This is a genomic window from Mycobacterium sp. NGS49 (assembly GCF_059812565.1).
Window position 1 is genome coordinate 227,923 of sequence record NZ_JCALCX010000001.1, and the last position, 57,671, is coordinate 285,593.

The 57,671-nt window shown below is 65.9% G+C and carries 45 protein-coding genes and 4 pseudogenes (2 of these 49 only partly in view); 23 read left to right on the plus strand and 26 right to left on the minus strand.

The window, feature by feature from the left end; all coding sequences use genetic code 11:
- Window positions 1-482: the 3' portion of a glutamate racemase gene (locus tag AC5Y7D_RS01075; RefSeq protein WP_499920946.1), read on the plus strand. The gene continues 316 nt to the left of window position 1, outside the view; the window shows 482 of its 798 coding nt (coding positions 317-798); its start codon lies beyond the left edge, outside the window; it ends in the stop codon at window positions 480-482.
- On the opposite strand, the gene AC5Y7D_RS01080 is transcribed toward AC5Y7D_RS01075, so the two are convergent.
- The 5 genes from AC5Y7D_RS01080 to AC5Y7D_RS01100 form a co-directional block, all read right to left on the minus strand.
- The gene (locus tag AC5Y7D_RS01080) at window positions 479-1,366 is read right to left on the minus strand and encodes a universal stress protein (protein WP_499920684.1); all 888 of its coding nucleotides are present in this window, start codon (window positions 1,364-1,366) and stop codon (window positions 479-481) included. The genes AC5Y7D_RS01075 and AC5Y7D_RS01080 overlap by 4 nt on opposite strands.
- Window positions 1,367-1,483: 117 nt before the next feature.
- On the minus strand, window positions 1,484-2,374 hold the full coding sequence (locus AC5Y7D_RS01085; RefSeq protein WP_499920686.1) for a 3-oxoacyl-ACP synthase: 891 nt from the start codon (window positions 2,372-2,374) through the stop codon (window positions 1,484-1,486).
- Entirely contained in the window at window positions 2,358-3,461 is a 1,104-nt protein-coding gene (locus AC5Y7D_RS01090) for a 3-oxoacyl-ACP synthase III family protein (protein ID WP_499920688.1), read from the minus strand. The genes AC5Y7D_RS01085 and AC5Y7D_RS01090 overlap by 17 nt, the downstream gene beginning before the upstream one ends.
- Window positions 3,462-3,602: 141 nt before the next feature.
- On the minus strand, window positions 3,603-5,105 hold the full coding sequence (locus AC5Y7D_RS01095) for a bifunctional aminoglycoside phosphotransferase/ATP-binding protein (RefSeq protein WP_499920949.1): 1,503 nt from the start codon (window positions 5,103-5,105) through the stop codon (window positions 3,603-3,605).
- A 19-nt stretch (window positions 5,106-5,124) separates the two neighbouring features.
- Entirely contained in the window at window positions 5,125-6,027 is a 903-nt protein-coding gene (locus AC5Y7D_RS01100) for a universal stress protein (protein WP_499920690.1), read from the minus strand.
- Between the two features lie 143 nt (window positions 6,028-6,170).
- Here AC5Y7D_RS01100 and otsB point away from each other — a divergent pair, with 143 nt between their 5' ends.
- Window positions 6,171-9,857 (plus strand): trehalose-phosphatase, encoded by a 3,687-nt coding sequence (gene otsB / locus AC5Y7D_RS01105; RefSeq protein WP_499920692.1) that lies wholly within the window; start codon window positions 6,171-6,173, stop codon window positions 9,855-9,857.
- Window positions 9,858-9,878: 21 nt separating this feature from the next.
- Here the strand turns inward: otsB and AC5Y7D_RS01110 are convergent, their stop codons facing one another.
- From AC5Y7D_RS01110 to AC5Y7D_RS01125, 4 genes are all read right to left on the minus strand, one after another.
- On the minus strand, window positions 9,879-10,661 hold the full coding sequence (locus tag AC5Y7D_RS01110; RefSeq protein ID WP_499920694.1) for a universal stress protein: 783 nt from the start codon (window positions 10,659-10,661) through the stop codon (window positions 9,879-9,881).
- An 80-nt stretch (window positions 10,662-10,741) separates the two neighbouring features.
- The gene (locus tag AC5Y7D_RS01115; protein WP_499920695.1) at window positions 10,742-11,722 is read right to left on the minus strand and encodes a 1-phosphofructokinase family hexose kinase; all 981 of its coding nucleotides are present in this window, start codon (window positions 11,720-11,722) and stop codon (window positions 10,742-10,744) included.
- Window positions 11,723-11,759: 37 nt separating this feature from the next.
- The gene (locus tag AC5Y7D_RS01120) at window positions 11,760-13,790 is read right to left on the minus strand and encodes an erythromycin esterase family protein (protein ID WP_499920696.1); all 2,031 of its coding nucleotides are present in this window, start codon (window positions 13,788-13,790) and stop codon (window positions 11,760-11,762) included.
- 133 nt (window positions 13,791-13,923) lie between these two features.
- A complete protein-coding gene (locus AC5Y7D_RS01125; RefSeq protein ID WP_499920698.1) occupies window positions 13,924-14,901 on the minus strand; it encodes an Acg family FMN-binding oxidoreductase in 978 nt (325 codons plus the stop codon).
- Window positions 14,902-15,092: 191 nt separating this feature from the next.
- On the opposite strand from AC5Y7D_RS01125, the gene acsA reads away from it, so the two are divergent.
- Genes acsA through AC5Y7D_RS01150 form a run of 5 tightly spaced genes read left to right on the plus strand, consistent with a single transcriptional unit; the run spans window position 15,093 to window position 20,324 of the window.
- A complete protein-coding gene (gene acsA / locus AC5Y7D_RS01130; protein WP_499920700.1) occupies window positions 15,093-16,892 on the plus strand; it encodes an acetate--CoA ligase in 1,800 nt (599 codons plus the stop codon).
- Window positions 16,893-16,927: 35 nt separating this feature from the next.
- On the plus strand, window positions 16,928-17,863 hold the full coding sequence (gene pdhA, locus AC5Y7D_RS01135) for a pyruvate dehydrogenase (acetyl-transferring) E1 component subunit alpha (RefSeq protein WP_499920951.1): 936 nt from the start codon (window positions 16,928-16,930) through the stop codon (window positions 17,861-17,863).
- Window positions 17,860-18,834, plus strand: coding sequence for an alpha-ketoacid dehydrogenase subunit beta (locus tag AC5Y7D_RS01140; protein WP_499920702.1), 975 nt, complete (start codon window positions 17,860-17,862; stop codon window positions 18,832-18,834). Before pdhA ends, AC5Y7D_RS01140 begins: the two co-directional genes overlap by 4 nt.
- Window positions 18,834-20,060 (plus strand): dihydrolipoamide acetyltransferase family protein, encoded by a 1,227-nt coding sequence (locus AC5Y7D_RS01145; RefSeq protein ID WP_499920703.1) that lies wholly within the window; start codon window positions 18,834-18,836, stop codon window positions 20,058-20,060. The genes AC5Y7D_RS01140 and AC5Y7D_RS01145 overlap by 1 nt, the downstream gene beginning before the upstream one ends.
- Before the next feature lie 3 nt (window positions 20,061-20,063).
- Window positions 20,064-20,324 carry a phosphopantetheine-binding protein gene (locus AC5Y7D_RS01150; protein ID WP_499920706.1) on the plus strand — a complete coding sequence of 87 codons (261 nt, stop codon included), beginning with the start codon at window positions 20,064-20,066 and terminating at the stop codon, window positions 20,322-20,324.
- On the opposite strand, the gene AC5Y7D_RS01155 is transcribed toward AC5Y7D_RS01150, so the two are convergent.
- Window positions 20,300-21,730, minus strand: a complete 1,431-nt coding sequence (locus AC5Y7D_RS01155) for a bifunctional lysylphosphatidylglycerol flippase/synthetase MprF (protein WP_499920708.1) — start codon at window positions 21,728-21,730, stop codon at window positions 20,300-20,302. The two genes, AC5Y7D_RS01150 and AC5Y7D_RS01155, sit on opposite strands and share 25 nt — an antisense overlap.
- 189 nt (window positions 21,731-21,919) lie before the next feature.
- On the opposite strand from AC5Y7D_RS01155, the gene AC5Y7D_RS01160 reads away from it, so the two are divergent.
- Window positions 21,920-22,384 carry a hypothetical protein gene (locus AC5Y7D_RS01160; protein ID WP_499920709.1) on the plus strand — a complete coding sequence of 155 codons (465 nt, stop codon included), beginning with the start codon at window positions 21,920-21,922 and terminating at the stop codon, window positions 22,382-22,384.
- A gap of 6 nt (window positions 22,385-22,390) precedes the next feature.
- Here AC5Y7D_RS01160 and AC5Y7D_RS01165 read toward each other — a convergent pair whose 3' ends face one another.
- From AC5Y7D_RS01165 to AC5Y7D_RS01175, 3 genes are all read right to left on the minus strand, one after another.
- A complete protein-coding gene (locus tag AC5Y7D_RS01165; protein WP_499920711.1) occupies window positions 22,391-24,730 on the minus strand; it encodes a heavy metal translocating P-type ATPase in 2,340 nt (779 codons plus the stop codon).
- Window positions 24,731-24,841: 111 nt separating this feature from the next.
- Window positions 24,842-25,633 carry an SDR family NAD(P)-dependent oxidoreductase gene (locus AC5Y7D_RS01170; protein ID WP_499920712.1) on the minus strand — a complete coding sequence of 264 codons (792 nt, stop codon included), beginning with the start codon at window positions 25,631-25,633 and terminating at the stop codon, window positions 24,842-24,844.
- Window positions 25,634-25,688: 55 nt separating this feature from the next.
- Window positions 25,689-27,299, minus strand: a complete 1,611-nt coding sequence (locus tag AC5Y7D_RS01175; protein WP_499920714.1) for a flavin-containing monooxygenase — start codon at window positions 27,297-27,299, stop codon at window positions 25,689-25,691.
- Window positions 27,300-27,563: 264 nt separating this feature from the next.
- Here AC5Y7D_RS01175 and AC5Y7D_RS01180 point away from each other — a divergent pair.
- The 4 genes and pseudogenes from AC5Y7D_RS01180 to AC5Y7D_RS01195 all read left to right on the plus strand — a co-directional run.
- Window positions 27,564-28,037 (plus strand): annotated as a pseudogene (locus AC5Y7D_RS01180) (alpha/beta hydrolase fold domain-containing protein); the annotation flags it as partial.
- Between the two features lie 174 nt (window positions 28,038-28,211).
- Entirely contained in the window at window positions 28,212-28,988 is a 777-nt protein-coding gene (locus tag AC5Y7D_RS01185) for a crotonase/enoyl-CoA hydratase family protein (protein ID WP_499920953.1), read from the plus strand.
- Window positions 28,985-30,124: an acyl-CoA dehydrogenase family protein gene (locus tag AC5Y7D_RS01190; protein ID WP_499920955.1), complete on the plus strand. Its 1,140-nt coding sequence runs from the start codon at window positions 28,985-28,987 to the stop codon at window positions 30,122-30,124. Before AC5Y7D_RS01185 ends, AC5Y7D_RS01190 begins: the two co-directional genes overlap by 4 nt.
- A 32-nt stretch (window positions 30,125-30,156) precedes the next feature.
- Complete coding sequence (locus tag AC5Y7D_RS01195; protein ID WP_499920957.1) at window positions 30,157-31,143, plus strand: acyl-CoA dehydrogenase family protein; 987 nt, start codon at window positions 30,157-30,159, stop codon at window positions 31,141-31,143.
- A gap of 26 nt (window positions 31,144-31,169) precedes the next feature.
- On the opposite strand, the gene AC5Y7D_RS01200 is transcribed toward AC5Y7D_RS01195, so the two are convergent.
- Window positions 31,170-31,967 carry an SDR family NAD(P)-dependent oxidoreductase gene (locus AC5Y7D_RS01200; protein WP_499920715.1) on the minus strand — a complete coding sequence of 266 codons (798 nt, stop codon included), beginning with the start codon at window positions 31,965-31,967 and terminating at the stop codon, window positions 31,170-31,172.
- A 4-nt stretch (window positions 31,968-31,971) separates the two neighbouring features.
- Entirely contained in the window at window positions 31,972-32,958 is a 987-nt protein-coding gene (locus tag AC5Y7D_RS01205; RefSeq protein WP_499920717.1) for an NAD-dependent epimerase/dehydratase family protein, read from the minus strand.
- 75 nt (window positions 32,959-33,033) lie between these two features.
- Here AC5Y7D_RS01205 and AC5Y7D_RS01210 point away from each other — a divergent pair, with 75 nt between their 5' ends.
- Window positions 33,034-33,642, plus strand: coding sequence for a PaaI family thioesterase (locus AC5Y7D_RS01210; protein WP_499920719.1), 609 nt, complete (start codon window positions 33,034-33,036; stop codon window positions 33,640-33,642).
- Between the two features lie 108 nt (window positions 33,643-33,750).
- Complete coding sequence (locus AC5Y7D_RS01215; protein WP_499920721.1) at window positions 33,751-34,257, plus strand: hypothetical protein; 507 nt, start codon at window positions 33,751-33,753, stop codon at window positions 34,255-34,257.
- On the opposite strand, the gene AC5Y7D_RS01220 is transcribed toward AC5Y7D_RS01215, so the two are convergent.
- Complete coding sequence (locus AC5Y7D_RS01220) at window positions 34,254-35,036, minus strand: SDR family oxidoreductase (protein ID WP_499920723.1); 783 nt, start codon at window positions 35,034-35,036, stop codon at window positions 34,254-34,256. The two genes, AC5Y7D_RS01215 and AC5Y7D_RS01220, sit on opposite strands and share 4 nt — an antisense overlap.
- Before the next feature lie 324 nt (window positions 35,037-35,360).
- On the opposite strand from AC5Y7D_RS01220, the gene AC5Y7D_RS01225 reads away from it, so the two are divergent.
- Window positions 35,361-35,558, plus strand: coding sequence for a hypothetical protein (locus tag AC5Y7D_RS01225; protein WP_499920724.1), 198 nt, complete (start codon window positions 35,361-35,363; stop codon window positions 35,556-35,558).
- 1 nt (window position 35,559) lies between these two features.
- Here AC5Y7D_RS01225 and AC5Y7D_RS01230 read toward each other — a convergent pair.
- Window positions 35,560-36,172 (minus strand): annotated as a pseudogene (locus AC5Y7D_RS01230) (MBL fold metallo-hydrolase).
- A gap of 191 nt (window positions 36,173-36,363) precedes the next feature.
- Between AC5Y7D_RS01230 and AC5Y7D_RS01235 the strand changes: the two are divergent.
- Complete coding sequence (locus AC5Y7D_RS01235; protein ID WP_499920726.1) at window positions 36,364-37,332, plus strand: aldo/keto reductase; 969 nt, start codon at window positions 36,364-36,366, stop codon at window positions 37,330-37,332.
- Between the two features lies 1 nt (window position 37,333).
- Here AC5Y7D_RS01235 and AC5Y7D_RS01240 read toward each other — a convergent pair whose 3' ends face one another.
- From AC5Y7D_RS01240 to AC5Y7D_RS01255, 4 genes are all read right to left on the minus strand, one after another.
- On the minus strand, window positions 37,334-37,549 hold the full coding sequence (locus AC5Y7D_RS01240; RefSeq protein ID WP_499920727.1) for a hypothetical protein: 216 nt from the start codon (window positions 37,547-37,549) through the stop codon (window positions 37,334-37,336).
- 137 nt (window positions 37,550-37,686) lie between these two features.
- The gene (gene htpG / locus AC5Y7D_RS01245) at window positions 37,687-39,612 is read right to left on the minus strand and encodes a molecular chaperone HtpG (RefSeq protein WP_499920729.1); all 1,926 of its coding nucleotides are present in this window, start codon (window positions 39,610-39,612) and stop codon (window positions 37,687-37,689) included.
- Window positions 39,613-40,320: 708 nt separating this feature from the next.
- Window positions 40,321-40,689: a haloacid dehalogenase-like hydrolase gene (locus AC5Y7D_RS01250; protein WP_499920731.1), complete on the minus strand. Its 369-nt coding sequence runs from the start codon at window positions 40,687-40,689 to the stop codon at window positions 40,321-40,323.
- Window positions 40,690-40,888: 199 nt separating this feature from the next.
- The gene (locus AC5Y7D_RS01255; protein WP_499920733.1) at window positions 40,889-42,382 is read right to left on the minus strand and encodes an arylsulfatase; all 1,494 of its coding nucleotides are present in this window, start codon (window positions 42,380-42,382) and stop codon (window positions 40,889-40,891) included.
- Between the two features lie 111 nt (window positions 42,383-42,493).
- Here AC5Y7D_RS01255 and AC5Y7D_RS01260 point away from each other — a divergent pair, with 111 nt between their 5' ends.
- A complete protein-coding gene (locus tag AC5Y7D_RS01260) occupies window positions 42,494-46,024 on the plus strand; it encodes a type 2 lanthipeptide synthetase LanM family protein (RefSeq protein ID WP_499920735.1) in 3,531 nt (1,176 codons plus the stop codon).
- A 9-nt stretch (window positions 46,025-46,033) separates the two neighbouring features.
- Here AC5Y7D_RS01260 and AC5Y7D_RS01265 read toward each other — a convergent pair whose 3' ends face one another.
- The 4 genes from AC5Y7D_RS01265 to AC5Y7D_RS01280 all read right to left on the minus strand — a co-directional run bounded on the left by AC5Y7D_RS01265 (window position 46,034) and on the right by AC5Y7D_RS01280 (window position 53,413).
- On the minus strand, window positions 46,034-46,177 hold the full coding sequence (locus tag AC5Y7D_RS01265; protein WP_499920737.1) for a hypothetical protein: 144 nt from the start codon (window positions 46,175-46,177) through the stop codon (window positions 46,034-46,036).
- 311 nt (window positions 46,178-46,488) lie between these two features.
- A complete protein-coding gene (locus AC5Y7D_RS01270; protein ID WP_499920739.1) occupies window positions 46,489-48,399 on the minus strand; it encodes an ABC transporter ATP-binding protein in 1,911 nt (636 codons plus the stop codon).
- Complete coding sequence (locus AC5Y7D_RS01275) at window positions 48,396-50,141, minus strand: ABC transporter ATP-binding protein (protein WP_499920741.1); 1,746 nt, start codon at window positions 50,139-50,141, stop codon at window positions 48,396-48,398. Before AC5Y7D_RS01275 ends, AC5Y7D_RS01270 begins: the two co-directional genes overlap by 4 nt.
- 56 nt (window positions 50,142-50,197) lie before the next feature.
- Complete coding sequence (locus AC5Y7D_RS01280) at window positions 50,198-53,413, minus strand: type 2 lanthipeptide synthetase LanM family protein (protein WP_499920743.1); 3,216 nt, start codon at window positions 53,411-53,413, stop codon at window positions 50,198-50,200.
- Between the two features lie 152 nt (window positions 53,414-53,565).
- On the opposite strand from AC5Y7D_RS01280, the gene AC5Y7D_RS01285 reads away from it, so the two are divergent.
- From AC5Y7D_RS01285 to AC5Y7D_RS01305, 5 genes and pseudogenes are all read left to right on the plus strand, one after another.
- Window positions 53,566-53,883 carry a hypothetical protein gene (locus AC5Y7D_RS01285; protein WP_499920745.1) on the plus strand — a complete coding sequence of 106 codons (318 nt, stop codon included), beginning with the start codon at window positions 53,566-53,568 and terminating at the stop codon, window positions 53,881-53,883.
- Window positions 53,884-53,969: 86 nt separating this feature from the next.
- The gene (locus tag AC5Y7D_RS01290; protein WP_499920747.1) at window positions 53,970-54,191 is read left to right on the plus strand and encodes a hypothetical protein; all 222 of its coding nucleotides are present in this window, start codon (window positions 53,970-53,972) and stop codon (window positions 54,189-54,191) included.
- A 141-nt stretch (window positions 54,192-54,332) separates the two neighbouring features.
- Window positions 54,333-55,247: an MvdC/MvdD family ATP grasp protein gene (locus tag AC5Y7D_RS01295; RefSeq protein WP_499920749.1), complete on the plus strand. Its 915-nt coding sequence runs from the start codon at window positions 54,333-54,335 to the stop codon at window positions 55,245-55,247.
- A gap of 323 nt (window positions 55,248-55,570) precedes the next feature.
- Window positions 55,571-55,792, plus strand: a pseudogene (locus AC5Y7D_RS01300) (glyceraldehyde 3-phosphate dehydrogenase NAD-binding domain-containing protein); the annotation flags it as partial.
- Window positions 55,793-55,794: 2 nt separating this feature from the next.
- Window positions 55,795-56,595: pseudogene (locus tag AC5Y7D_RS01305) on the plus strand (HAD-IIA family hydrolase); the annotation flags it as partial.
- Here AC5Y7D_RS01305 and AC5Y7D_RS01310 read toward each other — a convergent pair.
- Window positions 56,564-56,950, minus strand: coding sequence for a hypothetical protein (locus tag AC5Y7D_RS01310; protein ID WP_499920751.1), 387 nt, complete (start codon window positions 56,948-56,950; stop codon window positions 56,564-56,566). The pseudogene AC5Y7D_RS01305 and the gene AC5Y7D_RS01310 overlap by 32 nt on opposite strands.
- A 147-nt stretch (window positions 56,951-57,097) precedes the next feature.
- On the opposite strand from AC5Y7D_RS01310, the gene AC5Y7D_RS01315 reads away from it, so the two are divergent.
- Window positions 57,098-57,671 carry the 5' portion of a class 1 fructose-bisphosphatase gene (locus AC5Y7D_RS01315; protein ID WP_499920753.1) on the plus strand. It continues 500 nt past the right edge of the window, so only the first 574 of its 1,074 coding nucleotides appear in the window; it begins with the start codon at window positions 57,098-57,100; the stop codon falls past the right edge of the window.

Here is a 57,671-nt window from a genome sequence, read left to right on the forward strand (position 1 = left end):
TCGCCTCGATCGGCGTGCTGGGCGGGCGGCGCACCATCGACGCCGGCCACTATCGGCGCGGGCTGGCCAGACCGGGGCGGGAGGTGTTGTCGCGAGTCGCGCAACCGTTGTCCGCACACATCGAAGCGGGCCGTACCGGGTCCCCACAGTTCCGGGCGGACCTGGCCGCCATTGTGGCGCCGCTGCGACGGGTGGATGCCTTGGTGCTGGCCTGTACGCACTACCCGGCGGCGAGTCGCTGGTTCGCGGCCGCCCTGCCCGGCGCGCTGCTCATCGACCCGGCCGAACACCTGGCCGCGGCGATCGCCTACCGCTATCCCGAGGCGGCCTCACCAACCCGCCCGGCCCGCCGGACGTTCCTGACCACCGGCGACCCGAATGCGATGCGCCGCAGCGCCGCCCGCGCCTGGGGAACGATGCTGAGCGCCCAGGCGGTCCGCCGCCGCGACCGCATCGCCGCGCCGTCGTGGCAGGCGTCCTAGCCGGATGCGTGCGCCACGATGATCGGGGTGTGCACCGAGTGCACCACGGCGTTGCTCACAGAACCCAGCAGCATCTTTGCGATGCCGCCCCGTCCGCGGCTGCCGAGCACCACCAGTTGCGCCGATCGCGACTGGTTGATCAGCTCTCGGGCCGGCCGGTCGCGGACCACGAGTCGCTGCACGGTCACGTCGGGATAGCGCTCCTGCCATCCGGCCAGGCGTTCGGCCAAGACCTGCTCCGACTGGACCTCCAGCGTGGGCCAGTCCAGGCCGCCGAGATCGAGCACCTCCACATCGCTCCACGCGTGCAGTGCTGTGAGAGCGACGCCCCGGCGGGAGGCCTCGTCGAATGCGATCGCCGTGGCAACTTCCGAAGCCGAAGAACCGTCGATGCCCACCAGCACCGGAGCGTTCTCGTCGATGTCGGCGGCCGGATCGCCGCCGGGGACGATGGCGACGGGGCACGCAGCGCCGCGCAGCACCCCCGAGCTCACCGAACCCAGCAGCACCCGCCCGACCGCGCCACGCCCGTGGCTACCCACCACCACCAGCTCGGCATCCTTGGACATTTCCACCAGCGTCGGGATCGGAGGCGAACCCTTCAGTTCGCTTGCGATCTCGAGGGCCCGGCCGACCGAGTCCCGGGCAAGCTTGACAGCCTGTTCGAGAACCTGCCGGCCGTCGTCTTCCTGCCACACCGCCACGCCGCCCGCCAGCGGGATCTGCGGAAAAGTGGGCACGTAGGTGCTCAGCATATGGACCAGAGTCAGCGGGACATTACGCAGGCCCGCGTCTTTGGCCGCCCATGCCACCGCGGCATTGGAGGCCGTCGAGCCGTCGACTCCGACGACGATGCCCCGTGCGCCCGATTTCCAGTTCGTCATTTAGTATCTCCTAGCGTTCGACACACCAAAACGCTATTGCGCGAACACCGCTCGGTCGCGTGCCTTAAGTCCTCAACTAGATGAACATCGGGTCTTCGTCTGATGAACGCTTGGTGGTCAGGCCGGCGGGGGCCGGCGATAGAGCGCCGCACCCGCTACAACCCCCGCTCCGGCCGCGACGAACAGCACCTGACCGCCCGGCCGCAAGGCTGCGTTGTGTTGCTCGTACGCGGCCGCGAGCGCCGCGGTGTGCATGCGGTGATCGTCTGCCACGCAGATCTTTTCGATCTGCACCTCCAGCATCGTGCTCAGCGCCTCCCGGAACGGCCGCCGGGCCGGTGCGGCCAGGATCAGGTCGACATCGGTCAGCGAGACGTCATTGCGTTCCAGGCACTTGCCGACCGCGTCGGCGGCCACCGCCGCGAATCTGTGATCCGCCTCGGCAGACTGGCTGAACCGCAGCACATTTCGGCCATCGGCAAATCCGACTGTTGCAGCTGATGTCTCGAGGTCATCGAGCGCATCGGCGGCGTTCGCCCACGACACGTCGCTGAGACCGTAGTCGTCATCGGTCCAGCCGCACAGCAGCGCCGCCCCGCTGGCGGAGAACGGGAAATGCTCGCTCATGCCGTGGCCGGGGTCGGCATCACTGCTCACCACCAGGGCGCGCCGCACGCAGCGTGTCCGCAGGAACCCGTCCACGATCTGCAACGCGGTCAAGACACCGCAGGCGCCGTTGGCGACGTCGAAGGAGAAGGTGCCATGCGCGTCGGAGTGCGGATCCTCCGGGTTCGCGCCGATGTCGTCCTGAATCAGCGCGGCCAGTGCCGGCTCACCCAGATTCCGGTCGCGGTAGATGCCGGCGTTGACTACCAGATCCAATTCGTGGGGTTCACACCCGGCCTGCCGCAGACACCCTTTCGCCGCAGTGACGGCCAGGTGCAGGGCGCTGTGACGGCCACGCAACCGCGGGTGCGAAATGTCGACTTCGTCAATCACCATGCCCATAGCGGCTCACCAAATCCTCATCCAGGGTCAACAAGACCACACCGATCTCCAGGCCCGAGGCCAACGACAGCAACGCCACCCGCTCGCCGGCCGCTATCCGTCCGGCTTCCAGTTCCTCCACCAGCGCCACCGTGTGCGTGGTCGACGCGGTGTTGCCGTACCGGTCGACGGTGATCACGGCATCGTGTTGAGGGCTGTCCCCGAACGACTCCGTCATGCGCGTCATGCCTTTGCGGATGGCGCGCGCTGACGTCTGATGGGTGATGACGTGGTCGATGTCGTGAATCGAAATACCCACCGCGTCAAGCACTTCGTGCAGCAGCAGCGGGGTGTTGGCGATCGCGGCCTTCTGGATGGCGCGCGAGTTGGTGAACATGCGCGCACCGGGGTCGTGCCCCTGCGGATAAGCCAGGCAGAGCCGGCTGTAGTCGGCCACCGTGGTGAATCCGGCCACCTCGATACCCGCAGACCCGGCCGGAGCCCGTTCCAGTAACAGCGCCGCGCCGGCGTCACCGAGTGTCAGGCACGCGAGTTCCTTGCTCATGATGTTGCGGATGTGCCGGGCCGCGTTCTGGCTGAGCTGTGAAATGTATTCGCCGCTGACGACCAGTCCCCGCCGCACGATGCCCTGCCGGATCCAGTTGTTCAGAATCGTTACGCCGGTGAGCATCCCGGCACACGCATTGGACACATCGAAGGTCATCGCGCCGCTCGCCCCGATGTTGCGGGCCACCGCACCGCTCATCGTCGGCTCCAGCCACTGGGTTAGGCCGCCACGGAATTTCGTGATACTGCAGCTGATCACCACGTCGATGTCCGCGGGATCCTGTTGAGCCGCGGTCAGGCAGTTCAGCGCGGCTGCGGTGGCCAACGACAACGAATCCTCCTCGCCCATCGACACCCGGCGCTCCCGAATGCCGGTCAGCCGCTCCAGATCGATGTGGGTGCGGTGACGTGTCGTGGCCATCAAATCGTCTGTGGTCAAGCGTGTCTGGGGCAGATGACGGCCAGCGCCCGCCAACCGGGTGATGTAGGGCGTCCGGGCCCCTTGCCCGTCGGCCTCCATCACCAGCCAATGCCGTGTCATCGGGTGCAACTCCTTCCGTTGCAGGACCGTTGCGCCGTCACTCGCAGTGCCGATTCCAGCAGCAGCCGGCGTTCGACGCCGATGTTGGCGACGTACTTGGTGGTTTAGGTATTCGGCGGCATCCTTTCCATGTGAAGGTGATCAGATCGCGTGGCGCCAGGCGTCATGTGCTTGCGCCACAGAGGTTTCCAGCGGTTGTGAAGTATCCATCCGATACGCCGACTCCCACGCGTCGCGGCGGGCCGCCAGGGCCGTTGCGATCTCGGGAGTCGCGTCGGAGTTGCCTGCCGCGCGTTGCCGGATCCGGCCGGTGGTGGTCTCCACCGGCACCGCACACATGAACTCGACAATCCGCGAATGGTTTTCGTCAGCGACCCGGCGGGCCCTGGCGCGCAGGTCCGGGTTCTGCCAGGTCCCGTCGAGAATCACCGACTGCCCTTGGCTCAACTGAACAGCGGCCCGGCGCAGCACCGTGTCGTAGACGGCAGCGACGTTGTCGGGGCTGTACAGCCCGGAGTCCAGCACCCCCGGGTCCCCGGAGATCGCGCCCGTCTCCCGTAGCTCCCGACGCACGTCGTCAGTCGAGATCACCTGCGCGCCAACCTTTTCAGCGATGCCACGGGCAACGGTCGACTTGCCGCTGCCTGGATTGCCCCCGATGAGCGCCAGCCGAACGGCGCCACTGGCCAGATGCTCGGCAGCGATCGCGAGGTGGCGGGCGGCGTCGTCGGCGGATTGCGCCCTGCCCTGCAGAAATCGCACACAATCGACCTTGGCGCGTACCACCGCGCGGTAGGCGACGTAGAAGTGCCGCAGCGACGCCGGGGCGGTATCCCCGGTCAATGCGGTGTACCGCCGGAGGAAGTAGTCGCCGAGGTCTCCGCGCCCGAGGAACTCCAGGTCCATGGCGAGGAAGGCGGCGTCGTCGATGCGGTCGAGGTAGCGCAGTTCGTCATCGAACTCCAGGCAATCCAGCAGCGCCGGCCGACCATCGACGAAGAAGATGTCGTCGGCGAGCAGATCTCCGTGGCCGTCGACAATGCTGCCCTCGTCGATCCGGCGCACGAACAGCCGCTCCCGGCCCGAAAGGTATTCGGCGACCATACCTTCGATGCGGCTGACGTTCTCCTCCGTTACCCCGGCGATCGTGGTGAATCGGTGGAGTTCAGCCAGGTTGGCCCGCCACCGGTGGTCGACGGCACGGGCCTCCCCCTGGGCGCTGATGACCGCGCCGCGCCGTGCGCCCCCATGGAACTCGGCCAGCACGGCCGCGACGGCGTCCAACAGGTCCGCCGCGGATGCAACGGCGTTCGGGTGAGTGACCAGGAATGCCATCCGGTCGCTGTCGCGGTACCGGCGCATGACCACGATCGGTTCCTGGGCGCCTCCGGCCGGGTCGGATAGATGGGCAACGCCGAGGTATGCCTGCGGCGACAGGCGGCGGTTCAATTCGACTTCCCGGCGGCAGGCGCGCTCCCGTTGCTCGGTGGTGCGGAAGTCGACGAAATCGGTCACGATCGGCTTTTTCGCCTTGTACGCACGCTCACCGGCCAGCACCACCACACCGGTGTGTGTTTCGCGCACTTCTAGGTAAGGCCCGGTGTCGGTGCCGCGGGTGCTCGATTCAGCGAGCCGTTCGGCCATTGCCGGCAACTCCATGACCTCACACCGCCGGTCGCCGGGACGGGTGCTGTCCCGGGCGCGCCACGATCACCGGCGTGCCGGTGGAGTGGATGAGCGCGTTGCTGACCGAACCCAGCATCATGGCGCCGATCGCACCGCGCCCGTGGCTACCGACCACGACCAACTGAGCCGATTGCGCCTGCTTGATGAGCTGGCGAGCGGGTCGGTCGCACACGACCACGCGGTGCACCGCCACGTCGGGGTACTGCTCCTGCCAGCCCGCCAAGCGTTCGGCCAGGATGCGATCCGCGTCCTGTTTGAACGTCGACCAGTCCAGCCCCGGCAGTTCGACTGCCTCGATATCGCTCCACGCGTGTACCGCTTTGAGCTCGACCCCGCGCCGGGAGGCTTCGTCGAACGCGATGGCCGTAGCCGATTCGGAAGCCGGTGACCCATCGATACCCACGACGACCGGAGCTCCATCGGAGAAGTCCCCGTCACGGATGACCGCGACCGGGCAGCTCGCGCGCCTTAACACCCCTGAACTCACCGAGCCGAGCAGTCCCCGCGCCACGGCCGAGCGTCCATGGCTACCCACCACCACCAACTCCGCGAACTCTGACAACTGCACCAGGGCCGGAACCGGCGGCGAGCATTTGAGCTCGGTCGCGATCGGAACCGGGCGTCCCGCGCCGACGATGTCTTCAGCGACCTTGACCGCGTGCTGGAGAATTCGATGGCCGTCCTCGTCCCCCCACATGCCCATACCCATCGACAACGGCATTTCGGGATACATCGGGACCGCCACGCTGACCAGATGGACCAGCGTCAGCGGAACATGGCGCAGCGCCGCCTCCCGCGCCGCCCACACCACTGCGGCATTCGATGGTTCAGATCCGTCCACCCCGACCAGGATGCCGTGGCGATTGGCCAGTGCGTCCATTCTGTTCTCCCTCCACTACCGAAAACGCTATTGGCCGAACCGACCTGGGTCGTGGGGCTTAAGTCACCAAGTGCAGGGACGTGGGACCTTCATTGCGTCTTGGGCCGTCATTCAGAGCTCTGGCTGTGGCATCGTCACCAGCCGTGACCGACTGGCCCGCCACTATCGACCGGCGTTACCACGACGCGGTGATCTTGAACCTTGACGGAGTGCTGTCCGCCGCCGCCTCAGGCGGCTTTCACGCCTCCGAATCCACCGGCCCATTGCTACGCCGGCTGCGCGATGCAGGGATCGGCACGGCTGTCTACTTGGCCGGTGCCGCGGATGAGCAGCAACTGGGCGGCCGGCGCGACGAACTCGTCGACGTGGACGTCATCGAATTCGCCGACGAGCACGACTCCTCGGTGCTGGTCCGGGCGGCGTCCCGGCTGAAGGTCCGCCCCGATCGGTGTGCGGTCATCGAGCACGACGGGGCCGGGGTTCAAGCCGCCTGCGCCGCCGGGTTCAGCCTGGTGATCGGCCTTGACCACGGGAGCGAGGAACTGACCTCGCACGGCGCCGACGCCGTGATCGCCGATCTCGCGGAGATCTCGGTGCGCAACACGGACGCCGCGATATCGACGATCACCGACGCGCTGCAGGTCTACAGCCAGCTCAAGGAACTCGTCACGGCCCGGCAACCCGTGCTGTTCGTCGACTTCGACGGCACCCTGTCCGATATCGTCGGCCGGCCGGAGTCGGCGACGCTGGTCCAGGGTGCCGCCGAAGCGTTGCAGGCGCTGGCTCAGCACTGCGCCGTCGCGGTGATCAGCGGTCGCGACCTGGCCGATGTTCGAGCCAAGGTCGACGTGGGCGGGCTGTGGTTCGCGGGAAGTCATGGTTTCGAACTCGTCGCGCCGGACGGCACCCTCCACCAGAACGCCGAATCCGCCGCCTCGGTCGGCGTGTTGGTCAGGGCGGCAACACGTCTGACCGAAGAACTCAGGGACATCCCGGGCACGATCGTGGAGCGCAAACGCTTTGCGGTGGCGGTGCACTATCGCAACACCGACCCGCAGGCCGTCGACCAGGTGATCGCCGCGGTGCGCCGCCTCGGGCGTTCGAAAGGGCTGCGTGTCACGACCGGACGCAAACTCGTCGAACTGCGGCCGAACATCGCGTGGGACAAGGGCAAGGCGCTGCATTGGATTCTCGAACACCTTGCGAATCAGGAGGGTTCGCCGTCGGCCACCACGCTGCCGATCTTCATCGGCGACGACATCACCGACGAGGATGCGTTCGACGCCATCCGCTTCGACGGCGTGGGCATCGTCGTCCGTCACCTCGAAGGGGGTGACCGGCCTTCGGCTGCCACCTTCAGCCTCGAGGGCCCGAAGGCCGTTACCGGATTTCTGCAGAGACTCGCCGACGACCTGAAGGAGGAGGCGGCGGCTCCCCACGATGCCTGGCAGCTCGTCTACGACCATTACGACCCGGCGACCGAGCGACTTCGTGAAACGCTGTGCGCCGTCGGTAACGGCTATATCGCCACCCGCGGCTGCGCGTCCGAAGCCACCGCTTCCCAGCACCACTATCCCGGCACCTATGCCACCGGCGTGTACAACATCCTCTCCGACGAGATCGCCGGCCGGACCATCGACAACGAGAGCCTGGTCAACCTGCCCAACTGGCTGTCCCTGACGTTACGCATCGACGGTGGACCCTGGTTCCACATCGACGAGGCCGAATTGCTGTTCTATCGGCAGACATTCGACCTACGGCATGCCACGCTGACGCGAAGGCTCTGTTTCAAGGACGACGCCGGAAGAATCACGACGCTGCACGAGCAACGTTTCGCATCGATGCACGATCCTCACCTGTTGGCGATGCGCACCACGGTCTATCCCGAGAATTGGTCAGGCACAGTTGAATTCAGATCGCTACTGGACGCGTCCGTGTGTAACACCATGGTGGAACGCTACAACTCACTGTCCAGCCGCCATCTCACCGACGCGGTAATCCACGAAATCGCGCCCAATGCGGTCGTGTTGCGAACCGAGACATCACAATCACGCATCGCCATCGCCCTGGCGGCCCGCAACGCCGTGTGGCGTGGCAGCCATGCCTCCGCCCCGGCCGACGCCCACTACACGACGATCCGGGAGCACAACCGCGGCGGCCAGGACATCCGAATAACGGTCTCTACGGGTGAGCCGGTCACTCTGGAAAAGATCGTGACCGTTTTCACCGGCCGCGACGCCGCCATCACCGAAGCGGCGAGCGCCGCTGCGGAAAGCCTCGACGCGGCCGGTCGTTATGCCGACCTGCACCAGTCGCATGCCCGGGCGTGGGCCAGATTGTGGGAACAGTGCAGTGTCGGCCTCTCCGACGGAGACGATGCGCTGCGAATCTTGCGGCTGCACTTGGTACATGTGCTGCAGACCATCTCGCCGCACACCGCCGAACTCGACGCCGGGGTTCCGGCCCGGGGACTGCACGGCGAGGCCTACCGGGGGCACGTCTTCTGGGACTCGTTGTTCGTCTCCCCGGTGCTGAGCCTGCGCATGTCGAACGTGTCGCGTTCGCTGCTGCTGTACCGGTTCCGGCGCCTTCCCGAAGCCCGCCGCGCGGCCCGCCGGGCCGGCCACCTCGGCGCGATGTTTCCCTGGCAGTCGGGCAGTGACGGACGTGAGGTGAGTCAGGAAGTCCACCTCAACCCCCAGTCCGGGCGCTGGGTCCCCGACGCCAGTGCGCGGGCGCACCATGTCGGGCTCGCGGTAGCCCTCAACACCTGGCAGAACTATCAGGTGAGCGGTGACCGGCAGTTCCTGGTGGACTACGGCGCCGAGATGCTGGTCGAGATCGCACGATTCTGGGTGGGGCTGGCCAATTTCGACGTACGCCTCGGCCGCTACACGATCCGCGGCATCATCGGCCCCGACGAGTTTCATTCCGGCTATCCGGGCCGGGAATACGACGGGATCGACAACAACGCCTACACCAACGTCATGGCGGTCTGGGTCATCCTGCGGGCGATGGAGGCACTGGACCTGCTGCCGCTGCGCGACCGTCTCGAACTCGTCGGCAAGCTGGGTCTGACCACCCAGGAGCGGGAGCGGTGGGATCACGTGAGCCGGCGGATGTTCGTGCCGTTCCACGACGGAGTGATCAGTCAGTTTGAAGGGTATTCCGAACTGGCCGAACTGGATTGGGAGGGTTACCGCCAACGGTACGACAACATCCAGCGACTCGACCGCATCCTGGAAGCCGAGAACGACAGCGTCAACAACTACAAAGCATCCAAGCAGGCCGACGCACTGATGTTGTTCTACCTGCTGTCATCCGAAGAGTTGCTCGGCCTGTTCGGCCGGCTCGGGTACCACTTCGCCCCCGAGCAGATTCCCCGGACCGTCGACTACTACCTGGCTCGCACTTCCGACGGCTCCACGTTGAGCGCTGTCGTGCACTCCTGGGTTCTGGCGCGCGCGAACCGGGCCAACGCCCTGGAGTACTTCCAGCAGGTGCTCGATTCGGATATCACCGACATTCAGGGCGGCACCACCGCGGAAGGAATTCACCTTGCGGCCATGGCGGGCAGCATCGACCTGCTGCAGCGATGCTTCACCGGCCTGGAAACCCGCGACGACCGGCTGATCCTCAGCCCACAGTGGCCGGAAGGCCTCGGGCCGATCGAGTTCCCGTTCGTGTACCGCAGTCACCGCCTGCACCTGCGTATCAGCGGGCGAAGCGCGACTCTGACCGCAGAGTCCGGAAGCACCGGGGCTATCGACGTCGAATGCCGCGGCCGGATCCGACAGCTACTGCCGGGCAGCACGATCGAGGTCAGTTGAGCATCGACGCAGCCGACGCCTTCAGTGCCGGACCAGCAGCACCGAGCAGTCCGGGTAACCGAGGATGGGATGGCAATTCGGAGTGTTCAAATCCGGCAACCCGGCGGCCTCGGACTCGCCCACAACAGCGAGATCGATTGCGCGACTGTGGGTCCCGCCGGTCCTGGGGCCAGTGCCCGATGCCACCACCTCGACGGGCACGTCGGGATAGCGGCGGACCCAGCTGTCCAGGCGGCGGTCGATCTGCCGAACGATCGCGTGCCTGCGCCGCCCTTCCTCCATCGCCAGTCGCACCACTTCGTCGTTGTCGGGTTCATCGTTGAGGACGACGGCGATCACTCCGACCTGGGTGGGCGTGCCGTCGGGATTGGTGCGGATGACCGCGACCGGACAGTGTGCGTGCCGCACCAGGGCAGCGGCCGTGGGCCCCAGCAAGCCGTCGGTGGCCCACCCACGCCGGGAGGTGCCCACGCATACCAGCGCCGCCTCGTGTGAGACATCGACCAGGGCCTGTGCCGGGTCTCCCGAGAGGATGGCGGTTTCGATGTCGACCGGTTTGCCCTGGGCCTGCGCCGCGCTGAGCACAGCGCCCTCCGCTTGCGACAGCACCATCTCGGCGCGCTCGAGTTCCCACTCGGAAGCGTGGGCCGAACCCGGGCGCTCGCCTTTGCTGGCGATCACATAGGCAAGACGAAGGGGCATCTGCCGCGCCAGCGCCTCGTCGATCGACCATTTGGCGGCATTGACCGCGGCTTGCGAGCCGTTGACACCCACCACCACCGACTTCGCGTCCAGCTGGCTCATGGTGGCTCCTTCGCTCACTATCAATCTATTGCGCGGTCAGCTGTTTCTGCTGGGGCCGTTTGGCCTGAGTTTGCGATGCCCTAGGACCCCGGGGCATCGCCAACCTCCACGGGTTCGTCGGACAACTCGAAAAGCCGTTCCACGTCGGCGCGCCCGCATACCTCGGTCCCGGGGGTCAACAGCATCGCCGCCCCGGCGGCGACCCCCAGCCGCACGGACTTGGCGAGCGGCCATCCGCGGGTCAAGCCGACGGCGATGGCGGCCACCATCGCGTCGCCGGCACCCACGCCACTGCCGCCCTGCATCGGCACCGCAGCAAAACGGTGACAGCCGTGGCGGGTGGCCAGCAACGCACCGGCCGACCCCAGCGACACCACCACGACCTCGGCGCGACCGCTGTCCACGAGTTCGCGGGCGGCTGCGATCTGGTCTGCCTCCGTGGTGAGTTCGCGTCCCACGCATTCGCGCAGCTCTCGTGCGCTCGCTTTGAGCAGGAATATCCCCGACGAGACGCCGCGCAGGCCGCCACCGGAGGTGTCCAGAATGAGGCGGGCACCCACATCGCGCGCCACGTCGGCTACCCGCTGATAGAAGTCGGCAGGAACGCCCGGCGGCAGGCTGCCGCTGGCCACCACGTATTCGGCCGACCGGGCCGCCATTCGCAGTTCCTGCGCGCACCTGTCCTGCTCGGCCTGCGACAGCACCGGACCCGGAAGGACGAACCGATACTGGCGACCGGTGCTCGTCTCGTTGACCGTAAAGCTCTCCCGGGTGCAGCCGGCGATCGGAATCTCACCGAAGGGCACGCCCGCATCGCTGAGCAGTCTGGTGAGAAGGCCACCGTGTGAGCCGCCCGCCGGCAACACCGCGAACGCCGACCCACCGAGCACGTGCGCTATCCGGGCGACGTTGACACCGCCGCCGCCCGGGTCGTAACGCGTTGCGCTGCAACGCAACTTGCTGGTCGGAAGCACAACTTCCACGCTGGTGGTGATGTCGAGTGCGGGATTCATCGTCAATGTGACGATCCGCGGCAACCCCGGTGCGAAACCGGTGTGCATTGTGAACTCCGCTCGTCAGTGTGGACTTTGAAGGGGACTAGAGACCACTGGGATAGGTCTCGGGCGTTTCGCCGGCGATCCACAGGCTGGTGGTCTCGAGAGGCTCGAGCGCACGGGTCGTATCGATATGGATCATCGCGTCGAACTGGTCGCCGGGCCGGACGTGGAAATAGTGGCTTTGCCGCTCGGTCGCGGGCTGATAGATCACGCCGATAGCGCGGCCCAATCGAACGGCCGACAACGGCTCGGCCGCTTTCTCGTTGATCCGCGCCGACACCAGGAAGGCGTCCTTGCGGGTCTGGTGGAACAGGTCTTCGACGCTGCCCGGAAGCGCCGGTCTGACCACCTTGCGCTCGGCGATGCCGCCCCATTCGCTGGCCGCCGTGACCGTGCCCGTGTAGGTGCTCAGACCGATCAGACGCGAGTCCCCGTGGTAGCGCTGTCGGACGAGTTGCCCGAGCGTGAGCTGGCCATCGGCCCACACCTCGGTCGCGGTGGCGTCGCCGACGTGAGAATTATGCGCCCACACCACAATTCGCGCGGGCAGGCCATCGCTATGACGGTCCAGGTGCTTCAGCAGCGCTTCCAGGGTTTGTGCCATGTGCTTGTCGCGCAGATTCCACGAGGAGACCCGGCCGCTGAACATCGAGCGGTAGTACGCCTCGGCGTCGCGGACCGTCTGCGCGTTCTGCTGGGCGTAGAACAGCTCGTCTTCGGCAAGCAGGCCGTCGGCACGCAGATAGGCGAGCGCGTTGCGCTGCAATTCGACCAACTGCTCGATCGCCTGGCGCTCGCACTTCGGTCCGGCGCCGAACGCCGCCTGGTAACCGTATGCCTGCCCGTCGTCGCCCGCGGGGTGGTCGAAGCACGCGTACCGGACCCGGGCCCGGGCCGCCGCTGCGGGATCCACGGTGTCGAGGTAGGTGATCACCTCGTTCATCGACCGGTGCAGGCTGTACAGATCGAGCCCGTAGAACCCGGCCTGCCGCTGCGCGCGCTGGTTGTGCTCGCGCAGCCAGTCGGCGAAGTCACGAATGACCGTATTACGCCACATCCACGCCGGGAACCGCTCGAACCCACTCAGTGCCTGCTCGGCGGTCGTGTCGTTGCCGAGTCCGCGAACATAACGGTTGACCCGGTAGGCGTCGGGCCAATCCGCTTCGGCCGCAACGGCGCAGAAGCCCTTCTCCTCGATCAGCCACTTGGTGATCGACGAGCGGGCCTGGTAGAACTCGTGGGTCCCGTGGGAGCTCTCACCGATCAGGACGACCCGGGCGTCACCGATGATCTCTTCGAGAGCCTCGCGCGACGGAACGCCCTGTGGCGCGTCGATGGCCACGTCAGCGATCATTTCGGCCGCGGTCGGCACTGCCGGTTTGATCAGCGTCAGGCCGGTGGTGGGCTTGGCCAGCAGTTCGCGCACTTCTTCGTCGCTGACCTGACGGAAGTCCCAGAACGACTCTCCCACAGCGAGGAAAGGTGTGGGCATCGACGCGCAGATGACTTCGTCGACCAGGGCGGCGAATTCCCGGCAGGTCGATTCCGGCGCGGCAGGCACAGCGATCACGATGTGCGCCGGCTCGGCGTCGCGCAGCGCCTGAACGGCCGCAAACATGCTTGCGCCGGTGGCCAATCCGTCGTCGACGAGAATCACCGTCCGCCCGGTCACCTCCACCGGTGGGCGACCCCCGCGGTAGGCGGCCTCGCGCCGAATCAGTTCGCGGCCCTCACTCTCCACGATGTCGCGAAGTTGCCCGGACGTGATCCGCAAACCGCGCAGCACGTCGTCGTTCACAACCACGCGGCCCCCGCTGGCCAGTGCGCCGACGGCGAACTCCTCATGACCGGGGGCGCCCAGCTTGCGCACGATGAACGCGTCCAGCGGGGCGTGCAGCGCAGCCGCCACCTCCCACGCCACGGGCAGCCCACCGCGGGCCAGGCCGAGCACGATCACGTTCGGGTTGTCGCGGTAGGCGTCCAACAGGTCTGCCAGCACCCGGCCGGCTTCACGACGGTCGCGAAACACCCGCCGCGGTGCGGGCCTGGCGGCCTCGGCTGCATTGGTCATGACGTACTCCTCATTCTCAAATCGCCCCGGCGGCTCACATCCCGCTGCGACAATGCTTCATTCGACCAATCCCCCCGCACCCTCGGTAGGGACCGAAGTCCCGGCTGAGGGGTACAGAAGCCATTTATCCGGCTCAGCCGACGACTTCGAGCACCTCACCCAACGGGCGCCGCGGCGTCGCTGCCGGGATCGGGCCCGACGGTGAGATGCCGACCCGGATGAGAACCTGCGGAACGGCCGCGCGACCTTCGGTGAGCTCCCGCAGGATGGCACGACCGGGCTCCAGTTCCGTCGCGTGCGTGATCGGGCAGGTTGCCAGGCCGGCTACGGTGCATTCCAGCAGCACGGCGGACAGTGCTTCACCGCAGTGCAGCGCATCGGCTCGGGTGTCCTCCGCCGTCGACAGCAGGACGATCTTCGCTTGATCATGTCTGGCGGCGTGCTCGGTATCGGCGGCGGTGGGGAACTCCCGGTTCACCCCGACTCCCCGCGCTTCGGCCCCCGACACCAACGCGGCCTGCGGAATGCCCTCATTCTCTCTGGAAGGCGCTGTCCACCAGCCTAATTCGTCATGATAGCTGTCGTCGTAGCGACGTAGCGCCTCGCTGAGCCGGGTGGCCTCCGCCAGGCGCGGTCGCGCCTCATCACCCAACACTTCCATCCCCACCGCATCCTGGTCCACACAGCTGCCCAGCAGCGGCTGCAGCGAAGGCCAGTCATTGGGCGCGCGAAATGGACGCCGATCGGTGCGGCGCACGGTGATTGCCTCGGCGCGGTCGCGCCGCGCCCGGCCGACGTACGACATCGGCGTGAACTCGAGCGAGGCCAGGTGGTCGAGATTGTTCGGGTTGGGAAACCGTTCGACATGGGTGTCCCAGCCAACGGCGGCCATCGCGACGCGCAAGTGGTCCAGAGCGGCGCCACAGCTCAGGATGGCCTCCCGGCCCGAACTGTCGGTAGAGTTCAAGATTCGGGTCTGGTCAACGAACAGGCCGACGCTCGCGCCTTTGACCACCCACCGCCACGGCTGACTGTTGTGCAGTGAAGGAGCGTGGCACGCCAGGTCTACCGCGTTCGTGATCACCGCAGTCTCGACCAGCGTCTGCGTCATCGCACTCACCTTTCTGCTTTGAGTACGACGCTGCGCCACCGGGACAGCGGATGCCAGGGTCCTTGGTCACCAGCATTAGGTCATAGGACACCCGTTACCTGGCCGCTCAGATCGGTGACCTTTTTCCCTATCGCCCCCGGTGCATCGGGCACACCCTTGAGGAGCCAGCACCCCGGGGACGAGGACCGCTCATGGACCTGATTCGCAAGACCGCCCACGACTACCGCGTCCGACCCAATCTCGCCGACTACGACCAGGCCCGTGCGAGCTTTCAGTGGTCCGATGTGCCCAGCCTGTGCGACGGCATGGGCGACGGGAAATGCAACATCGCCTATGCGGCCGTCGACCGGCACGCACACGGGCCCATCAGCGCCCGCAACGCTCTTCGCTTTCTGACCGACGACGCGACACACGAACTGACCTATGCCGAGTTGGGCGACCGGGTGAGCCGATTCACCGGGGTGCTGCGCGCGCTGGGTATCGGCAAAGGCGACCGGGTCTTCACCATCATGGGCCGCATCCCCGAGCTCTACATCGCGATGCTGGGTGCACTGCGCAACGGCAGCGTCGTCTCACCGCTGTTCTCCGCGTTCGGACCCGAACCGATCGCCACCCGGGTAGATATCGGGCAGGCCAACGTGCTGGTCACCACTAAGGCGATCTATCAGCGCAAGATCGCCAAGATCCACAGCGGGCTGACCTCGGTGCGACACGTCATTGTTGTGGACGACGGCACCCGCGGCGAGCCGCCGTCGGGAACACTTGACTTCTGGCATTGCATGAACGCCGCCGACCGGCACGCGCCCGTCGAACCCACGACGGCTGAAGACCCGGCGCTGCTGCATTTCACCAGCGGCACCACCGGCACCCCGAAAGGCGCCATTCACGTGCACGGCGCCGTCGCCATGCACTACGTCACGGGCCTGTACGCTCTCGACCTTCATCCCGACGACATCTATTGGTGCACTGCGGATCCCGGCTGGGTCACCGGGACGTCGTACGGCATCATCAGTCCGCTGCTGCACGGCGTGACCTCCATCGTCGACCAGGCCGAATTCGACGCGGAGCGCTGGTACCGGATCCTGCAGGACCAACAGGTCTCCGTCTGGTACACGGCCCCCACCGGCATCAGGATGTTGATCAAAGCCGGTCCAGAACTGCCGGCCCGCTTCAGTTTTCCGCGACTGCGATTCATCGCCAGTGTCGGTGAACCACTCAACCCCGAAGCGGTGTGGTGGGGAAAGCAGATCCTCGGCTTGCCGATTCACGACAATTGGTGGCAGACCGAGACAGGCGGCATCATGATCGCCAACACGCCGGCCTTCGACATCAAGCCGGGTTCAATGGGCCGGCCGCTGCCCGGGGTCGAGGCATGCATCGTGCGCAACAACGACGACGGCACCAACACCGTCGTAGCGGAACCGGACGTCGAGGGCGAGCTCGCCCTCAAACCGGGCTGGCCGTCGATGTTCCGCGGTTACCTGCACGCCGACGAGCGGTACCGGAAGTGCTTCAGTGAGGGGCTCTATCTCACCGGCGACCTGGCCAAGCGGGATGCCGACGGATACTTCTGGTTCATCGGACGCAAGGACGACGTGATCAAGTCCGCCGGGCACCTGATCGGCCCGTTCGAGGTCGAGAGCGCGCTGACCGATCATCCGGCGGTTGCCGAGGCAGCCGTCATCGGCAAGCCCGATCCCACCGTCGGCGCCGTCATCAAAGCCTTTGTCACGCTCAAGGACGGCTTCGTCGCCAGCGACGAGTTGCGGCTGCAGCTGCTCGGTCACGCCCGCAAACGGCTCGGTCCGGCCGTGGCGCCCAAGGAGATCGAGTTCGCCGAGTCGCTCCCGCACACCAGCAGCGGCAAGATCATGCGCCGACTGCTGAAGGCCCGCGAACTCGGCTTGCCCGAAGGTGACACCTCCACGATTGAACGACCGCATGCGGACGAAAATCAACGAGACCACCAACCTCAAGGAGCGCCCCTGTGAGCGAGAAGGACCTGACGCACGCACTGTTGTCGGACATGATCCGCGTGCGTCGCATGGAAGAGAAATGCGCAGAGCTGTACAGCGCGGCCAAGATTCGCGGCTTTCTGCACCTCTACGTCGGTGAGGAGGCCGTGGCCGCGGGTTCCCTGCGCGCGTTGGGCGACGAGGACGCAGTGGTGGCGACGTATCGCGAGCATGCGCACGCGCTGCTGCGCGGCATCCCGATGACCAGGATCATGGCCGAGATGTTCGGCAAGCAGGAGGGCTGCTCGCGCGGACGCGGCGGGTCGATGCACCTGTTCGACGCAGCCCGGCACTTCTACGGCGGCAACGCGATCGTGGCCGGCGGTCTGCCGCTGGCGGTCGGCATCGCGCTCGCCGACGCCCAACTGAAGCGAAACCGGGTCACCGCATGTTATTTCGGTGACGGAGCGGTGGCCGAGGGCGCCTTCCACGAGTCGCTGAACATGGCCGTGTTGTGGAACCTGCCGGTGCTTTTCCTTTGCGAGAACAACCTTTACGCCATGGGCACCTCACTGGAGCGCGCGCAGTCCCAGACCGATCTCACCGCCAAGGCAGCGGCCTACCGCGTCGATGCGCTGTCGGTCGACGGGATGGACGTCGAAGCGTGTTACGAAGTGACTCGCAAAGGCGTGGACCATGTACGCAGCACCGGTGGCCCGTTCTTCATCGAGTTCCGCACCTATCGGTTCCGCGCCCATTCGATGTTCGACCCGGAGCTCTACCGGGACAAGGCCGAAGTCGCACAGTGGCGCGAGCGAGACCCCATCGACCTGTTCATCCAGCGGCGGCAACGCGACGGCCTGATCACCGATCAGGACGTGCGCGACATCGAGGACGCGGCCGCCACCGAGATCGCGGACGCGGTGGCCTATGCCGAGGCCGGAACCCGGGAAGACGTGGCCGAGCTGGCCCGTGACGTGCTCACCCCGCTGGAGGCGGCGCGATGAAAACCACTTACCGCACTGCCGTTCACGACGCGATCCGCGACGCATTGCGCGACGACCCGCGCGTGGTGCTGATGGGCGAGGACGTCGGACGCTATGGCGGAACCTACGCGGCATCCAAGGGCCTGTTGGAGGAGTTCGGCCCGGACCGGGTACGCGACACCCCGCTCTCGGAGCTCGGCTTCGTCGGAATCGGTATCGGTGCCGCCCTCAACGGGTTACGCCCGATCGTCGAAGTCATGACGGTGAACTTCAGCCTGCTGGCACTGGACCAGATCGTCAATACCGCTGCGGCGCTGCGCCACATGTCCGGCGGGCAGTTCTCGGTGCCGATCGTCGTCCGGATGGCCACCGGCGCCGGTCGGCAACTCGCCGCTCAGCACTCCCACAGCCTCGAACCGTGGTATGCCCATATCCCGGGAATCAAGGTGGTGGCGCCGGCGACGGTCGAGGACGCTTACGGCATGCTCGGGCCGGCACTGGCCGACCCGGACCCGGTCATCATCTTCGAGCATGTCCAGCTGTACAACACCTCCACCGATATCGACACCCTGCAGCCGACCGACATCACCCGGGCCGCAATACGTCGGTCCGGCACCGACGTGACCCTGATCTCTTACGGTGGCTGCGTATCCAAAGCGCTGGATGCGGCGAATGAGTTGTCCTTGTCCGGAATCGACTGCGAGGTCATCGATCTGCGGGTGCTGCGGCCGCTGGACACCGATACGGTTCTGGACTCGGTTCGCAAGACCCACCGAGCGGTCGCGATCGACGAGGCTTGGCGCAGCGGCAGTTTGGCGGCCGAGGTGTCGGCGCAGATCATGGAAGGCGCATTCTACGATCTGGATGCGCCGGTCGGCCGGGTGTGCAGCGAAGAAGTACCGATCCCCTACGCGAAACACCTCGAGGAGGCCGCGCTTCCGCAGCCGCACAAGATCGTCGCCGCCGTGCACGAACTGTTCGGGGACCGATGATGATCGAGTTCACGATGCCGGCGCTGGGTTCCGACATGGACGAAGGCACGCTCGACGAATGGCTGGTCAAGCCCGGGGACAAGGTGAGCCGCGGACAGGTCGTCGCAGTGGTCGAAACCACCAAGGCCGCAGTGGAAATCGAGTGCTGGCAGGAGGGCACCATCGCGGAGCTGGTGGTCCCGGTCGGCCAAACCGTGCAAGTGGGAGCGGTGCTGGCCACCCTGGTGCCGGTAGGTGAGACGGCCGAGGCGCCGGTCAAGAAGGCACCGAAGAAGGCTTCGCCCAAACGTGCCCCGAAAGCGCCACGCAAAGCGCAGCCGGCGGCCGTAGCGCCGGCGCCTGCGCGGCCGATCGGGCCACAACACCGCCGCTGGGTTTCTCCCGCGGCACGGCGGCTGGCGGCGAACCTGAGCGTCGACCTCGACGCGGTCAGTGGTACCGGCCCGGGGGGTGCGGTGACCATCGTCGACGTCGAGCACGCCGCCGCCACCCGGCCAACCATTGTCAAGAAACCGGCACCGAAACCCAAGGGTGAACGCCTGTCGATGGCCGAGCGGGGCGCCGCGATGCGCCAGTCGATCGCGGCCGCGATGAGCCGATCCAAGCGCGAGATACCGCACTACTACCTGGCCGACGAGATCCTGATGGATACCGCGCTGACCTGGCTCACCGCCCGAAACGCGCAGCGGCCCATCACCGAACGCGTATTGCCGGCCGTGCTGCAACTCAAGGCGGTGGCCCTGGCCGCGCAGCGCTTCGGCGAATTCAGCGGATTCTGGCGCGATTCGGGCTACCAGCCCGCCCCCGCGGTGCACGTCGGTGTCGCCATCTCGTTGCGCGGCGGCGGTCTGGTGGCCCCCGCCATCCACGATGTCGCCGAGAAGAAACTCGACGAGCTGATGACCGACCTCACCGACCTGGTGGCGCGGGCGCGCGCCGGTTCACTGCGCAGTTCGGAGATGTCCGACCCCACCATCACGGTCACCAACCTGGGCGACCAGGGCGTCGATACCGTCTTCGGCGTGATCTATCCCCCGCAGGTCGCCCTCGTCGGCTTCGGCAAGACGACGCAGCGGGTGTGCGTCATCGACGGCGGGATTCGCGTCGTCAACGCCATCCAGGGCACCCTCGCCGCCGATCACCGGGCCAGCGACGGCCACCGCGGCGCCCTGTTCCTGTCCGCGATCAACGAATTGCTGCAACAACCCGACGTACTGGAGAAGTGAGAAATGCCAACGCAAGAAGACACCCGCGGCGTGGTCCTGTCCGTGCTGACGACCATCGCGCCGGAAGTGGATGCCGACGACATCACCGATGACGACCTGCTGCGAGATCAAGTCGACCTGGACTCGATGGACTGGCTGAACTTCCTGCTCGGCATCCATAAGCGATTCAACGTCGACATCCCGGAGTCCGACTACGCGTCGCTGCGCACCCTGTCAGACGTGGTGGGCTATGTCGAAGCTCACGCGCCGGCCTCAACCCGGTGATGCGCCGGCCGTAACCGGCGGCGCCTGGGCGCGAACTCCAGCGACAACAACACCACCAGCGCACCCGGAATGTGGTGCGTGCACAGCACTACGTACCGACGCTCGTTGAGCGCATGAAACTTTCGCAGGTAGCGGTAGAGCGATTCCAGCCGGATCAACGGGTCCAGCAGATGGATCAACCGGTAAGCAACGCGCTGCAGGGCGCCGGGGTCGGTCGCGTCGAAGATTTCCGGGAAGGCCGCGAATGCCAATGAAAGACGCTGTGCATGAAGGCTTTTCGCTGCATCGATCATGTCGACGCTGAGTCGCTCGTCGATCCCGTTGGGGGCGTCGGGCCGACGGTACGGCGCGTCCATGGTGATCTCGGACCCGCCTCCGGCGCTCGCGTAACGGTGAAAAGCCACCAGCCGCCCACCGCTGTCGCGGGCTATGGCCAACCGCACGCCGGGGCAACGACCCTGCAGCGCACCGTCGAGGGTCATGCAGAGCCCGCGCTCGGTGCGCACCCCGCCGTGTGAGGCGTAGAGCACCTCACTCAGTTCGGCGACCAGGCCGGCGTCCAGATCCCGCTCGTCGATGATCTCGGTAGTGACACCGTGATTGCGGGAGCGCTGTACGGCCTGGCGCAGATTGCGGTACCGGCGGCCGGCCAGGCTGAAGTGCGCGACGTCGACCACCACGTCGTGCCCGATCGGAACCGCGCGCATGGCCTGCCCGATCAGCCCCTTCGTCCACAGACCGAGATTTCGCTGCGCACCCGCCAATACTACGATCCGCCAGCCCCGCGACCGGCACATGGCGGCGAAATCGACTGCCAGTCGCTCGAATTGGGTTTTGTCGCCGATCGGGTCGCCACTGACGACGGCGAAGCCCAGCCGCGTTCGGTAGGCGATGGCGGCGGTGCCGGCGGCATTGAAGTAGTAGCTCTTGAGCGAGTGCATTGCGAAGGGCGCCAACGGGTCTGCTTCGGTGGCATCGACCAGCGCCCACACCCGCTGCAGCAACTCCGGTTGCGGCTCAGCCGAAGTGGGCCACATCAGCGCCAGTCCGCTCGCAGCGATCAGTGCGTTGCCCCAGCCGCCGAAAGCCAGGAAATGGGCGACGATGCCCGCCGAGAGCAGCGCAGCGGCACCGACGGCGTGCCTCGGGGTGATCGGTCTTCCCAGGAACACGCCGCGCGCGATGAGCACCACCGCCCCCGACAAGGCGATTGACCACCCGAACCGGCCCTGCGCATACCAACCCACTGCCGGACGTTCGTGCACCAGTAGTACCGTCAACCAACCCAGAACGCATGCCAGCAGCAGCGAACTCGCCAGCCTGATCACGCGGCGGTCGGTCCGCAGGAGGATGCGTTCGGACGCGAGCGCGGCGGTGGCACGACGGCCCCGCTGGCTGACTTTCATGCCGGACTCCCTTACCCGGTCAAAACGCTATCCGCCCAGGCAGTGCCGGTCGTGAGGCTAAAGTCCCCAAACGATGGACCGGCGACCAATGTCCCGCCCGGTTCGGGACTTCCGCCCCTGCCGTCCCGGCCGGTCAGGGTGCTCAGATGGTGGGATGGGAGACGAACGTCTCCTCTGGGAGGTACGGCGATGAGCACTACACAATTGCAGCCACGCACGCGCGACTTCGCCCGCATACTGGGTCCCTACTTCGCCATCATCGGCATCACAACCGTGGCACGCGGATCCGAAATGCGCACGCTGCTCACCGGTTTCGAGTCCAGCCCGGTGTGGTTCTGGGTTACCGGCGCGCTGGTGCTGCTCATCGGGCTGACCATCGTGGGGCTGCACCCGTACTGGCGCGGTGCCGCGGCGATCACGGTGTCGGTGATGGGCTGGGCTATCACGCTGCGCGGACTGATGCTGCTGGCGTTTCCGACGGCGTTCATGACGGCCGCCAAAGCCACCATCGGTATGGACGGCATGTGGATGACGGCAAGCGTCCTGCTTGCGTTGGCCGGGTTGTACCTGACCTATGTGGGCTGGCGCCCTGCGCCGGCATCGCCGGCACCGAAAGCCGAAGCGGCGCCGCAGAATCTGCCGCGGGCCGCGTAACCGCGCTCAGGTCTCGGTGTCGTCCTCGGCGAGGGTGAAATAGTTCTCCTCCTCCTGGACGAAGTGCAGCCGCAGCAGCGCGTAGAGGCCGTAAAGGCATGCCAGCAGGTCATCCACCTGCTCGGGCTGTATCGCTCCCGCTGCTTGCGCCTCGGCCAGATGTGTGCCGATGCGATCGGATAGTCGCCTGATCTCGGCGTGCGTCCGGCTCATCGTGGCGGTCGCTTCGCGACTGCCGAGTGGTCGGGCCAGCGCCGGGTACAGCTGGGTCTCCTCGGCCTCCTCGTGCGGCAGAATGCGGTCGGCCAGCAGTGCGTGCACGGCGGCCAACGACTCCAACGGAAGGGCATCCGTGCCGGTTGCCAGGCGATTGGCGCTGTCGCGGAGCAGCCCGACGGTGTCGCGCAAGGCGTCATGCTCTGCGGCGAAGCGGTGCAACATGCCTTCGGTCTCCGCGTCCACCTGCACATCGTTGGCCGGATTGCCGCGCAGGGCCCGCAGCGCGTTGAGAATGACCGCGACATCGATGCCCTCTTGGAGCAGCGCGCCCGCGGCGGGCGGCAGCCAGCCCAGCGCGGCGACCACCATCGCGATCAGAGACAGGCTCATGCCGACGACGGCACTCTGCACGGCGATGCGCCGGGACCAGCGGGCAATGTCCATCGCATCGGCGAGCCGGTCCAGGCGGTCCGTGGTCAGCACGATGTCGGCTGCCTCGGAGGACGCGGTAGCACCGCGGGCACCCATCGCGACGCCGACGGTGGCTGCGGCCAGCGCCGGAGCGTCGTTGATCCCGTCGCCCACCATCACCGTCACGGCGCGCTCGCTCTCCTCGCGCACAGCGGCGAACTTGTCCTCCGGAGTCTGGTCCGCGCGGACCTCATCGAGCCCCAGAATGTTGGCGACGTCGCGAGTGGGCTCGGCGCGGTCTCCGGTGAGCATGAGTAGCCGCTGGAGCCCGGCCTCGCGCAACCGTCGCACCGTCCGCGGCGCGTGCCGACGCAACGGATCCCGCAACAACACCGCTCCGGCGGGGGCGTCGTCGACGCTGACCCAGGCGATTCCGGCCCCGTCCAGCCGGGCGCGGCTGACGACGGCGGTGGTCCATCTGCCCGTCAGTTCGCCGGCCGGCACCTTGCCGACGCTGACCCGGTGTCCGTCGACCGTGGCGGTCACACCACTGCCCGGCTGTTCGACCACCTCGGTAGGCAGCGAGAGGCGCAGCTTCCTGCTCAGCGCTTCGCTGACGATGGCCTCGGCGAGCACGTGCGGAGAGAACTGATCCACCGAGGCGCCCAACCGCAACACTTCGACGGCCTCGCGGCCCGGGGCTGCCACCACGTCGACCACCGTCGGCCGTCCCATCGTCAGGGTGCCGGTCTTGTCCATCACCAAGGTCTTGGCGTGACCCAGGTTCTCCAGTGCTCCCCCACCCCGGATCACTACCCCGGTCCGCGATGCGCGGGACAGTCCGGAGACGATCGCGACCGGCGCGGCCAGCAGCAAGGGACACGGGGTCGCCACCACCAGCACCGCGACGGCACGCACCGCCGAACCGCCGGCCAGCCAGGCGGCGCCGGCCACCAGCAACGTCAGCGGGAGGAACCAGACCGCGAAACGGTCGGCCAACCGGACGATCGGCGCGTTGAGCGCACCGGCCTGCTGCGCCAACCGGACTATGCCGGCGTAGGTGCTGTCGGCGGCGGTTGCCTGCGCCCGCAACTCGAAAGCGTTGCCGGCGTTGACCACTCCGCTGCGTACCGTTTCACCGATGGCACGTTCGACGAGCAGGGGCTCGCCGGTCAGGGCGGACTCGTCGAGGACCGCGAGCTCGTCGGCGACCCGCCCGTCCACGGGCACCACCTCGCCCGGTCCGACCACCAGCACATCGCCGACCGCCACCTCGGCGAGGTCGATCATGGTCACCTGCGTGCCGACCCGTCGCCGCGCGAACCGCGGCGCGCGGCCCAGCAGCGCCCGCAGATCACGCGATGCCCGTCGCTCGGCCGCCGAGTCCAGCGTCCTGCCGCCGGCGAACATCACGGCAATCAGCGCGCCGGCCAGATACTCGCCGACCAGCAGCGTGCCGACCAACGACAGCACGGCGATGACGTCGACGCCGATCCGTCCCCGGCGTAACGCCAGCAACACCCACGCCAGTGCCGGCCCCGTTGCGCTGAGGGTCCCGGCGATCCAGCACGCGTCGGCGATGGTGCGCCAGCCCGCCAGCCAGGCGGCGCCGCCGAGAGTCAGCGCGGCCAGGGCGAACACCGTCAGAGCGGGTCCGATCAGCCAGCGCAGCCGCGAAACCAGGCGGCCGGGCGAGGACCCGGTTGGGCTGTCCACTCGAATTCCTTCTCTTGGCGACTGGTTCCCCACACTAATCGTCCGCCGCGCGGGACGCCCAGTGCCGCAAGGCGCGACAACCGCCCTTGGTCAGTTCGTCGACCCGGCTTCCTATCCCCGGCCCAGCAGAGCCTGGACCCGGTGGTGCGCGGCGAGGACGATGGCGGCCCGGTCGGGTCCGCTGCCCCACTGGTAGGCCGCGGCGTTGTCGCCGGCGATGCGTACCGGCCCACGGGGCAGGTTCGCCAGTCCCTCGCGGGCGACGTCAGCCGGCTCGGACACCACCAGGCCGGGTATGTCGAAATTCAGCCCGGCCCGCTCCATCGCCGGTGTGCGCGTCACGCCCAGCACCAGCTCGAGCACGTCGACCCCGTATTCACGCAGCTCCAGCCACAGGCTCTCGGCGAACAGCCGGCCGAAGGCTTTGGCACCCGCATACGCCGACTGCTGCATCGACCCGTACGTGCCGGCGAGTGAGCCGACCAGCATGATGCCGCCGCGGCGGCGCTCGCGCATCGGCCGGCCGAAATGCCGGACCAGTGCCAGCATCCGCGTCACATTGAGGTCGATCACCCCGGCGACCGCGGCCGGGTCGGCATCCAGGAACCGTTCCCGGCAGATGTTGGCTCCGGCGTTGTAGATCAGCAACCCCACCTCGAGGCCGGACGTCTCGTGCGCCACCCGCGAAATCGACTCTGGATCAAGCAAATCCACAGCGATGGTGTGCACCTGCGCCCCGATCTCACGGCATCGTCGTGCCGTCTGGCGCAGGGCATCCGGCTTGCGCGCGATCAGCACCAGATTGATTCCGGCACGGGCCAGTTGCGCTGCGAACTCGGCGCCGACGCCCTCCGAACCGCCCGCGATCACCGCCCACGGGCCGTACTTCGCAAGGTCGGGCATCGACTGTTCCTCGATCACTTCGGCGCCCCGCACGAACTGTCCGGCAGATCCGTCGTCATCGTGGTTTCTTGGACAGCTCGAAACCCTTGTAACCGGCGTCGGCGACCTCCGCGCAGATCTGGTTATAGGTGGCGAAGCCGCCGACGAACAACATGAAACCCCTTGGCTTTCCGGGCACGTTCGCACCCATGTACCAGGAATCGGCCTTGGTGAACAACGTCGCTTCGGCCAGTCGCGCGCACTCGGCACCCCAGGCGTCCACCGCCTCCGTGCCGGCTTCGATCGCGGCGTAACCGTGGGTGTCGAGGTAGCCGATGGTGTCGGCGATCCAATTGACCTGCGCTTCGGCGTGCAACACCATGTTGGCCAACACGGCCGGGGCTCCCGGCCCGGATATCACGAACAGGTTGGGAAACCCGTCGATCCCAAGGCCGAGATAGGTCCGCGGCCCGTGCGCCCACCTGTCGCGCAGCCGCACACCGCCACGTCCCAGCATGTCGATCTTTGCCAACGCTCCAGTCAGCGCGTCGAAACCGGTTGCGAGCACGATCATGTCAACGTCGTAGTGCCGTTCGGTGGTGTTGATGCCGTCGCCGTCCACCGACCTGATCGGCGTGCTGCGTACGCTCACCAGCGTCACGTTGGGCTTGTTGAAAGTCTGAAAGTAATTGCTGTCCGTACAGATTCGTTTGGTCCCGATGGGGTGGTCGGTCGGGATCAGCAGATCGGCGACCGCGGGGTCGTCGATGACGGCCCGGACCTTCTCCTCGTAGAACTTGCGGGCCTCTTCGTTCGCGGCCGGATCGATCAGCTGGTCGGGGAAGGTCTTGGAGTACAACACCCCGCCCAACTGCCAGCGCTTCTCGAAAGCCGCGCGCCGCTCTTCGGCACTGAACTGCATGGCCGGTTTCTCCGCGGTGATGTGCGGTGATCCACCACCGCTGCGCCACGACAGCCGGCGTCGTTCGGGGTAACCGGTCTTGATGTCGTCGAGTTCCTGCGCGGACAGCGGCCTGTTGCCGGCCGGGACGCTGAAGTTGGGGCTGCGCTGGAAGACGGTCAGCTGCGCGGCCTGCTGGGCGATGATCGGAATCGTCTGAATGCCGGAGGATCCGGTTCCGATGACGGCTACCCGCTTGCCGGTGAAGTCGACGGGATCGTGCGGCCAGCGCGCGGTGTGGTGGATTTCGCCGCTGAAGGTGTCCAGACCGGGGAAGTCGGGCGTCACGGCATCCGAGAGCGGGCCGGTCGCCATCAGCACGAACCGCGCCGTTACACGCTGCCCGGTGTCAGTGGTGACCGTCCAGCGCAGTCCCTCTTCGTCGAACGCCGCCGAGACGACACGCGTGTTGAAAGCGATGTCGCGGCGCAGGTCGAGTTTGTCAGTGACCCAGTTCAGGTAGCGCAGGATCTCGGCCTGGGTCGCGTACTTCTCGGTCCAGTTCCACTCCTGCTGCAGCTCTTCGGAAAACGAGTAGCAGTAATCGACACTCTCGACATCGCAGCGCGCGCCTGGATAACGGTTGTAGTACCAGGTGCCGCCAACTTCGGGCGCGGCCTCGACCACCCGCACCGCAAGACCCTGGGCGCGCAGCTTGTGCAGGGCATACAGGCCCGCGAAACCCGCGCCGACGGCTACCACGTCCAGGGGCTGCTCATCCTCCACAAGGATCCACGGTAGGACTTCGCGCCCGCCAATCCAGCGGGTGGGGCACCGACTGCGGTAAACCGGTAACCAACCCATCAAACGTTGAGGACGACAGCATGAGCGCGCGGGTACGCGACCGGTAGCGGAGCTGCCCGAGCAGGCCGACGAGACCGAGTGCATCGGCCCGCCCACCGATGACCCCGTGGGGGACGCGTGATGCTCGATCCGCAGATCGCCGAGCTGATAGCGGACCTGGACGATGGCTTCCCGCCGGTGCACACCATGACCGGTGCGCAGGCCAGGGCCGTGATCCGCGACCGGTTCGTTCCGCCTGCCACGCCCGAACCGGTCAGCGAGGTTTACCAGACGGTAATTGCCGGCCCCGGTGGGGACATCCCGGTACGCATCTACCGGCCCGACGGCGACGGCCTGCCGGTGCTGGTCTACGCGCACGGCGGCGGGTTCGTGTTCTGCGACCTGGACAGTCACGACGGCCTATGCCGCGCTATCGCCAATCGCGTTCCCGCCGTGGTTGTTTCGGTTTGTTATCGGTTGGCACCGGAGCAGCGTTGGCCGGCGGCGGCCGACGACGTCTACGCGGTGATCGGGGCGGCGGCGCGCGGGGATTTCGGCGGCGCCGGCAGTCGCGTTGCCGTGGGCGGCGACAGTGCCGGCGGAAACCTGGCGGCCGTGGCCGCCCTGATGGCTCGCGATCGCGGCGGGCCGGCACTCGCGGCTCAGCTGTTGCTCTACCCGGTGATCGCCGCCGATGTTGGACCTCGCATAGGAAGCGATGGGGCAGGCGTGTGCCGAGTTGCGTGCGGCGATGAGGTCGGCGCGCGGCTGAGTCCTGCGAGTACACGCCGGTGGCGCAGGCCGTTCACCCGTGCATCGGCAAGCCGCCGAAACCGACTCCCTACAGTTGCCAGCATGAGCACCGCCTTGGACATCACCACCAACGGACCGATCCGCACCTGGACGATCAATCTGCCGAACGTCGGGAACGCGATCACCGGCACCGACGTCATCGCCGCCTTCGAGAACGCCGTCGACAGCGCGAATGCCGACACCGAGGTCCGCGCCGTCATCCTCACCGGGGAAGGAAAGATCTTCTCCGCCGGCGGCAACGTCAAAGAGATGGCGGACCAGGCCGGCATGTTCGGCCTGAGCGCCCTGGATCAGCGCTACGCCTACATCGACGGCATTCAGCGCATCCCGCGAGCGCTTTCGCGACTCGAAGTGCCGTTGATCGCAGCGGTCAACGGCGCCGCCATCGGTGCCGGCTGCGATCTCGCCATGATGTGCGACATTCGGATCGCTTCGGAGCGTGCGTCTTTCGCGGAGAGCTTCGTACAGCTCGGCCTCATTCCCGGCGACGGCGGCACCTGGTTCCTGCAACGCATCATCGGCTACCAACGTGCCGCCGAAATGACCCTCACCGGTGACCGGGTCGACGCCGAGACCGCGCTCGACTGGGGTCTGGTCAGCCGCGTCGTCCCGCACGACGAACTGCTCGCGGCGGCACAAGAGCTCGCCGAACGCATCGCCAAGAACCCGTCCCACGCATTGCGGATGGCCAAACGCCTGTTGCAGGAATCACGCACCGGTTCCCTCGAGTCGACCCTGGGCATGGCCGCCGCCATGCAGCCCCTCGCCCACCGCGATCCGGAGCACGAGCAGCGCATTGCCAAGTGGCGGACGCGCTGATGTCGCCGCGACTCGTGCCACCCGCCGAGATCGAAGACCAGGCGACCGCGAGCCTGCGCGTCGAGGTGCGCACGTTCGTCGCCGAGCAGTTGGCCGCCCGCTCCTTCACCCCCTCCGTCGATGCCTGGCTGTCGCGGTGGGACCCGGATTTCACCGCCGCACTGGCGGCCCGCGGCTGGCTGGGCATGACGGTGCCGGTCGAGTACGGTGGGCATGGTCGCTCATTCCAGGAGCGTTTCGTGGTCGCCGAGGAATTGCTGGCAGCCGGCGCTCCGGTGGCCGCGCACTGGATCGCCGACCGGCAGATCGTGCCCTCACTGCTGAAGTACGGCACCGAAGCGCAGAAGCGGCACTTCCTGCCGCGGATCGTGCGCGGCGAGTGCTTCTTCGCCATCGGGATGAGCGAGCCGGACTCCGGTTCGGACCTGGCCAGTGTGCGCACCCGGGCCGATCGCGTTGACGGCGGCTGGTCGCTGTCGGGCACCAAGGTCTGGACCTCCGGGGCGCACCTGGCGGAGGCGTTCATCGCGCTGGCGCGCACCGCACCGGTGGATCCGCAGCACCGGCATGCCGGGCTCAGCCAGTTCATCGTCGACCTGCGCAGCCCCGGCATCGACATCCGACCCATCATCTCGATGAACGGCGCGCACCACTTCAACGAGGTGATCCTCGACGAGGCGTTCGTGCCCGACGACATGGTGTTCGGTGCGATCGGCGACGGCTGGCAGCAGGTGACCTCGGAGCTGAGCTTCGAACGCAGTGGGCCGGAACGGTTCCTGTCCACCTTTGTCGTGCTGGCGGCCTGCGCCGATCGAATGGCGGCGAACGCGGTGCCCCGCGACGCCGGGCTGGGCCGGCTGGTGGCACGGATCGCCGGCCTGCACCACATGTCCACCGCGGTGGCCGGCGCACTGCAACGGCATGAACCGGCCGACTTGCCCGCCGCGGTGGTCAAGGTGCTGGGCACCACCACCGAGGGAGACATCGCCGAGTTCGCCGACATGCAGGATTCGCCCGATTCGGTGTTCGCTGAACTGGCCCGAACCGCGGTGGACCAGCGGCCGGGTTTCACTCTGCGTGGTGGCACCAACGAGGTGCTGCGCGGTGTCATCGCGCGCGGATTGGGTCTGCGGTGAGCGGGCCCGCGGTGGACGCGGCCCTGGTCGACATGGTGGGCGCCGTGTTCGCCGAGTATCGCGAGAAACACCCGCCCGGCGCGACGGTCGAGCGGGACCCCGGACTGTGGCGGCAGCTGGACGGCCTCGGTCTGGTGCGACTGACCGGCGCCGAAGAATCCGGCGGCAGCGGGGCCGGATGGTACGAATCGGCGGAGCTGCTGGCCGCCGCGGCGCGCAACGGCGTACGAATCCCGTTGGCCGAACACGATCTCTTGGCATGCTGGCTCTTGGATACCGTCGGGCCGGCGGCCGACGGTGCGGTCCGGACGGTGGCCATGCTGGACAGACAGGGTGCGGCGACGGCGGTGCCCTGGGCCGTCTGCGCCGACCGGGTGGTCGTCATCTGGCGGGCTGAAGGCGGATATCAGGTGGCCGACATCGCCGCCGAAGACCTCACGATCACTGCCGGTGTCAACCTGGTCGGCGAACCGCGTGACGCGGTGGCTGCCGACCTTGCCGGCACTGAAGGGGTCCGCGTGGCGCCGGCTGTGGTGACCGAGTTGCGGTTGAAGGCGGCTTTAGCGCGGTCCATTCAGATCTGCGCCGCCCTGGACCGCGTTCTGCAGCTGTGCATCGAACATGTCGCCTCCCGGGTTCAGTTCGGCCGCCCGCTATCGAAATTTCAGGCGGTGCAACACCTGATCTCCGACATCGCGTCGGAGACCGCGCTCGCCCGGGCAGCGACAGAGGCCGCGCTGGCCGCCGGAGTCAGCAGCAACTGGTCCGCATTCAACCTGGAATTCCTGGTGGCTGCGGCGCGTTCGTGCGCGGGCCACGCGACCTCGGTGGTGGTCCGCAATGCCCACCAGGTGCACGGTGCGATCGGCACCACCCGCGAACACCGGTTGCACGAGTTCACCCGGGCCGCACTGGCGTGGCGATCGGAATTCGGGTCGATGCGTTACTGGGACGAGCGGGTCACCGACGCGGCTCTGCACGCCAGTGCCGGCGGGCTCTGGGACCTGATCACCGGGTGAAGACGACGTTGACCCGGCCGCGACCATCACCTGATGACGATCGTGCTCGGTTTCCGCGGTGTACCCAGGTGCCGGTGTGACGGAGGCCGCCGGCCGCCTTCATCCGTGACGCCGTAGCGCTCAGCCAGCTCGGCGCCGATTACCGTCTGACCGCTCAGCGTGGCCAGTTCGGGATCGTTGTAGAGCGCATCGATCAAATAACCGGTGAATTCCGGTGTTTCGGCGTGCGCAGCGGTCCGGGCCAGCGCCTCAGGGTTTTTCGCGAACGCCCCGCGTAGCTTCTCGGTGAGCACGATGCCCGGCCAGATCGACACCGTCGCGACGCCGGTGCCGCGGAAGTCCACCGCCATGTCGGCGGCCATCTTGTCGATTCCGGCCTTCTGAGCCCCGTACGCCGGGCCGTGCATGTAGCACACCGAACCCGGGGAGGAGGTGAACACGATCAGCCCCCGGTGCTGCGCGGTGAGCAGGGGCGCCGCATACCAGGAGGCGACATAGGACGAGCGCAGTCCGACATCCAGTACGCCGGCCAGGGCAAGAGGCTTCTCCCAGAACGGCTTCGGGCTTACCAGCTCGTCGGAGATTGCGGCGGCGTTGTTGACCAACAGATCGAGGCGGCCCGCCTCGGAGCGCACCCGCTCGAAGAGCCCGGCCACGGCGTCGTCGTCGGCGTGGTCGACTCGGACGGCGACGCCCCCCGGTGGCGCGTCGCAAATGCTGCGACCGGTGGCATACACCCGCCAGCCCTTGGCCGCCAACGCGGTGGCGATCCCGCGTCCGACGCCGCGGCTCGACCCGGTCACTACCGCAACACGACCGTTCATCCGATCAGACCAGCTCTCGGTGGGCGAAGGTCGCGACGATAGCCGCACTGGCCGACCGCCAGCTGAGGCCGAGGTCACGCAGCGTTTCGGCGTCTTCGGTGGGTATGGCAGCGGTGATCAATTGCGCCGCTTCGTAACTGAATCCACTGCCCAGCGGCAGGACGGACGCCACGAAATCGGACATCCGGCCCACCAGACGAAACACTCCGGGACTCAGCGGGATCCGGCGGATCTGCCGTCCGCAGCCGCGCTCGATCGCGTCGATCATGTCGTCAAAACTCAGCAACTGTCCGCCGCAGAGGTAGCGCTTGGGCCCCCGCCCCGGCCGCATCAATCGTTCGTGCACGTCGGCTACGTCGCGCACATCGATCATCATCATGCCCGCATGCGGGACTCTGGGCGCCGCCCCGAACCGGACGATGGTCGCCCAGCCCTGCTCGGTGATGCCGGGCGCGGTGTACAGCGCGGGACCGACCACACTGGATGGGTAGGTGACCACCACCGGGGCGCCATCGCGCTGCAGCCGACGTGCCACCCGGTCCGCGTAGGACTTGGTTCGGGCATAGGCCGACTTACCCTGTGCGGTAGGTGAGTCTGGACCGATCACCCGGCCCGGCGGCGGGAACAGCGCACTGTAGCTCGACAGCAGCACCACCGGATCCAGCCCGAGCGTGACCGCCCGCAGCATGATGCGCTCGCCGGCAAAGGCGTTGATGTCCCACATCACTCGCTCGTGCCTGTCGTCGGTGCCGACCACGCCGGCCCCGTGGATCACCGACTCGCAGCCGTCCAACCAGTCGGCGGGGACATCCGGGGAACGCAGGTCGCCGCGTACCACGGTCACCTCGCCGGCCGACTGCAGCCGCTGCAACAACAGGTCGTTCGACCAGCCCGGCTCGACGAGCAGCCGCACGCTGTGGCCGGCGGCCAGCAGCCCGTGGACGATATGGGCACCGACGTAACCGGTGCCGCCTGTCACCGCGATGAGCATCGTTGCAACCCTAACCAATGTCGGCGACGGCCGGTTTCCCAGGCGCCGGTACCCCGGCTGCTCTATGGTGACCGAATGGTGGATTCGTTTGCGTCGATGACTGATTCGCTGCCGGTGTACGAGTCACTGGCGGAATCGGTACGGCGGTTGATCGACGCGACCATCCGGACCGAGGCCGACCACGAGGTCATCGCCTCCGCTGCCGCGAAGATCGACAGCGTTACGGCGCAGCTCAGCGCCGAGCTGATGCCGGGAACGTTCGGAGAACGCGGAATCGACGACGGGCAGGGCATTGCCTCCGGCAATGTCGTTGTGGGCGTTCGTAATCCGTCGGCTCCCCCGCTGGTGATCCACCACGGGAGTAACGGATCGGTCTGGACTGAATTCACCCTCGGCGCCGCGTTCGAAGGCCCACCCGGGCATGTGCACGGCGGCGTCTCGGCGATGATTCTCGACCACGTGCTCGGAGCCACCGCGCACCAACCGGGCCGACCCGCTTACACCGGAACGTTGACGCTGCGTTATCACCGACGAACGCCGTTGCTGCAACCGCTGCGAGCCGACGCGTGGGTGGACCGAGTCGAGGGCGTCAAGACCTTCGCGGTCGGACAGCTCAGCGGCGCCGGCGGAGTCATGGTGTCCGCGGAGGGCATTTTCATCCACGCCCGCGATCGTCAGGCATAGGCCGGGAGCGTCGCTTCAGCACACCAACCATTGACAGCGCACCCATTCCCGGGACAGATCCCGCGCCGTTTCCTAGGCTTCCAGACACCTGCGAACTTAAGGACTTCGATGGTGAAGGCAAGACGGCTGCTGAGTATCCTCGCCGCGGGCTGGCTGACGGCGTGCGGCTCGCAACCCGCGCCTCCGGCCGCGTCGCCCAGCGGTTCCGCCGGGCCGACCACAACAGCGGCGTCCTCCGCACCCATCACCAAGCCATCAGCGTCCGCCGCCGCCACCACCACGCCGGCCTGCGTGGGACTGTCGATATGCCCGCCGCCACCACCGGACGCCGACGGAAATCCGGCGTGCTTCTACTCCGACGGCTGGCAGGCCACCTCGTCGGGCGCGGGCATCGAGGTCTGGTATTTCCATGAGCCCCAGAACATGTCGAATCAGGAGAAGGTGACCGCGATAGTCCGCAAGAAGGACGGCACCACCGAATCTCAGGACGCCACCATCGAAGCCGGCCAACAGGTTCACCGATTCGAGTTCCCGACCGTCACCCAGTCCGCCGTCGCCGAAGTGCTGTTCGACAGCGGCAGCGGTCGCTGCTTCGTGGTCGGCCCCGGAAGCTAAGGCCGCCGGCCGTTCTCCAGCACCGGCGCAGCGACGCCCGGGGCGCCTCTGGCCACCACGACCGGCATCGACGTCGACGAGTTGGTGCGCAGGATGGTGTGCACCACCTCCACGAGGTCCGCAACCGGCATCAGCCTGCCCGGCATACATCCGCGCGACACCCAGAGCGGATATGCCTGCATAGCCAGTTCCCGGTCCCACCCGGCGTTCATGCCGGTCTGCGCATCACCCTCGCCGCCCGCGCACTCACCGACGATGAGGTTGGTGAAGCCGATGCCGGGGTGTTCGGCTCGCCACGCCTCGACCAGCCGTTCCAGGGCGGCCTTGCTGACGCCATACGCGCCCAGGCCGGGCCACGGCGGCCCGAACGTGCCCGCGTCGGACGACAGATAGATCACTTTGCCCGACGCCGTCGACAGATGTGGCACTGCCGCCGCCGTCACCAACGACGCGCCGATCACGTTGGTGTCGAAAACGTGCCGCCAGGTCTGGGCGTCAGTCTGCGCCAGCGGGGCCAGTGGGCTGATCGCCGGCGAGTACACGAGATTGTCGATACCGCCGAGCGCCCGGGCCGCGGCCTCGATGCCGGACTGGGCCGAAGCCTGGTCCGTCACGTCACATTCGACGGCGAACGCGTCCGGTCCCGCTTCCCGGGCGGCCGTCTCGATCCGATCACGTCGCCGCGCGAGCAGTGCGACCTGATGGCCGCGCTGGGCCAATCCGACACCGATACACCGCCCCAACCCGCTCGAGGCTCCGACCACAACTGTTCTTGCCATAACGACCTCCGCAGCCGAGCATGACACACGGCATGCCATCCACGAGAACGAGGTTACCGTTCTCGGAGCATGCCATTGCCCTGACCGGCGTTTAGTGGCCGCATCCACCGGGTAGGCCATCACCACGAGACGGCCCAACGCCCGAAGTGCCTGCCAACGATGGCAACGCAAAGCTCTTGCGTCGACCGTTTTCCCACGAGGAGCAGACATTGGATCACCCCCGGACCGACCCCATTGACCACCACCGGACCACCCGCCAGCATGCCGGCGAGGCGATGAAGAACGGCGTCAACGCATTCGGGCATCGCGGCGGTCGGAATCGGAGTGATCGCGCTGATCGTCGGTCTGTTCGCCTATGCCACCGGCAACCCGGGGGCCGGCACCGGAGGAGTTGTGATCGGGGTGCTCGCCATTGCCGGTGGCCTGGCCTGGCTGCGACGCACGCACCACAAGGTGCGTGCCGCGGAGTTGCAGTGGCACGACGCACACTCCGACGAACCGCCACCACCGCCGACCAGCTGAGTCAGCGATAACCCCGGGCCTGTTCGAACAGACCGGGGTCGTGCGCGCAGACGATCGTCAAGTCGGGTTCCCGGCGTCCGTAAAGTTCTGCCAGGCGGGCCTGGTTATCGCGGAGTTGCCTGCGACTGAAGGCGAACATTCCTTCGCAGCGGCTTGGCGGCCGCGAATCCGCGCCAGGGTTCACCCCGGTCGTCATGCTCGACCAGCTTCGGCCCGTGTGCCCACTGCACACTGCGGTAGCGCAGCCGCTCACGCAACGACGGAGCGTGGACCGCGCCGCTGGCTTCGGCCGCCGTCACGTGAATCTCCGCGTCGGGAAAGTCCGCGATCCCGCCGATGTGATCAAAGTCGAAGTGGGTCAGCACGATATGGCGCACATCGGAGGGCCGGAATCCCATTTGCACGATCTGATGCGCCGCGGTTTCGTGCTGCTGCAACACCGGGCGGATAACATGACGGAATGGCCCGACCCGGCCGGGGTCCAGACAGTCTTGCGACCCGAACCCGGTGTCCACCAGGGCAAGTCCGTTATCGGTCTCGACTACCAGCACGTGGCACACCATCCGGGCACCCGGAGTGTTCATGGTTCCGCAGTTGAGGTGATGAACCTTCACAGCGCGCCTCCCGACCCGCGGGACTTATCCGAGCATCCGGATCGGTTCTGCCAGCGCCACACTCGGCTCACCGGCCGCTGCCGTACCTCAGGCGAACCAATGAAGTTCTACCACGGGAACCCTTGCGGCGGTCGATGCGGGCCGAGGGTGCGCGGACCGGCCCGGGACAGGCGCCGGTATACGGTGGGGTGATGAAATACGTTGAGGTCGAGGGAGTGGGCCAGGTCAGCCGCATCGGGCTGGGCACCTGGCAGTTCGGTTCGCGCGAGTGGGGCTATGGGGACAACTACGCCTCCGGCGCCGCCCGCGACATCGTGCAGCGCGCCCGTGCTCTCGGCGTCACCCTGTTCGACACCGCCGAGGTGTACGGACTGGGCAAGAGCGAACGGATCCTGGGCGAGGCGCTGGGCGACGAGCGCACCCAGGTAGCAGTCGCCAGCAAGGTCTTTCCGGTCGCGCCCTTTCCGGCCGTGATCAGGCAACGCGAGCGCGCCAGCGCGCGCCGGCTGCAGCTGGATCGGATCCCGCTGTATCAGATCCATCAGTCGAACCCGATCGTCCCGGACTCGGTGATCATGCCCGGCATGCGCGAGCTGCTCGACGAGGGCAAGATCGGCGCCGCCGGTGTTTCGAACTACTCACTTGCGCGCTGGCAGCAGGCCGACGAGGCGCTGGGACGTCCAGTGGTCAGCAATCAGGTGCACTTCTCCTTGGCGCACCCGCGGGCTCTGGACCACATGGTGCCCTTCGCCGAGCGCGAAAAGCGCATCGTGATCGCCTACAGCCCGCTTGCGCAGGGTCTGCTGGGCGGCAAGTACGGCGTCGACAACCGTCCGGGTGGTGTTCGCGCGGTCAACCCGCTGTTCGGTACCGAGAACCTGCGCCGGATAGAACCGCTGCTCCAGACCCTGCGCGAGGTCGCGGCCGAGGTCAGCGCCAAGCCCGCACAGGTCGCGCTGGCCTGGCTGATCAGTTTGCCGGGTGTGGTGGCCATCCCCGGTGCCTCCAGTGTGGAACAGCTGGAGTTCAACGTGGCCGCCGCCGAAGTCGAACTGAGCACCGAGTCCCGCGACGCGCTCACCGCAGCGGCACGCGCGTTCAAACCGGTGTCGGCCGGACGCTTCCTGACCGACCTGGTGCGCGAAAAACTGCGCCGCTGAGTCAGCTGTTCACGCGGCGGCGGCTCAGGGGGGCGGTGAAGCCTCCGGTGTCGTCGAAGTTCGCCCAGTGCCCTTCGTCGCACACCTGCATACGCCAACCCAGCTGATAACGACCGGCGATCGACTCAGCAAACCACCGGTGCGCGTCCTCCGCGTTGTCGAAATCCCTGGTCGCGACGATCACGCCCTGCGGATCGATGGCCCGAAACACAGTCATGAGATGCGGATATCCGCTCCGGCGGGCTTTCAACCCCCCAACCTGCACCTCACCTGAGCCGCGACACTGAAGCTACGTACACGACACGCCGCGGCCAGTGTGCGCAGCTGCAATGTGGACGGGCGTGCTCGCAGCGCCTACACGGTCTGCGCCAGCCGGTCAGCCAGCAACTCGGCGAAGCGCGCCGGATCCTCCAGGGCCCCGCCCTCCGCCAGCAGCGCTGTGCCGTAGAGCAATTCGGCCGTCTCCGCGACTGCGGTGTCGTCCGGCCGGTCGGTGTGAGCGGCGCGCAGTTTGGTGACCAATGGATGAGTCGGATTGAGCTCCAAGGTCCGTTTGCCGATCGGGACGTCCTGTCCGGACGCCTGGTAAAGCCGTGCGAGCGCCGGCGTGATGCCGAAGGCATCGGTGATCAGGCAAGCCGGCGAGTCGGTCAACCGGGTGGACAACCGCACTTCCTTGACGTGCTCGCTCAGGGTCTCCTTCAGCCAGGTCAGCAGGTCGGCGAACTCTTTCTGCTGCTCCTCGCGTTCGGCGGCCGACGTCTCCTCGTCCGAAGCCAGATCCACCTCGCCCTTGGCCACCGACTGCAGCTGCTTGCCGTCGAACTCGTTGACCACACCCACCCACACCTCGTCCACCGGGTCGGTGAGCAGTAGCACCTCGTAGCCTTTGGCCTTGAAGGCTTCCAGGTGCGGCGATTTCTCCAGAAGCTGACGCGAGGCCCCGGTGGCATAGAAGATCTGCGTCTGGCCCTCCTTCATCCGCTCGACATACTGGGCCAGCGTCGTGGGCTCCTCAGCGCTGTGCGTGGAGGCGAACGACGAGATGGACAGCAGAGTCTCCTGGTTTTCGAAGTCCGACATCAGGCCCTCCTTGAGGACCTTGCCGAACTGGGTCCAGAAGGTGCGGTAGTCATCCGGTCGCTGTGACTGGATGTCCTTGATGGTGGACAACACCTTCTTGGTCAACCGGCGCCGGATCGCGTTGATCTGCCGGTCCTTCTGCAGGATCTCGCGGGACACGTTGAGCGACAGGTCTTGTGCGTCGACGACACCCTTGACGAAGCGCAGGTACACCGGCATCAGCTCTTCGCAGTCCGCCATGATGAAAACGCGCTTGACGTAGAGCTGCACCCCGATCTTGGCGTCCTGGTTGAACAGGTCGAAGGGCGCCTGCGAGGGCAGGAACAACAACGCCTGGTATTCGAAGGTGCCCTCGGCCTTCATCGCGATGACCTCGAGCGGGTCGTCCCAGGCGTGCGCGATGTGCTTGTAGAACTCCTTGTACTCCTCCTCGGAGACCTCCTCTTTGGGCCTGGCCCACAGGGCCTTCATCGAGTTGAGCGTCTCGGTCTCGATGGTGACGGTCTCTTCGCCGCCTTCCTCGGCCGGCGGGGTCCGCTTCTCCACCTCCATGCGGATCGGCCAGGCGATGAAGTCCGAATACTGCTTGACCAGGCTCCTGAGCTTCCACTCCGAGGTGTAGTCGTACAGCTCGTCCTCGGCGTCCTCGGGCTTGAGGTGCAGGGTGACGCAGGTGCCCTGCGGCGCACCTTCGACGGCTTCGATGGTGTAGGTGCCCTCGCCGCTGGACTCCCATTTGGTGGCTTCGCTCTCGCCGGCCTTGCGGGTCAACAGTTCGACCTTGTCGGCCACCATGAACGATGAGTAGAAGCCGATGCCGAACTGGCCGATGAGTTCCTCGGATGCCTGGGCATTCTTGGCTTCCTTGAGTTGCTTGCGCAGCTCTGCCGTGCCCGACTTGGCCAGCGTGCCAATCAGGTCCACCACCTCGGCGCGGGTCATGCCGATGCCGTTGTCGCGGATCGTGAGGGTTCGGGCTCCTTTGTCCGTCTCGAGCTCGATGTGCAGATCGGAGGTGTCCACATCGAGCTCTTTGTTGCGCAGCGCCTCGATCCGCAACTTGTCCAGCGCGTCGGAGGCGTTGGAGATCAGCTCCCGCAGGAACGAGTCCTTGTTGGAGTAGACCGAATGGACCATCAAATCCAGCAGTTGGCGGGCCTCTGCCTGGAATTCCAGCTGCTCGACCTGCGCGTTCATGAGATTCCTCCTGCGACGTACTCGGCGACTACTAGGGCAATCGGTCCTGAATGTAGCGAGACGCTGATCGCGCGCGCTGCGGGGGTCATCCACCGGGGCACGGTTGGGCAAGCCGTCGGAGTGGATTGGGCAGGGCCGGCCACCGACAGCGAAACCATCCGACGTCGCTGAGCGGCCGAGGACCGCGGGGGCAGCGGGATTGTCCTGACACCGGGAACGTCGGCTAGGGCCGTAATCCGCGCGCAACCGTGCCAAAAGACCCTGCCCGAGAGGCCGGCAGGGAGCGCACGCTGGCCTGGGAGAACTGCTCCGACCGGAGGGATGTGGACTCATGAGTCGTGCAACTCGCGTCCTCTTGACCGTGGCCGTAGCCGCGCTGGTGTGCGTTACCCCGGCGGCCGCCGCACCGATACCCGCGGCGTGCGGAACAAAAGATTGCAACGCGCAATGCGCCGGCCTGCAGGGCCGGAATTGGCAACGCTGCATGGATGATTGTCATCGGACGGGCGGGCAGTGAAATCGTAGAAGACTTCCCCAGACTGCGCCGTGCCGTGGGCGCTGTGCCGGCACGCCGAGGAAGCGCGCCGGTTTGAACTGATGCGGTGCGATAGACCGAAGGCCGCAGACGCGTGTGTCGCAGGCAAAGTCGGCGGGCGATCGTTGTGTGGGCTGGATCACCGGCGGGCCCTGACCGTCACGGCTGACGTCTTAGCCGATAAGGGTGCCCACCACCAATTCGGCGGGCACACCGTAGAGGTCGTCGCTGATCGCCCGGACGAACTCGGTGCCGCCGCCAGTGACGATCCCGACCGTGAAGTCGCGGCGACGCAGCGCGGCGATGAGTTCCAGCATCGGCTGATAGGTCACCGAGCGCGTCGGCCGGCCCAACGTCCGGTGTGTCGCACCGCGCATGAATTCCCTTGCCTCGGTGGCGAATTTCTCCGGAGTCATACCCTCGAACAGGGCGGCAAGCGCGAGCGCGATGCGTTCCAGCCCGATCCCCGCGACGGCCGCCTGATCACCGCTGAGCAGGTCGGCGAACTCCGCACGCTCGCCGACCGACGGGTCCTGGGCCACGCGTCTGCGCAGCGCGTCGAGGAAAAGTCGAACTGCACATCACTCGGCCGCTCGCACCACAGCGTGCCGTCGTTGTCGAAGGTGGCGACCCGGTGGCGACCGGCACGTCCTCGACCGCCGCCAAGAAGGCCACCAGTGCGTCCCGTGTGCCGCCGGGACGCCAGGACGGCAAAGGGTCGTTGCGCTCCATCACAGTCGCTCAGCTGCTGCGGGTGGTCGCGTCCTGCAACTTGGCCATCACCTGATCCATGCTGAAGCTCGCAGACTTCTGCCGCTGCGGGAACTCGACCAACGTCTCCAGCATCTTCGCGACGTACGCCTGCGCCGGCACGAACAGGAAGATGTGGTCCAACATCCAGTCGTAGTAGGTGTTCGACGTGATGTCGGCCCGCTCGTAGGGATCCGTCCGCAGGTTGAACAGCTTGGGCACGCGCAGCTCAACATAGGGCTCCGCCCAGATCGCCAGAGTTCCCGTGCAGCGCTGCTCGAGGAAGACGAACTTCCAGTTGTCGAACCGCATTGCGGTCAGGTCGCCGTCGTCGGAGACGTAGAAGAAGTGCTTGCGCGGGCTCTCGTCCGTCCGGCCAGTGATGTACGCCAACTGGTCATGCCCGTCGAGGTGCACCTTGTAGGTGGTGCCGTTCAGGTCAGTGCCCGCGCGCAACCGCTCGGCGATGTCGGGCGCACCTGCCATCGACAGGAGCGTGACGAACCAGTCGGCGTGACTGACGATTCCGTTCAACACCGACCCGGCCGGGATGTGTCCCGGCCAGCGCACCATCGCCGGAACACGGTACGCACCTTCCCAATTGGAGTTCTTCTCGTTGCGAAATGGGGTCATGCCGGCATCAGGCCAGCTGTTCATGTGGGGACCGTTGTCGGTGGAGTACATGACGATCGTGTCCTCCGCGATGCCCAGCTCGTCCAGCAGATCCAGCATGCTGCCGACTGTGTCATCATGATCCAACATCGTGTCGTGGTAGCGCGACTGCCACCGTCCCGCCCGGCCCACGCTTCCGGGCTCTGTGTGGGTGCGGAAATGCATGTGCGTGGTGTTGAACCATACGAAGAACGGTGCTTCGGCCTGGTGCTGGCGCTTGATGAAATCGACTGCGGCGTCGCGAAATTCGCCGTCGCAGGTTTCCATCCGCTTCTTCGTGAGCGGGCCGGTGTCCTCGATGCGCTGGGTGCCGTCGCCGTTGGCCCAGGTATGCAGCACTCCGCGCGGGCCGAACTTCTTGCGGAACTCCGGATCCGTTGGGTAGTCCGGTAGTTCGGGTTCCTCTTCGGCGTTGAGGTGATACAGGTTGCCGAAGAACTCGTCGAAGCCGTGCATCGTCGGCAGGTGTTCGTCGCGGTCGCCCAGGTGGTTCTTGCCGAACTGGCCAGTGGCGTAGCCCTGCGCCTTGAGCGCGGTGGCGATCGTCGGGTCCTGCGCCTGCAGGCCCAGCGGCGCCCCCGGCAGACCTACCTTGGTCAGGCCGGTGCGGTACGGGTTCTGGCCGGTGATGAACGCCGCCCGTCCGGCGGTGCAGCTCTGCTCGGCGTAATAGTCGGTGAACAACACCCCTTCGGCGGCGATGCGGTCGATGTTAGGGGTCCGGTAGCCCATCAGCCCGTTGCTGTAGCAACTGAGATTGCTCTGCCCGATGTCGTCGCCCCAGATGATCAGAACATTCGGCTTATCGCTCACCGGTTGGCCTTTCGTGGTCGAAGCCCCTATGGCTAGCACGCCGGCCGACTGAGACTGGTGCCTGGTAGGCACCTATGGCTGATCGTAGACCTCGCGGGCCGGAAGGGGTTATTGCAAGAGAGCGACGCGTCTTGTCGATCACCGGCCCGAGCGGTACCGCCGGTCTACGGGCCGATGCATTGTGCTACTGGCCTTGGTTCCCAGCTTAATTCGGCGCTCAGGTCGCTGACCTGTTCGCCCGGGAGCCGGCCCGGATCGAGGCCGCGCACGATCCGGCCGCGTTGCCGCGGGGACTGTCGATGCGCTCGGTCAGCCCGAACTCGAACGGTTCCACGGCTGTTCGAGTGGCTGATCACGACCGGCCCGACATCTATACTGGCGTTCCTCCCGGACGGTTACAGCCCGCGGACTGCCGGACCGAAGGAAGAGCGGTTGAACGCCTCATCAGAGCGCTTCGTAATGCGCGCCGCAACCATCGATGAACTCCTCAGCGAGGAGTTCGAGTCGCTACCGGGCCAGAAGGCCGACACCGATTTGGCCGCGCGACGTCTGGCGGCGTGGTGCCGTTCGTGCGCCAGCGGCGACTGGGCCCAGTTCGGCCGGCGCCTGCACCGCGACGGCTGGGACTTCGCCGGCGTGCTGGAAAGATTTGCCACAGTTCGGCGCAAGCCCTCGGCGCCGTGGCCGGTGTGGGCCGACGACGCCGTATGGATCACTACGGCTTTGGGTGCCCGGCCCAGTGCGTCAGCACAATCCATCGCCGATCCCGAACCGTGCGCTTTCGAACACCTCTTGACGCCGGTCGTCGAACAGGCGGAGGCCAGGCTGTGGTCGACCATCGACGCACGAGCCGCTGCCCACCTCGATGACTCAGCGCGCACCGAGCTGCGCCGATCGCTGTTGAAACAGCTGTCCGACCTGTGCACACCAGCGCTGTATGGGCTCCTTCACGCCGCCCGCAAAGCCGCCGGCGACGACGCGACCAGCGCCGAGGGCGCGACGGCCACGCTCTACATGCAGTTCGTGGACGACATGAGGACCGATGGCTTCGGGCGTCTCTTCGAGGCCAAGCCGGTCCTGCTGCGGCTGCTCGCCACCATCACTCGGCAGTGGATCGATGTCACGCGTGAGCTCGTGAACCGTCTCGACGCCGACCTGCCCGCGATCCGCCGCGATCTGCTCGATTCTGCAGTCGAACACAGGGTGACGAGCGTCGCGGGTGACTTGTCCGATCCGCACAACTGCGGCCATTCCGTGCGGATTCTCGAGTTCGAGGACGGCGCGCGGGTCGTCTACAAGCCAAAGGACCTGAGGGTCGATGTCGCGCTGCATGCTCTGATCGATCGGCTCAACAACGCCGAGCCGCCGATTGAGTTGAGGGCGGTGTGCGCGCTGTCGCGCGCCGACTACGGCTGGAGCGAATTCATCGACCATGCGGCCTGCACCGACGTGCAGGACTTCGAGCGCTACTTCCGCCGGGCCGGCGCGTGGCTGGCGCTCTTCTACTGCTTCGCTGCCAGCGATATGCATCAGGAGAACATCATCGCGTCCGGCGGACATCCTGTACCCATCGACGTCGAAACGATTCTCGAAGCAGAAGTGGAGGAGCCCGACGACGAGGTCCCGGAGAACGAGGCATCTCGCGCGGCCATGAGGATCATCGCCAATTCGGCGATGATGGCGGCGCTGCTCCCGTCCTACGAGCGCTCCCCGGGAAACAGGGTCTTCACGATCGGCGGGATGATGTCGGACTGGAACGTCAAGACGGGGATCCGGTGGATCGACATCAATACCGACCGCATGCAACCCGAGAGATCCTCCGAGCTCGACAAGACGACGCCGAACCTGCCCTATGTCGCCAACCATTACGCCAAGTTCGTCGACCATCTCGATGCCTTCGTCGCCGGTTTCGAGGCCTACGCGAAGTTCCTGGTCCGGTGGAACGCAGAGACGACGGGAAGCGGGCTTTTCGACGGGTTCGCCGGACTGCCGGTCCGCAAGGTCCCCCGCTCCACGAGGTTCTATTACCTGCTGCTGGAGCGCCTCAAGGATCACCGCACCATGGACGATGGCGTGTTGTGGTCCGCACAGGCAGACTTCGTCGCCCGGTTGTCGGATTGGAACCTCGACGCCGACTCCCGATGGCCGTTGGCTCGTGCGGAGCGATCGGCGCTGGTGGTGTTGAACGTGCCTTACTTCGTCGCACCCACCGACGGCACCGATGTCAGCGACGGCACTGGTGTGTCGATTCATGTCACGGGCAAGTCAGGCCTCGAACGCGCGTCGGACCGCGTACTCAACCTGGACGAGCAGGAACTCGACTGGCAGCTCACCGTCATCCAGCAGAACATGCAATCGTTTGCAGCAGAAGCTAATCCACCGCCGCCAGTCACGCTGGACCTCGCGGGCGCAGACTCGCCCGCCGTGCCGACGAACGAGTTCTTCCTCGACGAGGCAGACAGGATCGCTGCCGAGCTGTCGCAGTACGCCATTCGCCGCGGACCCGCCGCGGCGTGGATCGGGCTGGACTGGGTCGGCGATACCGACGCCTACCAACTCGTCTGCCTGAGCCCGAGTCTCTACAACGGCCATTCCGGCGTCGCCCTGTACCTCGCTGCCCACGCCGCCGTTACGGGGTGCACGCCTTCCGGCGAGCTCGCGTTGGCTGCGGTCGCGCATCTTCGCCACGAGCTGCGTAGCCGCAACGCCGCCAAGATGGCTCGATTGATGGGCATCGGTGGCGGCGTCGGTTTGGGATCCATCATTTACGCGCTGGCAGTGATGTCGAATCTGCTGGGGGACAAAGACCTGCTGGCCGACGCTCATGTTGCGGCGGCGCTGATCACGAACGATGTGATTGCGGCTGACCGGCAGTTGGACCTGATGGGCGGCAGCGCCGGTGCCATCCTCGGGCTTCTCCGGCTGTACCGCGACACCGCATCCGATGACGTGCTCGCGCTGGCGACGCGCTGCGGCGATCACTTGCTGCGCCAGCCGCGGGTGGGATCAGACGGGCGCCGCACGTGGGTGGGGGAAGGCATTGATCCACAAGGACTCAACGGCATGTCGCACGGGGCGGCGGGTTATGCCTACGCGTTGGCCTCATTGTCGGAAGCTACCGGGCGTGCGGACTTCTCCGGCGCGGCGTCGGAGTGCATTGCCTACGAGAACTTCACCTTCGACCCGCAGCGACACAACTGGCCGGACCTGCGTGCAGAGAGCGAACGGCATTGGCGGTCGCAGTGGTGCCATGGGGCCCCGGGTATCGGCCTGGCGCGCGTCGCCATGGCGAGGTTGGACCGAGCCGACACCGCGCTACTGACAGCCGACATCCGCAACGCCGTCGTCGGCGTGGAAAGCGGGTGGGAGAGCCAAATTGAGGACACGCTGTGCTGTGGCGTCATGAGCAGTGTGGAATTTCTCAGTGAAGCCGGTGATGCGATGGGGCGGCCCGATTTACGTGGACTGGCATCACGCCGGCTCGCCCAGGTCATATCGGCAGCGGCGCTGCGCGGCGATTATCGGTGGAGCGCCGGACCGGGACGGTTCAATCCGGGATTGTTCAAGGGCTTGGCAGGAATTGGCTACACGGCGTTACGGCGGGTAGACAATTCTCTTCCCGACGTCTTGCTCTGGCAGTAGCCCTTTGGGTCAGCCGCAGAGATATCTGGTATTGATCTCTGTCGTCGAGCAGGAACCCAGGGAACACTGGCAACCGGTGGTCGCGAGACCGTTGGTTCCCGCCAGGTTTTCGAGGTCCTCGTCCGAAACGTGGTAGACGAACACGTCATCCATCGCTTCAATCCTCTCGTTATATGTGCAATCGAGTTACACTTTCCTGCAACGCACGAGTCACTACTAGGGTCATTGGTCATCGATCGGAATGCCCCCACGGCAGTCACACCGCTGAGCAGGCCCAGAACGGGATATTGGACCCGGTCGCGCGATTCCGCGCCAATTCCGTGGGCTCGCCATTATTGCGCCGCGACATATTCCGACTTCGCGTCCGTCTCCTGCGATGCGATTATCGGCTCCCGGGGCTGACTTTCGTACCACCCGCCTGCTTGTCGGCTGCGTAGGCGCCGGCAGGCGCGCACCGGTTCGGTTCAGACCTGCGTCATCGAATAATAGGCACCCCGCATCGCCAACAGCTCGGCGTGGTTGCCACGTTCGATGATCCTGCCAGCCTGCATCACAAGGATCATGTCCGCGTCGCGGATCGTCGAAAGCCGGTGCGCGATAACAAAAGTCGTACGCCCGCGACGCAGCTCGCGCATCGCTTGCCGAATCAGCACCTCGGTGCGGGTGTCGACCGAACTCGTGGCCTCGTCGAGGACCAGCAGTTGCGGACCGGCTAGGAATGCCCGGGCGATCGTGATCAGCTGCTTCTGGCCAACACTGATGTTGTCACCGTCGTCGCCCACCCGCGTGTCGTAGCCATCGGGCAGGATATCGACGAAGCGGTCCACGCAGGCCGCCTCCGCGGCGGCGATAACGTCGTCGCGACTCGCTCCTGGGCAACCGTAGCCGATGTTCTCCGCTATGGTGCCGCCGAACAGCCAGGTGTCCTGCAGCACCATCCCGATCCGCGACCGCAGTGAGTGCCGGCTCATGGTGGCGATGTCCACGCCGTCGATCAGAATCCGACCCGAATCAACTTCGTAGAAACGCATCAGCAGATTCACCAACGTGGTCTTGCCCGACCCGTTACGCCCGACGATCGCGACAGTGCTCCCCGGTTCGGCGACCAGCGAGAGGTCCTTGAGCACGGGGACGCCGGGTAGGTAGCCGAAATTCACGTGCTGGAACTCCACCCGCCCACTGGGTACCGATTCGACGACCGGCGGCAGTGTCAACACGCGGTCCGGTTCCTGCTCGGGGGCATCCAGCAGGTCGAAGACGCGCTCGGCACTTGCCACTCCCGACTGGGCGACGTTATACATCGCGGCGATCTGGACGATCGGTTGATTGAATTGGCGCACATACTGAATGAAGGCCTGAATGCTGCCCAGCGTGATATGTCCCGACGCCACCTGCAGACCACCCACCACCGCCACTGCGACGTAATTGAGGTTTCCGATGAACTCGGTCGCCGGCGATATCAAACCGGAGAGGAAGTTGGCGCCGAAACTGTTTCGGTAGACCTGGGCGTTGAGATCTCGGAACTGCTCCCGCGCTCGCGCGCGCTGACCGAACGTCTTGACCAATGCCAATCCGCTGTAAGTCTCCTCGACGTGTGCGTTGAGTTGCCCGATGAGAGCCCACTGCTCCACGAACAGCCGCCGTGCGCGCGGCGCGATCACCCGGACGAGCAATAGGGACAGCGGCAGGGCGAGGAGCGTGATCAGGGTCAGCAGTGGCGAAATCGAAAGCATCATCGCGAACACCGCCACAAACGACAGCAGTGAGGTCAGTATCGGGTTGATCGTCATCCAAAGCGATGTCTCAATGTTGTCGATGTCGTTGGTGATTCGACTCAACAACTCACCGCGCTGATGTCCGTCGAAATAGGACAGCGGCAGCCGGTGCAACTTGTCTTCCACGTCGGCACGCAGTGCGAGAATCGTGCGCTGCACGATGACATTCAGTAAGCGGGCCTTAGCCCAAACCAGCAGCGCGGCAGACAAATACACCAGCAGCGCGATCATCAACGTCCGCGCCACCGCGCCGAAGTTGATGCCCTCGCCAGGTACCACGTCCATCCCCGATACCAGATCGGCGAACCCGTCATCGCCGCGCGCGCGTAGAACCTCGATCGCCTCTTCCTTGGTGATCCCGGGAGGCAGCTGTCTACCGATCACGCCGTTGAACAACAGGTCAGTGGCGTGGCCAAGGACGCGTGGGCCGACCACCGCGAACGCGATCCCGCCGACCGATAGCGCGATCACCGCGGCCAACAACCGCGCCTGCGGCGCGAGGCGCTGCGCGAGCCGTACCGCCGAACGCCAGAATTCAGGGGAACTCTCGCTGGATTCCTCAAGTCTCCCGTGGCCGCGGACCCGCGCTGGACCAGTCATTGCCAACCCACCACATCGGTGCCCAATGACTGCAAGTCGGTGAGCTCGGCATAGGCAGGGCAGCTCTCGAGAAGCGCCTCATGGGTACCGACGCCTACCACTTCGCCCTTGTCGAGGACCACGATCTGGTCAACCGCAGCCACCGTCGAAATGCGCTGCGCCACAATGATCACCGTCGAGTCTGGCGCTACCTCACGCAATGAGTCGCGCACCCGCGCGTCGGTGTGCACGTCAAGTGCCGAGAATGCGTCGTCGAACAGATAGATGGCTGGGCGGTTGATCACCGCACGCGCGATCGCCAGCATCTGCCGCTGGCCACCCGACAAATTGATGCCACCCTGGGATATCGGCATCTGCAAGCCGTCTGCGTCCTCGCGAACGAAGTCATCGGCTGCGGCCACCCGCAACGCTTCCCATATCTCGGCGTCGCTGGCACCTGGCCTACCGAAGCGCAGATTGTCGGCCACGGTGCCGGAGAACAGGTAACCACGTTGGGGTACCAGGCCGATCGCCGACCATAGCTGCTCGGTCTCGTAATCGCGAACGTCGATTCCGTCCACGAACACCGCGCCGCTGTTCACGTCGTAAAACCGGCAGATCAGCGATACCAATGTGGACTTACCTGAACCGCTGCCACCGATGATCGCTGTCACAGTCCCGGGCGACGCGGTGAACGAAACATTCTGCAGCGCTGGGTGGTCGGCACCCGGATAGCGAAACGTCACCTTGTCGAGCTGCAGGATGCCCTCGATGCCGTGTGCCGGTCGCTTGTAGTCTTGCGGACTGGTGATCGCGGGGTTCATAGACAGCACTTCACTGATGCGCCCGGCGCATACCGACGCGCGAGGCAACAGCTCGAGGAAGACTGTCGCCATCATCACTGCCGTCAAGATCTGCAGGAAGTACGACAAGAACGCGATCAACGAACCGACCTGCATTTGGCCCGTGCCGATGCGCCGGCCGCCAAACCAGACCAGCGCGACGCTGGACAGGTTGATCACCATCATGGTGACCGGCGCCAGCAGAACTTGCCACCGGCCCACCGTCAGCGCAGTCATGAACACGGTGCGGTTGGCCTTCGCGAACCGCTCTACCTCGAAGCGCTCTCGAGCGAACGCGCGGATAACCCTGATGCCCGAGAGCTGTTCTCGCATAACACGATTGATGTCATCGATCAGTTTCTGCAGGCTGCGGAACAGTGGCAGCAATCGGGACACGATCGGGTAGATTGTCACTACCATCACCGGGACACTGACGAGCAATAACCCGGACAGGCCGACATCCTGGCGAATCGACATGAAGACGCCACCGACACACATGATCGGCGCGGAGATCAGCACGGTGCTGGTCACCTGCACCACCACCTCGATGTGCTGCACGTCGTTGGTCGTGCGCGTCAGCAGTGATGGTGTTCCGACGCACGACGTGTCCTGCGCCGAGAGGCCGGTGACGTGATCGAACATCGCGGACCGCAGATCCTGGCCGAATCCGATACTGGCGCGTGACCCGCAGTAGAGCGCCCCGACCGCGCACAGCACTTGCAGGCCGGTAACCAGGAGCATCACCCCACCGAGCCCTATGACCGTGTGGGTGTCCCCCTTGGCGACGCCGTCGTCGATGATCGACGCGTTGATGGTCGGCAAGTACAGGGATGCGAGCGTGCTGATCAGCTGCAGCCCCGCGACCACCGCTATCAGCCATCGATATGGCCGCACATACTGTCGCAGCACTTCCGCCAGCATCGGGCTACTGTCGCACAACTTGTGATGGCGCCGCAGGAGGACCATCACGGTGGCAGCTACGGCGGATTGTGTGCGTGCGGCACGCTAGGCGATACCGACCCCACATCACCCAAAGCCAATATCGACGGGTGCCGTTCCGGCCATCCTGCCCGAAGCAGGCCGTACCCGATGCCGGCGAGGCCCATCATCAGGCCCGGCATCTCCACCGTCGGTGGTCCTCCGCAGCGCCATTGACCTTCGCGCCGCGCATCGACGAGTACCGCGTGGACGAGTCGGAGCGCCTGGTCTCGCAGAGCCGGCCGGTTCAGCCGCTCGGCCGCCAAATGGAACAGTTCGATGTTCCCCAGATCTCCGTGGCACAGGCAATGACTTTTGCTGAAGCCGAGCGCGGCGGTACTGCGCAGAGCGGCATCGATCTCACCAAGCATTTCGTAATCGCCTCCGCACCCGGTTGAGAGTATCCGCGCGATCCCGATGCCGGGGGCGCCATGACACCATGCCGAGCGCGGTGCGGATTGCTGACTCGGACCATCGTGTGATCGGGGGGAGTCGCCCGGATCAGCCCAATACCCAAGCCGCGGATCCCAGTGCGCCCGTCCGAACTTCACGGCGCTTTGCGCGGTGTCCCAATACCGTTGATCCCCCGTCTCGGCGGCAAGTTCCAGCAGCGTCCAGGCGATGCCGGCGGCGCCGTGGGCGAACCCCAGAAGCGGTGGCTTGCCGCGGGCCCGACGGCCCCAACCAGTACCTTGCGGCGTTCGAATGCTGTGGGCGAGGAGGTGGTCTCCGGCACATCGGGCCACGTCCAGCGCCTGATCGGATACGCCGTGCCGGTGCAGGAGCAGCAGGACGGGTATACACCCGGCCGCTCCATTCACGACATCGAGTTTCCGGTCCTCGGCCACCTGGGCCTGCAGTGACGGGAGCACCCTCAGGCAACGGCGCAAGAGGCTGCTGTCACCCCAAAGCCGAGCAAGGTGAAACGCCGCGTACAGCATCGACGAGGTTCCTGAGTAGGCGCCGATCTCCGCCGTCGCAGCGCGCCCCAACAGTTCTCGCCGCACGCCGACGAACGCCCGACGAGCCACCCGCTCGTAGCGCCTGTCCCCGGTCTTCTCAGCGAGGAACGCAAGGAACAGCGCTATCCCGGCCGCACCTGAATAGAGGCTGTAACCCAGTGGACCGAACACGAAACGATCGCTGGCGCGCTCCACCACGCCAACCCAATTCGCCTCCTGCGCATCGGACACCCGAAGCTCGATGAGACGATCACCGATCTCCGTGGCAGCTTCAAGCAATGCCTCCGGCGAGGCCGGCCCGAGATCCTCATCAAACGCGCGTGCTTCGCTCAACTCCTTTCTGCGGGAGCTTGCTGCGGACGCGAGAGTCGTTCGAATGCAGTACTTTTGCAGCGCCAGATCCTCGGGGTTCAAGCGCTTGAGCCTGAGGAGCACGCGAGTCATCCCGGTTGAGGCAAAGAAGTTGTCGAAACGCCTCCCGCGGCTGTCATACAAGTGCGCCTGACCGACTTTCGAGGTGAAAATAGGAACGTCGCCGTTCCACAGGTCAGTCTGCTCGCTCGGGACGAGCTCCTGCAGACAAGGAACGGCGCGGGTATCGGTCCACAGTGAATCGAAAAGGAAGTCGCGCTCGGCAGCGTCCCGTAGGCAGTCCGGATGTGTGCTGTCGGTCAATAGCGCCGTGTAACGACTCGTACCGCGTGTCATATACCGCACGTCGTCGTTCGCAAACGCCAGCACCGGACCTGCCTCGCTCATGAGTTCACTCCTGTGGTGGACGGCGATCTCGTAGGCCTGCTGGAATCCCGAAACGAGGGCTTCGACATGGGCAGTCGGCCGGACACTGCGTCCTTTGAACTTCGGGAGGTTGCGTGCCTCGGGGAGCACTCCCCGACCTCGGGCCACGCGCATGTTGTCCGTTCCGTACCCATCCCAGGTGGGTCCGAGAAAAGGGGTGCGTTGCCCGTTGACGCTTGCTATGCCACTGACATCGACCCGCCCCACAGGGCCCTCGATGAAGACGGGAAGGAGGGCAGTCCGGTTCACGATCTCCGAATACGGTGACGTGTCGTCCGCCGAGGAGTGCGTGCGATTCACGCCTCGCGGCACGTTCTGAAAGAAGGTTTCGATGTCGACCAGCACCGGCTGCCCTCCATCGGCAACCAGGTTCTCGCGGTGGAAGTCAGTGCCGTCGAGAAGATATGCGATGAAGAGAAGCAGACCGTGCCTGGCGAAGAAGTCATCGATCTCGCGCGCGTTCAGGCAGGCCCGATACGGGACGAACTCGACCCAGCCGTACGGGCCGCGCGGAAGAACCTCCAAAGTTCTTGCGGCAGGATCAAATCCCTTGGCCGCAAACCACGCGACGAGCTCTTGGAAGTGACGGTTGCATGCCTGGTCTCTCGGCTTGTAGATGATCTGAAAACCCGAAGCAAAGGCCATCAGCAGGACCATCTCGCCGCGGTGGGTGTCCGCCAGCCCGGCGTCCACGCCGACGAGGCAGTCCACGCCAGACGCATGCCCAAAAGTCGCGGCGATTGACGCCCAGTCCCGGACCAGCCGCGCCAGGGCGGACTTCCACGCATCGAGTGTTTGGAACGTGATCGTGGCCATCAACCGTCCCAGGACCGGGAACTCCTCAACGAGCAGTGCACTGAGTCGATCATTCGTGAGCCGGGTATCAACGAATGAGGAGAACCGTTCCTGCGCAGTCGATCCGGTGAGTTCCCCCGACAACTTCGTCACATGCATTTTGAGAACGAGAGTCCGGGCCGACACGCGCTCGAGGTGTTGGGTGAGATGGGCGGCGAACTGGGCTCGCACCAGGGATTCGTCAATATGAGGGTTGTCGGCCTCCGGGCCAAGGGAACACAGGAACTGACTCACCCTCTGGTCAGCCCAGCGAAGAAAAGGCATCGCCGCCGCCGTCAGTCCCGCACCGGGTACTCCCGGCACGGGTCCTTGGGAATCGGACTGCAGCGCTTCGGATAAGACGCAAGCCCAACGTGCTGACTCGAACGCCGCCGCCCCCTCCGGCTTGGCCGCGATCAGCTGTAGAAGTTCGTCGCGACTGATTCCGAGCGCCCGGATACGCCGCTGGAGTGGCCCGCGGTGATTTTCTCCATAAGCCTTCTCCCAGTAGGCAAAGATGTGCCGTGCGTCCCCGAGTTCGTGGCGAGAATGCGGAAGGGTGATTTGTCCGGCGCGCGCTGCCTGGATACGTTCGGGCAGATTCAGGGCCTTGATGCTCATTTGCACAGCAGAACGGAGACCTCTCTGGCTGGCCGAAGTACGGTCAGCCGGTGACCAAAGACTCTATTATCGCCTGAACGAACGAGCCAGCATTAATCGCGATGCACCGACTCGACTAATCGCGATGCACCCACTCGGACTCGGAGGGTTACGTGGAGAGCAATCTGCAAACGCTGGTGTTGGTCGAGTCCTGGACAGATCCGCGATTTCGGTCCTTGCTGGAGGAATCCCCCGCGCTGGCCGTGGCACAGGTGGCAGAGAAACACGGGCTTCCCGTGCCGAAAGGGCTGAAATTCAAGGTGGTCCACGACCGGCCTGACCTCTGCCATATTGTCCTCAGCGAGAGCCCGGCCGGTGCCGCTCCACCCGCGGGCGGTGTTGTCGGCGGTTCGGCCGTCGAGCTTCGTGACAGTACGGACTCCAACCTGTCCCTGGTCAGTTGTTGTTGCACCACCTATATCGGCTGCTGACACCGATTGCACCGAGACTCGCGCACCTCGGAATGCGCGACAGATTCTGATAAGCAAGCGATTTCCCGGAAAGGAAAACATACAAAATGATTACCGAACAGTCCTCGCGGTCCAAGATCCGTCCGGGCGATCTGGTTGCCCGTAAGCCTGACGAAGCGTTCCTGTGGCGACAGGAAATGGGAAACTGCGGCTACGACTACTCAAGTCAGACCCGGCATTGGGATGACAGCGAAGTCATGCGCACCATGATCATGAGCACGGGGTCCCCCAGTAGCAGCACCATGTTCGACGGCGAGTCAGAAGAATAATCGCCAACCCACCGAGCAAACCTGGGCGCGGTACCTGCGCTCGGGTTTGCGTTACCTTGTGGACCTGCGAGTGCGAGGGGTAGGTAGGGCGATTTGAGCTCCGGATCCTGCACACTGCTGATCACCAATTCCATCGACTTTGTGGCTGATCTGCTCGTCAAAAACCTCGGTTCGGAGAACGTATTTCGGTTCAACACCGATCTGTGGCAGGACTACAAACTGCTGGTTTCGGACACGGAAATCGAGATCGAGGATCCCGTCGGTCGGCATGTGACCGAAGCCGACATCGTGAAGGTATATCGGCGTAGTTCCATGCGCGCCTCCACCATCTTTCCCTCGTTGCAGCTGACCGATGCCCAGCGTTACGCCGAGGAAGAGGTCTGGATGGCGCTGAGTGACATGCTCAACATCTTCTGGGCTCAGGGCAAGGTGGTGCTCAATCAGCCCCTGGCTACCATGCGTTCCGGCAAGCTGCATCAGATGCGGCTCGCCGCAGAGTATTTCGACGTCACCCCGTTCCGTTTCATTCTGGGCGACGAAAAATATCTTCGGCCGGGCGTCGAGTCGGTGGTCAAGAGCTTCACATTCAGATACTCCGACGGAATTGGCCTGTACGCAAAGAAGGTTCGCGAAGAAGACTTGGATGTCTCCTACCCCTGGTTTGTCACCGACTACGTCGATGCTCTTGAAGACGTGACGGTGGCATTCGTGCGTGATCAGCTGTTCGCGTTCTCGCTGGACCGCGAAGCGTTCCTTGCCGACACCATTGACTGGCGGAAGGCCCCCTCCCAGCATGCCCATCGCGGCTGGAAACCCGTGAGCCTGCCGGCGGAACTAGAGAAGGGGATCTTCGACTTCTCGGCCGAGGTCGGCATTCATTACGCCCGCTTCGACTTCCTCAAGCGGGAGTCGGATTACACGTTTCTGGAGGCCAACTACTCCGGCGAGTGGGGCTGGCTCGATCCAGACAATGAGAACGGCCTGATGGCCAAGATCCTTTGGGAAATCGACCCGCGGACACCACTGACCGGTTGTCCGCAACCGCGCTGGCGTTAGACGGCTTGAATCAGTAGCAGCCGATCCGGAGTTGGCAGGGCGGTTCCGGCCGCGATCTCCATAGCCGGGGCCAGGCACCGCTGGACGATCCCACGGCGCCGTCGGTGGCCGGGACGTCGTGGCGATTCGTGGAGGTCGTGGGCGCAGCCATTCCAGCGACGGTCGGCGTGGACCGGTACCGCTCGTGGTTACGGCGCATGATGATCGAGAACTGCTTTCGCTGAGCTTCTCCCCCGTTCGGGGGGTGTGGGCCGGCGCACTCGACCATATGGTCGGCGCATCGATCACCCCCTGAGGAGCGACACGTGACGGTCTGAGTTGGCATCAACGGCTTTGGTCGGATCGGACGTAGCTTCTACCGGGCCCTGTTGGCTCAACAGGACTCGGGTTTCGAGGTCGTCGCCATCAACGACATCACCGAGACGGAGACATTGGCGCATCTGCTGAAGTTCGACTCGATCCTGGGCCGGCTGCCCTATGAGGTGAGCCTCGAGGGCGCGGGCACCATTGTGGTGGGCCCGGCCAAGATCAAGGCGCCGGCGCTCTGATGGCATCGCTGGCAACCCTGCACGACTGCCTGCTGCTGGATCTCGACGGCACACTGTTCCGGGGTTCGCGACCGGTACCCGGCGCCGCTGAAGCGCTGTCCGCAATTTCCTGTCGCACAATGTTTCTCACCAACAACGCATCGCGCAGCGCTGCGGAGGTCGCACAGCACCTGCGCGAGTTGGGATTCGATGCAGACCCCGGCGACGTCATCACCAGCGGTAAGTGCGCGGCGCAGCTGATGGCCACCGAATTATCCCCTGGCGCGCCAGTATTGATTATCGGCTCGCAGGCTTTGGCCGCCGAGGTGACCACAGTTGGTTTGCGCCCGGTACGGCGGTGGGCCGACAGCCCGGTCGCGGTGGTGCAGGGGTTCTCCCCCGAAATCTGCTGGAGTGACCTCGCCGAGGCGGCACTGGCAATCGGCGCGGGAATACCCTGGGTGGCAACCAATCCAGATCTCACGCTGCCGTCCGAGCGCGGGCTGGTGCCCGGCAACGGGTCGATGGTGGCGGCACTGGGCGCGGCTACCGGCCGCAGACCGCGGGTAGTCGGCAAGCCCCATGCGCCGATCTTCCGCAACGCGCTGTCCCGCGGCGACTTTCACCGACCGTTGGTGGTCGGCGACCGGCTGGACACCGACATCGCCGGTGCCAACTCCGCCGGCCTGCCCAGCCTGCTGGTGCTCAGCGGAGTGACTACGGCGGCCGAGGCCTCAGCCGCACCACCAGAGCAGCGGCCGACCTTTGTCGCGCCGGACCTCAGCGGAATCAACGCCGACAGCGACTCGTTGCGGGCCGCAGTTCCTTCATCAATCGGTTGACGGCGTCGGCCAATGGCATCGGCGCGCGCCCGGGTCCCACGGTCGCATCCGCCTTCGACATCAGGGCCAACCACGCGTCGGCGGCCCGAGCCACCACCAGCAGGATGGGCGGGCAGTAGTTGAACCGGTCCTTGAGCTGTCGGGCGACATCCACGCCCCCGGCCGGTGTGGCCTCACCGTCGAGAATCACCACGTCGACGACGCCGGCGTTCAGGCGCGCGAACAGCACCGGGTAGGAAGCCACGAACTCGATATTCGCTGTGGCGTCCAGTGAATCGCCGACATACCGGCAGAAGGCGATGTCGTGGCTGTACACCAGGGCGCGCACCGTCATGCCGCGACAGTAGGACAGCGGCGGTGCCCGCAACAGGTGACACGCACGGATACCCCCACCGGACCACCCGACAGGGGGATGGACCGGCCGCGGCTGGATCAGAGCATGTTGCCCAGGTCTTCTGCTGCCCGTTGGAGGTAACCGCGCATGCTCACCCGCCACACCACACTGGTGAAGTTCCTCATCGAGGAAAGACGTCGCCACCCCGACGCCAGCGGCGAGCTGAACTCGCTGATCCTCGATGTCGCCCTGGCCTGCAAGGCCATCTCCACCCGGGTCGCCCAGGGGGAACTCGGTGACGTGCTGGGTGCCGCCGGCGTGGTGAACGTGCAGGGCGAAGTGCAACAGAAACTCGACGTGCTGGCCAACGACTACTTCCTGCGAGCCACCGAATGGGGCGGACAAGTGGCGGGAATGGCTTCCGAAGAGCTGGCCGAACCCTACCGGTTGCCGGCGCAGTACCCGCGCGGAAAATACCTGCTGATCTTCGACCCGCTCGACGGTTCTTCGAACATCGACGTGAACGTCTCGGTCGGCAGCATCTTTTCGATCCTGCGTGCTCCCGAGCCGGGCACCGACCCGGTAACCGAAGACTTCCTGCAGCCCGGCTCAGAGCAGGTGTGTGCGGGCTACGCGATCTACGGCCCGTCGACCATGCTGGTGCTCACGGTGGGCACCGGTGTGCACGCCTTTACGCTGGACCCGTCGCTCGGTGAATTCG

Coding starts and splice junctions, on each gene's coding strand:
- AC5Y7D_RS01170 (WP_499920712.1), bottom strand. CDS start 25,633: ATGCCCGACCTTGCGAAGTACGGCCCGTGGGCGGTGATCGCGGGCGGT.
- acsA (WP_499920700.1), top strand. CDS start 15,093: ATGGACCTGATTCGCAAGACCGCCCACGACTACCGCGTCCGACCCAAT.
- AC5Y7D_RS01080 (WP_499920684.1), bottom strand. CDS start 1,366: ATGACGAACTGGAAATCGGGCGCACGGGGCATCGTCGTCGGAGTCGAC.
- AC5Y7D_RS01100 (WP_499920690.1), bottom strand. CDS start 6,027: ATGGACGCACTGGCCAATCGCCACGGCATCCTGGTCGGGGTGGACGGA.
- AC5Y7D_RS01215 (WP_499920721.1), top strand. CDS start 33,751: ATGGTGAAGGCAAGACGGCTGCTGAGTATCCTCGCCGCGGGCTGGCTG.
- AC5Y7D_RS01140 (WP_499920702.1), top strand. CDS start 17,860: ATGAAAACCACTTACCGCACTGCCGTTCACGACGCGATCCGCGACGCA.
- AC5Y7D_RS01090 (WP_499920688.1), bottom strand. CDS start 3,461: ATGACACGGCATTGGCTGGTGATGGAGGCCGACGGGCAAGGGGCCCGG.
- AC5Y7D_RS01290 (WP_499920747.1), top strand. CDS start 53,970: ATGATTACCGAACAGTCCTCGCGGTCCAAGATCCGTCCGGGCGATCTG.
- AC5Y7D_RS01155 (WP_499920708.1), bottom strand. CDS start 21,730: ATGAAAGTCAGCCAGCGGGGCCGTCGTGCCACCGCCGCGCTCGCGTCC.
- AC5Y7D_RS01280 (WP_499920743.1), bottom strand. CDS start 53,413: ATGAGCATCAAGGCCCTGAATCTGCCCGAACGTATCCAGGCAGCGCGC.
- AC5Y7D_RS01085 (WP_499920686.1), bottom strand. CDS start 2,374: ATGGGCATGGTGATTGACGAAGTCGACATTTCGCACCCGCGGTTGCGT.
- pdhA (WP_499920951.1), top strand. CDS start 16,928: ATGATCCGCGTGCGTCGCATGGAAGAGAAATGCGCAGAGCTGTACAGC.
- AC5Y7D_RS01115 (WP_499920695.1), bottom strand. CDS start 11,722: ATGCACACCGGTTTCGCACCGGGGTTGCCGCGGATCGTCACATTGACG.
- AC5Y7D_RS01150 (WP_499920706.1), top strand. CDS start 20,064: ATGCCAACGCAAGAAGACACCCGCGGCGTGGTCCTGTCCGTGCTGACG.
- AC5Y7D_RS01195 (WP_499920957.1), top strand. CDS start 30,157: ATGGTGGGCGCCGTGTTCGCCGAGTATCGCGAGAAACACCCGCCCGGC.
- AC5Y7D_RS01310 (WP_499920751.1), bottom strand. CDS start 56,950: ATGACGGTGCGCGCCCTGGTGTACAGCCACGACATCGCCTTCTGCCGG.
- AC5Y7D_RS01220 (WP_499920723.1), bottom strand. CDS start 35,036: ATGGCAAGAACAGTTGTGGTCGGAGCCTCGAGCGGGTTGGGGCGGTGT.
- htpG (WP_499920729.1), bottom strand. CDS start 39,612: ATGAACGCGCAGGTCGAGCAGCTGGAATTCCAGGCAGAGGCCCGCCAA.
- AC5Y7D_RS01270 (WP_499920739.1), bottom strand. CDS start 48,399: ATGACTGGTCCAGCGCGGGTCCGCGGCCACGGGAGACTTGAGGAATCC.
- AC5Y7D_RS01160 (WP_499920709.1), top strand. CDS start 21,920: ATGAGCACTACACAATTGCAGCCACGCACGCGCGACTTCGCCCGCATA.
- AC5Y7D_RS01205 (WP_499920717.1), bottom strand. CDS start 32,958: ATGCTCATCGCGGTGACAGGCGGCACCGGTTACGTCGGTGCCCATATC.
- AC5Y7D_RS01110 (WP_499920694.1), bottom strand. CDS start 10,661: ATGAGCCAGCTGGACGCGAAGTCGGTGGTGGTGGGTGTCAACGGCTCG.
- AC5Y7D_RS01145 (WP_499920703.1), top strand. CDS start 18,834: ATGATCGAGTTCACGATGCCGGCGCTGGGTTCCGACATGGACGAAGGC.
- AC5Y7D_RS01235 (WP_499920726.1), top strand. CDS start 36,364: ATGAAATACGTTGAGGTCGAGGGAGTGGGCCAGGTCAGCCGCATCGGG.
- AC5Y7D_RS01185 (WP_499920953.1), top strand. CDS start 28,212: ATGAGCACCGCCTTGGACATCACCACCAACGGACCGATCCGCACCTGG.
- AC5Y7D_RS01120 (WP_499920696.1), bottom strand. CDS start 13,790: ATGACCAATGCAGCCGAGGCCGCCAGGCCCGCACCGCGGCGGGTGTTT.
- AC5Y7D_RS01210 (WP_499920719.1), top strand. CDS start 33,034: ATGGTGGATTCGTTTGCGTCGATGACTGATTCGCTGCCGGTGTACGAG.
- AC5Y7D_RS01095 (WP_499920949.1), bottom strand. CDS start 5,105: ATGGCCGAACGGCTCGCTGAATCGAGCACCCGCGGCACCGACACCGGG.
- AC5Y7D_RS01125 (WP_499920698.1), bottom strand. CDS start 14,901: ATGACGCAGACGCTGGTCGAGACTGCGGTGATCACGAACGCGGTAGAC.
- AC5Y7D_RS01265 (WP_499920737.1), bottom strand. CDS start 46,177: ATGGATGACGTGTTCGTCTACCACGTTTCGGACGAGGACCTCGAAAAC.
- AC5Y7D_RS01200 (WP_499920715.1), bottom strand. CDS start 31,967: ATGAACGGTCGTGTTGCGGTAGTGACCGGGTCGAGCCGCGGCGTCGGA.
- AC5Y7D_RS01240 (WP_499920727.1), bottom strand. CDS start 37,549: ATGACTGTGTTTCGGGCCATCGATCCGCAGGGCGTGATCGTCGCGACC.
- AC5Y7D_RS01275 (WP_499920741.1), bottom strand. CDS start 50,141: ATGCTGGCGGAAGTGCTGCGACAGTATGTGCGGCCATATCGATGGCTG.